Genomic DNA, 57671 nt, shown 5'->3' on the forward strand with positions numbered 1-57671 from the left:
GCCGGCCGGATGGACGCGTACGTGCAGAAGTTCCAGGCCGCCGGCGGATCGCACGTGATGCTCGCCAAGGGGAACCGCTCCGGCCAGGTGACCCGCTCCTGCCATGAGCACGGCGGGTTCTACCTCGGCTCGATCGGCGGCCCGGCGGCCCGGCTGGCGCAGGACTGCATCAAACACGTCGAGGTCCTGGAATACCCGGAACTCGGCATGGAGGCGGTCTGGAAGATCGAGGTGGTGGACTTCCCGGCCTTCATCGTCGTCGACGACAAGGGCAACGACTTCTTCGCCGAGGTGACCAAGCCGGTCCTGACCGTCGGCCGCCGCTGACCCGGCACCGCACAGCGCTGCGGCTCAAGATTCTTGTCGACCTATGGTTCGTAGTCGACCACAAGTCGCCAAGAATCTTGACGTCAGGGCCGGCCGTGCCGCTATGAACTGCTTCGCCGAGGTGAACCGTCGGTGCTGACCGTCGGGCGACGCTGACCGACGGACAACGCTGGCGCGCTGTCTAGCCGGCGCGGGACAGGGCGCTGGTGCGGACCAGTACCTGCCGTTCGGGGCCGGCGCTGCCGTCCCGGCGCAGCTCCACGCCGCGCAGGGACAGCCACTCGAGTTGTGGATACCGGCCGAGATCCGCGCCGACCCCGGTGACCCGGAGGACGAGCGGGCCGGTTCCGTAGCAGTAGTCGGATTCGGCGAATTGCAACACGTCTCCGGCGGTTGGCACCGGCCGGGTCCGATCGGGTCTTGCAGAGGCGTCCATGTCCTGGCGTCTCCTCAGGTGTGGAAGGCGGCGAAACCGCTGCTCCGACACGGTGCGTCCGTCGCCCCCACGGGCCGGCGGACGCACCGCCCCCGTCGATGTGTCTCACCTGGTGTCGTGCGTCCCAGCGCACAGTGTGGGCGGTGGCACTCTCGTTCCACTGCCACCCCGCTATCAAGTCGATTCTGCTGCGCGTGATTGTCGGGTTACTCTGCTGCCGGATGCGACCTCGGTCAGGAGCTGGCATGCGGTTCGGAATCCTTGGGCCGCTCCAGGTGAGCGGCGGTGAGTCGGCGGTGACCGCCGGCCGGGACATGGTCGTCCTGGCGGTGCTACTCCTGCATGCCCCGCAGGTGGTACCCGTCGACGAACTGGTCGACGCCATGTGGGACGCCGATCCGCCGGCCACCGCGCGGGGGCAGTTGCAGACCTGCGTCTCCCGGCTGCGCCGGCTGCTTGCCGCCGCCGGGGTGCCCGGTGAGACGATCGTCACCGGGCCGGCCGGCTACCGCATCGTGCTCGGGCCGGACGACCTGGACGCGCACCTCTTCGAGCGGCTGGTCGCCGGGGCCCGGAACGCCGCCGCCGAGCAGGACTGGCCGGAGGCGCGGGAGGGCTACCGGGCCGCCCTCGCGCTCTGGCGCGGTCCGGCGCTCGCCGGGATCACCGGTACGGCGGTCCGCCGGGGCGCGGCCTCGCTGGACGAGCAGCGCATGCTGGCGATGGAGGACGGCTTCGAGATCGAGCTGCGGCTCGGCGGCCGGAGCGGCGACCTGGCGGCCGAACTGACCGACCTGGTGGAACGCCACCCGCTGCGGGAACGGCTCCGAGGTCAACTGATGCTGGCGCTCGCCGACAGTGGCCGCCGGGCCGAGGCACTCGCGGTGTTCCGAACCGGCCGCGAGATCCTGGCCGGAGAGCTGGGCATCGAGCCCGGATCGGCGCTGCGGGAGATCCACCGGCGGGTACTCGCCGGTGAGGTCGGGCCGGCGGACGACGAGCCCGCGCCCCGGTCACCGGTACGCGCCCTGCCCCGGGCCATCGAGGACTTCACCGGCCGGCACGAGACCGTCACCCGGCTGCGCAAGGAGATCGAGGAGGCGGGGCCGAACTTCTCCGCCGTCTACGTCATCGACGGCATGCCGGGCAGCGGCAAGACGGCGCTGGCCGTACACCTGGCGACGGCGCTCGGTGCGGCGTACCCGGACGCGCACCTCTTCGTCGACCTGCACGGGCACAGCCTGCACAGCCCGCTGCCGGCGAGTACGGCCGTCGGCACGCTGCTGCGGCAACTCGGCGTACCCGGGGAGCGGATCCCGGCCGACCTCGACGACCGGCTGGCGCTGTGGCGTACCGAGTTGGCCAGCCGGCGCGTACTGCTGGTGCTCGACAACGCGGCCAGTACCGCCCAGGTCGGTCCGCTGTTGCCGGCCGGCCCCGGCTGCCTGACCGTGGTGACCAGCCGACGCCGACTGGTGGGGCTGGACGGGGTACGGGCACAGTCGCTGACCGTGCTGGAGCCCGCCGAGGCGGTCGACCTGCTGGCCCGGATCGCCGGTCCGGAACGGGTCCGGGCCGAGCCGGCGGCGGCGGAGGAGGTGGTCCGGCGCTGCGGATACCTGCCGTTGGCGATTCGGCTCGCCGGTGCCCGGCTGGCCCACCGTTCGCGCTGGCGGGTGGCGGACCTCGCCCAGCGACTCGGCGACCCGGACCGCCCGGTACTCGCCGAGTTCACCGTCGAGCACCGGACCCTGGCGGACGCCTTCGCACTGTCGTACGCCCAGTTGCCGGAGCCGGTCCAGCGGACGTTCCGGCTGCTCGGCGTGCACCCCGGGGTGCAGTTCGACCAGTACGCCTGTGCCGCGCTGACCGAGCTGCCGCTCGGGGTGGCCCGGGAACACCTCGACGAACTGGTCGACGCCCACCTGGTGGACGAGGTGGACGCCGGGCGGTTCCACCTGCACGACCTGGTCCGGGAGTACGCCACCGAACTGGTCACCGTGGTCGGCGGCGAGCCGGAGCGGCGGCAGGCGTTGCGGGCCCTGCTCGACTACTACCTGCACACCGCCGCCTCGGTGAGCCAGGTGCTCGAACCGACCGGAAACCTGCGGATGGCCGTACCGGGGGAGCCGGCCCGCACCGACCTGGTGGCCGCCGCCGCCCGGGAGGGGCGGGACTGGCTGGAGGCGGAGCGGCGCAACCTGGTGGCGCTGGTCGAGCTGGCGGTGCAGGAGGGCCTGCACCGGTACGCCTGGCAGCTCGCCCGGGCCAACTGGCGGCAGCTCTATCTCGGCGGCCACCTGGACGAGCTGATCCAGACGCACACCGACGGGCTGCGGGCGGCGGAGGCGCTCGGCGACGACGCCGGGATCGCGATCATGCACAACTACCTCACCTCGGCGTACTTCCGGCTCGGCGAGTTCCAGCGCTCGGTCGAGTCGCTGCGGGTGGTCATCGCCATCTGGGAGCGCCTCGGCGACGTCGCCGGCCGGTCGGTGGCGACGGTCAACCTCGGCCTGCCGCTGATGATGCTCGGCCGGACCCGGGAGGCGGTGCACTACCTCGAACTCGGGCTGGAGCTGGCCCGGCAGACGCCGGACTGGCACGCGATGCCGAACGCCCTCACCAACCTGGGCAGCGTCTATCTGACCCTCGGCCGCTATCCGGACGCGCTGCGGGTACTGCGGAACCGGCTCTTCATGGCCCGCCAGGTCGGCAAGATCGCCATGGTGGCGGACACGCTCGGCTCGATCGGCGCGATCTACGGACGGCTGGGCCGGCGCGACCGGGCGCTCCACCAGATGTCCGTGGCGCTGCGGGTCCAGCAGGCCCGGGGCAATCCGTTCGCCGTGGCCGACCTGTTGAACGAGATCGGCAGCATCGAGCGGGAGTGCGGCCGGCCGGAGGTGGCGGTGCAGCGGCACCGGGAGGCGTTGGCCGCGATGCGGGACGCCGGGGACCGGGCCGGCGAGTGCGCGGCCCGTAACCTGCTCGGCCGCGCCATGCTGGCGCTGGGGGACACCGCCGCCGCCCTGGACCTGCACCGGCAGGCCCTGCTCGGCGCGACGAAGATCCAACTGCCGTACGAGCAGGCCCGGGCGCTGGACGGGCTGGCCCGATGCCTCCGGGAGACCGACCCGGCGGCGGCCCGGTCGTACTGGACCCGGGCGCTGGCCCTGCTGATCCAGGTCGACTCCCCGGACCAGCACGAGATACGACGGCAGTTGCGCGACCTGGGCTGATCCGGTCCAAGTCAGCCGGCCGTCGCCAGCCGGCCGCCGTCAGCCGACCCGGTCCCGGCCCCGTCAGCCGGCCCTCGTCAGCCGGCCGCCGCCAGGCCGAGGGCGGTGCCGCCGGGCACCCAGTGCGCCGATCGGTGACGGCGATCATCTGCGGGCCGGCCCGGGGCGGGGCAGGATGGAACGCGTGACCACACCAGAGGCGGCCGGCTACCGGATCGAACGCGACACGATGGGCGAGGTGGAGGTACCCGTCGACGCGCTGTGGCGGGCCCAGACGCAGCGGGCGGTGCAGAACTTCCCGATCTCCGGACGCGGGCTCGAACCGGCGCACATCCGGGCGCTGGCCCAGATCAAGGGTGCCGCCGCGATGGTCAACGCCGAGCTGGGCGTGATCGACGAGGCGGTCGCCGGAGCGATCGTCACCGCGGCCGGGCACGTCGCCGACGGAGGCTACGACGCCGAGTTCCCGATCGACGTCTTCCAGACCGGTTCCGGCACCTCGTCGAACATGAACGCCAACGAGGTGATCGCCACGCTGGCCGCCCGCGAACTGGGCCGCGAGGTGCACCCGAACGACGACGTGAACGCCGCCCAGTCCAGTAACGACGTCTTCCCGTCCTCGATCCACCTGGCCGCCACCTACGCCGTGGTGCACGACCTGCTGCCGGCGCTGCGGCACCTGGAGTTCGCGTTGGAGTCCAAGGTGGACGAGTTCGCCGAGGTCGTGAAGGCGGGCCGTACGCACCTGATGGACGCCACCCCGGTGACCCTGGGCCAGGAGTTCTCCGGCTACGCCACCCAGCTCCAGTACGGCATCGAGCGGCTGGAGAGCTGCCTGCCCCGGCTCGCCGAACTGCCGCTCGGCGGCACCGCGGTCGGCACCGGGATCAACACCCCGGCCGGCTTCGCCCCGAAGGTGATCGAGAAACTGCGCGAGATGACCGGCTTGCCGCTGACCGAGGCGCGCAACCACTTCGAGGCGCAGGGCGCGCGGGACGGGCTGGTCGAGGTCTCCGGCCAGCTCCGTACGGTCGCAGTCGGCCTCTACAAGATCGCGAACGACATCCGCTGGATGGGTTCCGGACCCCGGGCCGGGCTGCGCGAGTTGCAGATCCCCGACCTGCAACCGGGCTCGTCGATCATGCCCGGCAAGGTCAACCCGGTGGTCTGCGAGGCGGTCCGACAGGTCTGCGCCCAGGTGATCGGCAACGACGCCACGGTCACCTTCGCCGGTTCGCAGGGCGACTTCGAGCTGAACGTGATGCTGCCGGTGCTGGCCCGCAACGTACTGGAGTCGATCCGGCTGCTCGGCAACGTCAGCCGGCTCTTCGCCGACCGCTGCGTGGTCGGCCTGGTCGCGAACGTCGACGTGGCGCTGGCGTACGCCGAGGGGTCGCCCTCGGTGGTCACCCCGCTCAACCGCTACCTGGGCTACGACGAGGCGGCGTCGATCGCCAAGGAGGCGCTGGCCAAGGAGCTGTCGATCCGCGAGGTGGTGCTCGCCCGAGGCCACGTCGAGGCGGGCCGACTCACCGCCGACCAACTCGACCAGGCCCTGGACGTCCTCCGCATGACCCACCCCTGACGCGCCGGGCGCACCGGCCACCGTCGCCTACCCTCGAACGCGTGGACCTGCGCACGGTGGTGTTCGACGCCGACGAGACCCTGGTCGACCTGCGTACGGCGGTGAACGGAGCGCTGGTTGCCGTGCTGGCCGAGATGCGGCGACTGACTCCGGCGGCCCGGGACGTCACCCTGGCGGAGATCGAGGGGGACTGGGACGCCGTCTACGCCGACCACGCCAGTGCCCCGGTCACCGAGGTACGGCGGGCCGCTCTGGCCAGGTCACTGGCCCGGGTCGGCCTGACCGCCGAACTGGAGCCGATCGCCGAGCTGTACTTCGCCCGGCGGTTCGCGCTGACCCGGCCCTTCGAGGACACCCTGCCGGCGCTCGGTGTGCTACGCCGGTCGTACACGCTCGGGTTCGCCACCAACGGCAACAGCCGGCCCGACCGGTGCGGGCTGGCCGCCGAGTTCGCCTTCGAGATCTACGCGCACATCGGGGGCGTACCGAAGAAGCCGGCGCCGGAGTTCTACGCGGCGGTGCTGACGGCGGCCGGAATGCCGCCGTCCTCGGTGGTACACGTCGGCGACTCGCCGGTTAAGGACGTCGAGGCCGCCCAGGCGGCTGGGCTGCACGCGGTCTGGCTCAACCGGGCCGGCCTGGACCGCCCGCCCGGCCTGCGCCCCGACGCCGAGATCCGTTCCCTGTCCGAACTCCCCGCGGTACTCGGCCACTGGCGCCAGAGCCCGTAGACCACGCACCTCCAGGGACCCGTAGAGGACGCAACTTCCCGGAAAGAGTGGGCATCAAGGACCAAGAGGCCACTCTTTCCCGGAAGTTGCGCAGTCTAGGAGAGCGCGGCGGCGATCTCGGTGGCGGCGGTGCGGACGTGGGTGCCGATCTTCGTGATGTCGAGGGGGGTTAGGGCTACTACGCCCACGCTGGCTTCCAGGCCGGGGACGCCCAGGACGGGGGCGGCTACGCCGTGGGCGCCGGGTTGGAGTTCACCGCTGGTCGCGACCGGGTCGGGTCGGCCCTGGCGACCGGCCAGGATCGCCCGGCCGGCCGCGCCCTGGCCCAGCGGATGCCGGGCGCCGGTCCGGTACGCGACGTGGAACGCCGTCCAGCTCGGCTCGACCACCGCCACCGCCACCGCCTCGGCACCGTCGACCACGGTCAGGTGCGCGGTCGCCCCGGTCTGCTCGGCCAGCCGGCGCAGCGCCGGCAATGCCCCGTCGGCGAGCAGCGGCTGGGCCCGGCGGGCCAGGTGCAGCAGCCCTGCGCCGAGCCGCAGCCGGCCACCGGAGTCGCGGCGGAGCATGCCGTGTTCGGTGAGCGCGCCGAGCAGCCGGTAGACCACCGCCCGACCGACACCCAACTGGGCCGCCGCCTCGGTCACGGTCAGCCCGCCGGAGGCGTCGGCGACCAGATGCAGCAGCCGTAGTCCCCGGTCCAGGGTCTGTGCCGTCTCGCCGGCCCGGCCAGCGGGCTCCTCCGCCGGGCCGGCCGTCGCGCCACCCGCCGCCCTCGCCACACCAGGCAGCGTACGGCCGGGCACGGCCGGCGCGGGAGCCGGCGCGGGAGCGGGCATGGCGGGGGGACCTTCCGGGCGGTGGTCGCGGGGTGAGCCCCGACAGACATCGGTCGGTACCCTTGTACGGTGACGCTACGCCTGTATGACACCGCCACCCGATCGGTGCGGGACTTCGTCCCCATGCACGCCGGCAGGGTGGGGATCTACCTGTGTGGCCTCACCGTCCAGTCTTCGCCGCACATCGGCCACCTCCGGGGTGGGGTCAACTACGACGTGCTGCGGCGCTGGCTGCTGCGCGGCGGCTTCCAGGTGGACTTCATCCGCAACATCACCGACGTCGACGACAAGATCCTGACCAAGGCGGTCGAGCAGGACCGACCGTTCTGGTCGATCGCGTACGCCAACGAGGTGCTGCTCGGCGCCGCATATCGCAGCCTCAACGTGCTCCCGCCGACGTACGAGCCGAGGGCGACCGGGCACATCCCGGAGATGCACGAGCTGATCAAGAAGCTGATCGCCGACGGGCACGCCTACGTGGCCGAGGACGGCTCGGGCGACGTCTGGTTCGACGTCCGGTCCTACCGGGAATACGGCGACCTGTCCGGGCAGCGGCCGGAGGCGACCCAGACCCAGATCGCCGGGGAGGCGGCCGAGCGGGGCAAGCGGGACGCCAACGACTTCGCGCTCTGGAAGGGCGTCAAGCCGGGCGAGCCGGCGGACGCGGCCTGGCCGTCGCCGTGGGGGCCGGGTCGGCCCGGCTGGCACATCGAGTGCTCGGCGATGTGCTGGCGCTACCTCGGCGCCGAGTTCGACATCCATGGTGGCGGGCTCGACCTGACCTTTCCGCACCACGAGAACGAGCAGGCCCAGTCCCGGGCCGCCGGCCTGCCCTTCGTCCGGTACTGGGTGCACCACGGGCTGCTCAACCTCGGCGAGGCCAAGATGAGCAAGTCGCTGGGCAACGTGGTCGACCTCGACCACGTCGCCTCGATCGGGATCCGCCCGGTCGAGCTGCGCTACTACCTGGTCGCCCCGCACTACCGGTCCCGGATCGACTATTCCGCCGAGTCGCTGCGCGATTCCGCGGTGGCGTACCGCCGGGTCGAGGGCTTCGTGCGGCGGGCCGTGGAACGGGTCGGCGTCGGCCCGCTCGGCGAGCTGCCGGTCGAGTTCGGCGCGGCCCTGGACGACGACCTCAATACCTCGGCTGCGGTCGCGGTACTGCACGACACGGTCCGGGACGGCCAGATCGCGCTGGCTGGCGGCGACGACGCCGGCACCCGGGCGGCGCTCGGGGTGGTCCGGGCGATGCTCGACGTACTTGGACTCGACCCCCTCGACGCGGCCTGGAGCACGAACGGGCAGGATGGTGAGCTGCGGTCCGTGGTCGACTCGCTGGTGGCGCTGGCTCTGGAGCAGCGGGCACAGGCCCGCAGCCGCAAGGACTGGGCCGCCGCCGACTCGGTACGGGACCAGCTCAAACACGCGGGCGTGGTGGTCGAGGACACCCCGCACGGGCCGCGTTGGACGATCGGAGAACAGGACTGATGCCCGGAAACTCGCCACGAAGAGGGCGTCGGGTCAGCGCCAAGAAGGGCTCCACCACGGGCTCCGGCGGCAAGAACCGGGATGCCCTCAAGGGCCGGGGCAAGACGCTGCCGGCCGACGAGCGCCCCTGGCACAAGGCATACTCCGGCACCGAGCAGTTGCCGCAGCGCACCGCGTGGAAGCAGGCGAAGGAGCGCCGGGCCGCCGCCGAGGAGGGCCGGGCACCGAAGATCGGCGTACCGGGGAGCAAGGACACCACCTGGGGTGCCGGTGGCGCCGGTACCAAGAAGGGCGGCCGGAAGTCAGCCACCGCCGGGCGGGGCGCGGTCAGCGCCGGGCGGGGCGCGGCCAGCGCCGGGCGTACCGGTGGAAAGCCGGCTCCGCGGCCGGGTGGGCCCCGGGTCGCGCCGGGTCGCCGCTCCGCTCCCGGTCGGGATGCGGCCGAGCTGCTGGTCGGGCGCAACCCGGTGGTGGAGGCGCTCCGGTCGCAGGTACCGGCCACCGCGCTCTACGTCGCGCAGGGCATCGACATCGACGACCGGGTGAACGAGGCGGTCCGGACGGCCGCCGACCGGGGCATCGCGATCCTGGAGGTCAGCCGGGCCGAGTTGGACCGGATGACCGGCGGGGTGCTGCACCAGGGCATCGGTGTGCAGGTGCCGCCGTTCGCCTACGAACCCTACGAGGACATGCTCGCGGTGGCGCTGGAGCAGCCCTCCCCGCTGCTGGTCGCACTCGACGGCATCACCGACCCGCGCAATCTCGGCGCGGTGATCCGCTCGGCGGCGGCGTTCGGCGCGCAGGGCGTCTTCGTACCCGAGCGGCGGGCCGCCGGGATCACCGCGACCGCCTGGCGGACCAGCGCCGGCGCGGCGGCCCGGGTGCCGGTCAGTCAGGTGACCAACCTCACCCGGGCGCTCAAGCTCGCCCAGCAGGAGGGGTTCCTGGTGGTCGGGCTGGACGCCGACGGCGAGACCGACCTGTACGACCTGGAGGCGGCGATCGGCCCGCTGGTGGTGGTGGTCGGCTCCGAGGGGCGCGGGTTGTCCCGACTGGTCGGCGCCACCTGTGACCTGCGGGTCAGCATCCCGATGGTCTCCGAGGTCGAGTCGCTCAACGCCAGCGTGGCGGCGGCGGTGGCGCTCGCCGAGGTCTCCCGGCGCCGCCTGGCAGCCTGACCCGGCGCGGTCGGGCCGATCGAGCCACCTGTCGGGCCGGTCGAGCCGCGCTGTCGGGCCCGCCTGACCCGCGCCGTCTGGCTTCCTGGGACGGCGTGGGCCTGGCCACTCGGCCTACGTCCTTGGCGGCCTGACCCGGCGTCTGCCTGGGGAGCGGACCGCAGGGACATTCCGCTGCGCGCACTGACGAGCCGGTCGCGGTGCTGCTTCCGCTCCGCCGCCAGCGGCAGGAAGGTCAGCCAGAGCCAGTCGAGCTGCCCCGCCTGCGCGCCCACCGCGAGCTGCGGTCCCCGGCGCCGGTCGCCGGTCGCCGGTGTCCCCGTAACATGCAGGGCCGGGCAACCCCTCGCCCTTCGGAGGAGTCGGTTCATGGCAGGTCAGGACGGAGGCTACGGGCTCGGCGTCGACCTCGGGACCTCGCACACCGTGGCGGTGCTGCGCTGGCCCGACGGCCGGACCAGGCCGCTGCTCTTCGACGGGCAGCCGATCCTGCCGTCCGGCGTCTTCCTCGACAGCGCCGGTCGGCCGCACGTCGGGCGGGACGCCCAGCGGCTGGCCCAGGCCGACCCGGCCCGCTACGAGCCGAACCCGAAGCGACGGATCGACGAGCCGGCCGTACTCCTCGGTGACCGGGAGATTGCCACGGTCGACCTGCTGGCCAGCGTGCTCGGCGCGGTGGCTGGCGCGGCGGTGGAGGCGGTCGGGTTCCTGCCGCCGGCCGTACTCAGCTATCCGGCGAGTTGGGGAGCCCGTCGCCGGGACACCCTCGCCGCCGCCGTCGCCCAGGCGGGCTGGCCGCCGGTGCCGGCCGGCGGCGACACGGCGAACCGGCCTCCCGGTGCCGATCCGGCGACCCGAGCGGCCGGCGGCACGCTGCTGGTGCCGGAGCCGGTCGCCGCCGCCCGCTACTTCGCCGACGTGCTGCGCCGGCCGGTACCGGTCCGGTCCGCGCTGGCGGTCTTCGACTTCGGCGGTGGCACCCTGGACATCGCGGTGGTCCGGAACGAGGGTACCGACGAGACCGGCCGGGCCCGGTTCGTGGTGGTCGGCTCGGGCGGCGTCGCCGACCTCGGCGGGCTCGACCTCGACTCGGCGCTGGTCGAGCACCTCGGCGGGGTACTCCGGACCGCGCACGGGCCGATCTGGGAGCAGCTCAGCCGCCCGGCCACGGCCAGTCAGTGGCGCAGCCGCCGGCAGTTCTGGGACGACGTACGCGGAGCCAAGGAGATGCTGTCCCGGGCCGCGACCGCGCCGGTTCCGGTGCCCGGCGTCGAGCAGGCGCTGCACCTGACCCGGGACGAGTTGGAGAGCGTGGTCGGCCCGCTGCTGCGCCGAGGGGTCTTCGAGGCCGCGTCGGTGATCGCCAACAGCCGGCTCGGCGTCGACCAGCTCGCCGGGTTGTTCCTGGTCGGCGGCTCGTCGCGGGTCCCGCTGGTGGCCCGGATGCTGCACGCCGACCTCGGCATCGCGCCGACCGTACTCGAACAGCCGGAGTTGCCGGTCGCGGAGGGTGCGCTCGCCGAACTGGCGGCCACGACCGCCGGCGCGGACGCCGGGGTGCCGACCAGCCCGGCCGCCGCCGGCAGCGTCGCGGTGCCGGGACAGACCGGGGGGTACGAGGCCGGGGCCGTCGCACCACCCGCCCAGGTCGCTGTCGGCGGCTATCCGCCGGCCCCCGCCAGCTATCCCGGACAGCCGGGTCAGCCGGTCCCGCCGGGCAGTCCGGCGCCGTTCGGAGCCGGCGGGCCGGGCCAGCCGGCCGGGCCGGCACGCCCGGCCGGCGGCACCGCACCGGCGGGGCTGGCCGGCCTGGTACGCCGCCGGGCGGTCTGGATCGGCGCCGGGGCGCTGGTCGCGCTGGTTGGTGTGGTCGCCGCGACGCTGCTCTACCTGACCCGGGACCCCTATCCCGGCCTCGACTTCGCCCCGTTCCGGGAGGTCGACCGGATCGCCACCCAGGAGGAGAACCCGTCCGAGTTCTTCACCGCCACCGCCGGCCAGCGGGCGTATGCCGGCTACCAGCGGGCCGACCGGCGGCTGGACATCGCGGTGCTCGACGCCGAGTCGGCGAAGGTCGACCGGTGGATCACCACGAAGACCGGTGCCGAGGGGTGGCACTGGATCCAGGCGCTGCCGGACGTGCTGCTGGCCAAGACAGAGGGCATCGGCAGTGCTACCCCGGTCGACCTCATCGCCCTCGACCCGTCCAATGGCAGGCAGTTGTGGAGCCGGCAGGTCCGGGGCGACGACACGTTCTACTTCTTCGACGAGTACGTCGTGGTGCTCGACGAGACCGCCCACACGTTGATCGGGATCAACGCCCGTACCGGCAAGGGTTGGACCCAGCCGAGCCCGAAGGGCGAGTACGCCAGCGACTCCGCGGTCTATCCGGTGCGGACCGCCCGGGAGGTGGGCGGCGCCACTGAGCCGGACGGCGTCGCGGCGCTGCCGAACAGCGGTACCGAGCCGCGACTCGTGCAGATCGGCGCGGACGACTCGATCCGGGTCGTCGACGTGACCAACGGCAAGATACTCAAGTCCCGCCCCGACGCCGCCGACACCGACGCCAAGGTGCTGGCGTACGAGGGTCAGCTCTTCGTCGCGCCGACGACCGACGGCTACGGCCTGGCCCGGTACGACCTGGAGACCCTCGCCGCGCCGACGAACATCTACAACGCGGACAAGAGTCGCCGGCCGACCGCCCTGGAGCCCTGCGGCGCGAAGCAGGTCTGCCTGCTGGAGACCGCCGGCTCGGGCACCGAGACCACCACCGAGCTGGTGGCGGTCCGGACCGACCAGAGCGGCAGCCAGCAGGCGGCATGGCGGAAGAAGGTACCGCCGACGCAGAGCCTGCTGCCGGTCGGCGAGGGTGCCCTGGTCCAGATGGGCTCCAGCAACCCGGCGGCGAAACTCTTCTCCGCCGACGGGGACGAGAAGCTGAGCCGGGACGGGGTCGCCGTCCGGGTGGACGGCGGAAACCTGCTGGTCTTCGCCGAGCAACCGAATCAGTACAACCAGGACGTCAGCGTCGCCGGGGTGGTCGCCGAGTCCGGAAAGCTGACCGAACTCGGCCAACTCAAGCAGGTCGTCGGCGCTTCCTGCTCCTGGAACACCTCGGTCATCGTCTGCGGCGCCCGCTCCGAGTTCCTCGTCGCCCGCTTCACCACCGGATAGCCCGAGCCGGGTCGGCGTCCGACGCGGCGGCCACCACCTCGGCGCTTCCGGGCAGCGACAACTGTCCAGTCAGGTGGGCGGTGACCCCGATCTGATCGGGTACGATCCTCATCCACCACGTGCCTGAACTGCGGTTTGGGGCTCCGTCCTGCCCGGATCTTCCGCTCGAAGGTGATCATGACACCTCTGCTCTCGTCCGGTCGTCCCTCGCCCGGGGGCCGCTCGGTGTGGTCGGCCGCCTTCCTGCTCACCGCCCTGGCCGGTACGGCGGCGGTGGGCGCCGCGCTGCTCGGCACCGACCCGCCGGGGTTGGCGGTCACGGTGCTGGCGGCGGTGGCTGCCGGGCTGGCCCTGGTGCTGCTGGCGGTGCTCCGGCGCCGGCAACGGGCCGCCCGGGCGGCGTTCGACGAGCGCGAGCGGGAGTTCGAGCGGCAGGTACAGGGCTACCAGCACCAGTTGGCGGAGCGCGAGACGCAGTGGCGGGACCGGGCCGAGGCCCGCTCGGCGGCGGTGGACGACGCCCTCGAACACCTGCTCCGGGTCCGGCTCCCGGCGGTGCTGGCAGGGGCGCCGGTGCCGCCCGCCGCAGGTGACCCGCTACTGGCCGACCGGGCGGCCGGTCTGGTGGACGGGATCCTCGCCGAGGCGACCGGCGCGCTGAAGGGGTCGGACGAGCGCGAGGAGTCGTTGCGGCTCGCGGTGGTGGCGCTCTCCCGGCGGGTACAGACGGCGGCGCACTCCATCCAGGAGCAGGTCTCGCTGATGGCCGAACGGCACCAGCACGACCCGGACGTGGTGGAGTCCAGCATGCGGGTCGACCACGCCGCCGCGCAGCAGGCCCGGCACGCCCAGAGCCTCGCCGTGCTCTGTGCGGAGTGGCCGGGGCAGCAGTGGCAGGAGCCACTGGCCATGGTGGACGTGGTACGTGCCGCCTCGGCCCGGATCCTGGCGTACCAGCGGATCGAGGTCTCCGGCGACCAGGACGTGGCGGTCGCCGCCGAGGTGGTGGAGCCGGTCATCCACCTGGTGGCGGAGCTGCTGGCCAATGCCACCCAGTCGTCGCCGCCGGCCACCACCGTTCCGGTGACGGTACGGCGGGTGCAACGCGGTGCGGTGATCGAGATCGACGACGGCGGCATCGGGATGGACGACCACCGGCTGGAGCAGGCCCGGGAGACGGTCTCCGGGCGCCGCCCGGTCGGGCTCGGCGAACTGGGCGAGATTCCGCAGACCGGGCTCGCCGTCGTCGGCCACTACGTACGCCGGCACGGTTTCCGGGCGGACCTGAGCGAGTCCCCGTACGGTGGGCTGCGGGCCGTGGTGCTGATCCCGTCGAAGGTCGTGGAGACGGTGGAGCCGCCGGAGGCGGTGCTGATGCGCCCGCCACCGGCGGTGGTGACCGAGCCGCCGGCCGTACGACCGGAACCGGGACCGAGGCCGGTCGAGGCGGAACCGGCCGATCCGGCGGTCGGGGTGACCCTGCCCCGTCGGCGGTCCCGCCGGGGCGAGACCGTGTCGGCCGCCCCGGAAGCGGCGGAACCGGTCGCCGCCGAGCTGGCGGAGCCGGCGGCGGTGTCCTCGGAGCCGACGCCGGAGCAGGCCGGCTCCTGGATGGGCGCCTTCATCGAGGGCGGCCGGACCGGTGGTGAACCGGATCCGGAGGGCTCTCGCTGACCGCCGACAACCACGGAGGAAGACGAACGATGAGCGCGAAGCAAGACCAGAACTGGATGCTGGCCGAGGTGGTCTCGGTGCCGTACGTCCGGCACGCCGTGGTGCTCTCCGCCGACGGTCTGGCGATGGTCCGGTCCGAGCACACCGAGCAGGACGTCGCCGACCGGCTGGCGGCAGCCTGTTCCGGGTTGCAGTCGCTCGGCCGGAGCGTGGGCCGGGAGTTCGGGTCCGACGGGCGGTCCCTTCGTTCGCTGCTGATCGAGTTCGACGGCGGATACCTCTTCGTCCGGCGGGCCGGGGACGGCTCGCACCTGGCGGTGGTGACCGAACCGGCCGTCGATCCGGCACTCATCGCCCAGCAGATGCAGGCCCAGGTCAACAAGATCGGTGAACGTAACCTCGCCACCACGGCCCGGCACGGCGCCGGGGCATGATCGGGCGCGGCGAGGTCAGGCCAGGACAGGACAGACCGGACCCGGGGAGCGTGGATGACCCCTCCTGACGACCGGAGCCGCGAATACCGCGACTCGGCGCTGCGGCCGTACGTGCTGACGAAGGGGCGGGCCCGCCCGTCGCGTAACACGATCAGTGTCGACACGCTGCTGATCGCGACCGATCCGGCGCCTCCGCTGCCGATCTCGGCCGGTCGTCAGGAACGTGCCCTGCTGGCGATGTGCCGGGGACTGCTCTCCCTGGTCGAGGTCGCCGCCCGGCTGGAGTTGCCGGTCAGTGTCGTACGCGTGCTCGCCAGCGACCTGGTCGACTCCGGCCACCTGACCGCGCGGGCCGGAAGTCCCCGCTCCGCGCAGCTTCCCCGGGAACTACTGCAAGAGGTGCTGAATGGTCTCCGTGCGCTCTGACGGCTACCTGCCCGGGACAGTGACCAAGTCGGTGAAGATCCTGGTGGTCGGCAGCTTCGGGGTCGGCAAGACCACCCTGATCGGCGCGGTCAGCGAGATCAGCCCGCTGCGTACCGAGGAGATCGTCACCCAGGTCAGCGAGGGGGTGGACGACCTCGCCGGGGTCGACGACAAGCGCACCACCACCGTGGCGATGGACTTCGGCCGGATCACCCTCGACGACACCCTGGCGCTGTACCTCTTCGGCACCCCGGGGCAGCGGCGGTTCTGGGACCTGTGGGAGGGGCTCGCCGAGGGCGCCGCCGGGGTCCTGGTGCTGGTCGACACCCGGCCCGGTCGGCTGGAGGCGAGCTTCGAGGTCTTCGACCAGTTGGAGATCGGCACCGAGCTGCCGTTCGTGGTGGCGGTCAACCACTTCCCGGACACGGTGCCGCACTCCGCCGACGAGCTGCGTACCGCCCTGGACCTGCTGCCGGATACGCCGGTCCTGGACTGCGACGCCCGGGACCGCGGCTCCGCGCTGGCCGCGTTGACGACCCTCGTCCAGTACGCCGTCGACACCTCGGCCACCGGGCCGGCTGACGCCCCGCAGCACCTTCCCGTCTCCCAGGAAATGGTCTCGTGACAACCTCTGCCGCGATCGAGAGCCCCGCCGCCCGCAAGCCGCTGGCCGAGCTGACCGGACTGATGCCGCTGGCCGCCACCACCGCCTGCCCCGACCCGCAGCACGTCTTCGCCCGGCTCCGGGCCGAGCACGGCCCGGTCGCCCCGGTGGAGTTGGAGCCGGGTGTGCACGCCTGGCTGGTCATGGGCTATCCGGAGATCCTCACGGTCACCCGGCAGGAGCAGGTCTACTCCTGCGACCCGGACGACTGGGCGGCGCACCACGACGGCAGCCTGCCGGCGGACTCGCTGCTGCGCCCGATGATGTCGCCGTACGACAACGCCTTCTTCGTCAACGGCGAGCGGCACCGCCGGCTGCGGGCCCCGATCTCCGGTGGGATGGCCGAGATCGACCAGCGGGCGATGCGCCGGTCGGTCGCCGCGCTCTGTACCGACGTGATCGGTTCGTTCGCCGGCCGGGGCGAGGCGGACCTGGTCGCCGACTACGCGGCGATCGTCCCGGTACTGGCCGTCGCGGACCGGTTCGGCCTGGACGCCGTGCAGAGCCACGAACTCCAGGCCGGGCTGGCCGCGATGTTCGCCTGGGGCGCCGACGCGCTGGCCGCCCGGGAGAAGGTCATGAAGATCCTCGCCGACGTCGTGGCGGCCCGCCGGGCGACCCCGTCGGCCGACCTGACCACATATCTGGCCCAGCACCCGAACCTGCGGGGCGACGCCGAGGTCTACGACACCATGGTGTTGATGCTGGTCGCGGCGAACGAGAACACCATGAGCTGCATCGCCCAGACGCTGCGGCTGATGCTCACCGACGAGCGGTTCGCCGGACGGCTCCGGGGCGGCCGGCTCGGCGTGGACGACGCCATCGACGAGGTGCTGTGGCGGGACCCGCCGATGACGAACGCACCGGCCCGGTACGCGCTGCGCGACACCGAACTCGCCGGGCAGCCGGTACGGCGCGGCGACGCGATGATCCTCGGGCTGACCGCCGCCAACGCGGACCCCCGGATCCACCCCACCGGTGAGCCGTGGCGGGAGGTCGGCAACCGGGCGCACCTCTCCTGGGGTGCCGGCCCGCACGCCTGCCCGGCGCAGATCCCGGCCCGGCTGATCGTGCGTACCGCCGTCGAGACCGCACTGCACCTGCTGCCCGGGGTACGGCTGGCCATCCCGGCCGAGGAGTTGCAGGCGGTCCCCTCCCCGTGGGGGCGTACCCCGAAGTCGATCCCGGTGCGGTTCACGCCGGTCCGGCACACCGCCGACGGAGAGTCCTGACCAGCCGTTCCGGGTGCACGCCGATGCGCGGGGCGGAGGCGGTGGCAATTCGGCGTCCACTGTAGAGGGCGGGCGCGGGGCAGAGCTGGCTATCCGGCGTCCCCTGTGGATTACGGCGCGCCGGCCAGCCGGCGGGTGGTGGCGTGCAGCCCGAAGAGGGTGTAGCCGACCAGGATCGGGGTCAGCGGCGGCAGCACGAGCACGCAGAGCAGGGTCGCCAGCGCGACGGTGCCGGCGGTGCCGAGCAGGATCACCGGACGGTCCCGCCCGGTCTGCGCCGCCGCCCGGAGCGCGTCCCGCCAGCCCTGGCCGCCCCGCTGGCCGAGGCGTACCACGGTCAGCCCGGCGAAGCCGCCGGCCGCCACCGCCAGCGCGGCGGTGACCAGCACCAGCACCGCGCCGCCGGGTACGACGCCCCGGGTCAGCGCCAGCAGGTTCACCGCGAGTACGACCCCGGCGACCCCGGCCAGCACGGTCGGCAGGATGCCGGGCAGCACCGCGCGACGGAAGTCCCGCAACACCGGGCGTACCCCCGGCCAGTTCCCGGTCTCGATCCAGTGGTGCAGCGCGGCGCTGCCGGTGGCGACCGCGGCTCCCGCGGTGACCACCGGCAGCGAGGCGAGCGCGACGACGATGCCGAGCAGCGCCAGGTCACTGGCGGTGCGGAGCGTCTCCCGCCAGTCCGGCCGGGCCGCCGCCGGCAGCGGCTCCTCCGGCCAGTTCGGGGCGGGTGGCGGGGTCATCCCTTGAGCCCGCTGGTGTTGATGCCCTCGACCAGCATCCGCTGGAAGGCGATGAAGAAGAGGAACACCGGCAGCAGCGAGAGCAGCGACATCGCGAACATCGGGCCGACCGCGCTCTGGCTGGTCGAGTCGATGAACAGGGTCAGCGCCACCGGGACCGTGTAGTCCTCCAGGTCGGAGAGGTAGACCAACTGCCGGAAGAAGTCGTTCCAGGTCCAGATGAACGAGAAGATCGCCGTGGTGACCAGCGCCGGCCGGCTCAGCGGCAGGATGACGTGCCGGAAGATGCCGTACGAGGTGGCGCCGTCGATCTTGGCTGCCTCGTCCAGTTCGCGCGGGATGCCTCGCATGAACTGCACCATCAGGAAGACGAAGAACGCCTCGGTGGCGAGGAACTGCGGCAACACCAGCGGCAGGTACGGCCAGGCGGCCCCGACCATCCCGGTCTTCTGGAACAGGATGTACTGCGGCACGATCAGCACGTGCCCGGGGAGCAGCAGCGTACCGATCATGACGGCGAACCAGAGCCCGCGCAGCCGGAACCGCAGCCGCGCGAAGGCGTACGCGGCGAGCAGGCACGAAACGCCGTTGCCGACCACGGTGAGCAGGCTGACCACCGCGCTGTTCAGGAAGAACCGGCCGAAGTTGACGTCGAAGTTGGTCCAGCCGTCGGCGAAGTTGCCCGGGGTGAACTCCCGAGGCAGCAGCCCGATGTTGCTGACGATCTCTTCCTGCGACTTGAACGAGGTGCCGACCATCCAGAACAGCGGATAGAGCACCACCGCGAGGATCGCGACCAGGATCAGCAGCCGGACCGCCTGCCGGCCGGCACCGCTCGGGCGGCGGCGGGTGGCGGCCGGCGTACCGCCGGGCCGGGGCAGGGTCGGAGTCTGGGCGACCATCAGTTTCCGTCTCCGTCCGAGTAGTGCACCCAGAACCGGCCGGTGCTGAAGAAGACCACCGTGATCAGGGCGATCGCGACCAGGAAGACCCAGGCCATCGCGGAGGCGTAGCCCATCTCCAGCTCGGTGAAGCCGGTGATGTAGAGGTTCAGCGTGTACATCAGGGTCGAGTCGACCGGGCCGCCGGTGCCGTTGCTGAGCACGAACGCCGAGGTGAAGCCCTGGAAACCGTTGATCGTCTCCAGTACCAGGTTGAAGAAGATCACCGGGGAGAGCATCGGCAGCGTGATGTTGACGAACTGCCGGAGCTTGCCGGCGCCGTCGACCGCCGCCGCCTCGTACAGCTCGGTCGGCACCTGCTTCAGCCCGGCCAGGAAGATCACCATCGGTGCGCCGAACTGCCAGATGGCGAGCACCATCAGGGTCTCCAGGGACCACTCCGGGTCGTTGACCCACGGCTTGCCCTGGATGCCGAAGAGGCTCAGGAACGAGTTGAACGCGCCGTCCCGGTTGAACATGCTGACCCAGACGATGGCCAGCGCCACGCTGCCGCCGAGCAGCGACGGCAGATAGAACAGACCCCGGAACAGCCCGACTCCGCGCCAGGCACGGTTGAGCAGCAGCGCGACCCCGAGCGCCGCGGCCAGTTTCAGGGGTACGGCGATCAGCCCGAACGACAACGTCACCTGCACCGCGTGCCAGTACGACGGGTCGGCGGTGAACATCCGCTCGTAGTTCGCCAGCCCCACCCACTCGACGTCGGAGAGGTCGGTCAGGATGTCGTAGTTGGTGAAGCTGAGATAGAGCGACAGCAGCATGGGTATCGCCGTGACGGCCATCAGGCCGAGCAGCCAGGGCGACAGGAAGACGTAACCGGCCAGACCCTCGCCGTGCCGGGTCCGTCCGGGCCTCCGCGACTTGGCGGAGGCCCGGACGGTTTCCCTGGCCGGCGGAGTCGGGTTGGGCGCCGTGGTCAACGCCACGAGCCAACTCCTCTCCGAACGTGTGACCGCGCAGCGGCTAGGCGATCGCTGCCTTGGCGGCCTCGTAGTAGGCGGCCGCGGCCTGGGCCGGGGTCTGCCGCCCGTACTGGACCTCCTCGGCGAACTTGATCAGCTCCGACCGGACCTTGCTGTGCCCCTTCAGCGGTACCTGCGGGGACGGGCCGAACTTGGCGCCGAGTTCGTTCTCGACCTGGATCGACTGCTTCATCGCCGGGTCGGTCACCGAGTCGCTGACCGTCTTGCGTACGTCCAGGTTGGACGGCAGGCCACGGTCGGTACCGAGAATCTTGCCGGCCTCCGGGTCGTTGGCCAGGAAGTTGATCACGTCCACCGCGACGTCGGCCTTCTTGGTCTTGCCGAACACCGAGAAGTACATCGAGGCCCGGGCCCACTGCGCGCTCGGGTCACCCGGGTACGCGATGACGCCCAGCTCGTCCTTGGTGTTCTTCTTCAGCTCCGGCATCTGGTTGGCCCAGACGAACGACGTACCCGCCTTGCCGGTCACCACGAGCTGCTTGGTGATGTCGGTGGCGTTGCCCTCGTGGATCACGTCCGGCGTGGGAGTGGCCCCCTGGTCGCGGGCGCCCTTCCACAGCTCGAACCACTTGGTCAGGTCGTCGGCGGTGAAGCCGAGTTCCTTGCCCTTGTAGAGATCCTTGCCCTGCTGGCGCAGCCAGACCCAGAGCGCCTTGTAGTCGGCGCTCGGGTCCATCGTGCCGGGAACCTTGGTGACCTTGCTGGCGTTCGCCGCCCAGGCGATGAACGCCTCCCAGGTCATCCCGGTGGTCGGCTCCGGCAGGCTGTGCTTCTGGAGCAGCGACTTGTTGTAGACCAGGCCCTGGGTGTTCTCCCCGAACGCGACCCCGGCGAGCTTGCCGTCCACCACGCCGTACTGCCAGAGGCTCTCCGGGAACTTGGAGACGTCGAGCTTGCCGTCGTCCTTGTGCTTGGTCAGGTCGAGCGTGGTACTCCGGGACGCGTACTCGGTGAGGTAGTTGTCGTCGATCTGGAAGATGTCCGGCGCGTCGCCGCCGGCGGTCAACGTGGCGAGCTTGTCGAAGTAGCCCTGGTTGGCCTGCCAGGTCTTCTTGAACGTCACGTTGGGGTGCTTGGCGGTGTAGAGCGCCAGGGCCTCCTCGGTGAGCTTTGCGCGCGCCTCCCCGCCCCACCAGAAGATCGAGAGTTCGACCTTGGCGTTCGGGTCGGTGCTCGCCTCGTCGTCGCCGCCGCAGGCGGTGGCGCCGAGGACGAGGGGAAGGGCGACCATCGCGGCGGTGATCCGGAGCAGGCCTCGACGGTGCAGGGTACGGTGGCTACGCGCGGCAGGCGCGTTCGCCGTCGGGGGTGTGGCGGGGTGCATTTTCGCTCACTCCTTGGCGTTAGGAGGCGACACTTTCGGGGGTGGCCGCGGTCGCGCCGCCCGGGGCCGGATGGCCGTGCGGGCCCGGGCGAGCAGGAGATGCCGCGCCCGGGCGGTCGGCTGTTGCCGCCGTTCCGGGCCGGTCGGCCGAAGCCGCCGGACCGACGCCCGTCGAGTCGCGGATGACCAACTCGGTCTGCAGGCTTACCTGTGCGGTGGTGCGACGGTCGTCGGCGGTACTGGTCCGTCCGCCGCCGCGCCCGGCGCGTGCGGTGGAGGAACCGTCGTGTTGCAGGAGCATGTCGACGGCCGTCCGGCCGGCGGCCGCGGTTGGCGTGGCCACCGTCGTCAATTTGGGCCGGGTGAGCCGGCTCAGCGCGATGTCGTCGATCCCGACGACGCTGATGTCCTGGGGCACCCGTAGCCCGAGCGAGTCCAGCCCTTCCATCAGGCCGATCGCCATCAGGTCGTTGTAGGCGAGCACGGCGGTGGCGCCGGTCCGGCGGACCTGTTCGGCCATGGCGATGCCGCCGCCCTCGGTGGGCGGGTTGGGCCCGAGCACGGTCAGGGAGGCGTCCGCGGCCCGGGCGGCGGCGGTGGCCGCCCGGCGGATCTCCCGGTTGGTCCACGAGCCGCGCGGCCCGCCGAGCAGGGCGAGTTCGCGGTGTCCGAGCCCGGTCAGGTGTTCGACGGCGAGCCGGGCGCCCTGGCCGACGTCCATCACCACGGCCGGCAGGCCGGTGACCTGGCGGTTGATCACGACCAGCGGCACCTCGCGGCTGAGCTGCTCGATCAGGCTGTTGCTCATCCGTGGGCTGCACAGCAGCACGCCGTCGACCTGCTTGGCCAGGGCGTGCACCAGGTCCTCCTCGGCCGCCGGGTCCTCATTCGTGTCGGCGATGAAGATGTGGTAGTCGCGCTGCCGGGCCTGGCTCTCCGCCGCCTTGATCAGCGGCGGGAAGAACGGGTTGGCGATGTCGGCGATGATCAGGCCGATGTTGTGGGTGCGCCCGGTGATCAGTGCCCGGGCGGCCCGGTTGGGCCGGTAGCCGAGGTGTTCGGCGCAGGCCAGCACCCGGTTCCGGGTCTCCGGGTTGACCAGGTGTGGGGCCGAGAACGTCCGCGAGACGGTGGAGATGTGCACCCCGGAGGCCCGCGCGACGTCTCGAATGGTGGCTGGCACGCGAGTCCTCTCTGTGGCTGCCGGTGTGTCTGCCGTCACTTGGTTGGCCAATTAATGCAAACGGTTGCTCAGGTGTCAACGGTGCTTGGTTACGGCTCTGTTGCGGTACGCAGCGATGGGAGCACTCCCATAGTTACAAATTTGGATAAAGGCCGCAGCTTTGCTACGGGTCGTTGACGGCCGCCCGGCGTGCGTGGTTACTTCTCCTGCAAACCTTTGCAGCCAACGGAGGCGAGCTGGGATGTCGGTTACCCCGGGAAGGCAGCGCTTCGCCCTGGTCGGTACGGGCGCGCGCGCGGAGATGTTCGTCCGAGCACTGGTGCTGGACCACCCGAACACGGCCGAGCTCGTCGCCTTCGCCGACGTCAACCCGGCCCGGATGAACGCGCACAACGGCTGGCTCGCGGAACTCGACTTCGACCCGGTGCCGACGTACCTGGCCAGCGAGTTCTCCTCCATGCTGGAGAAGGAACGGGTCGACGTGGTCCTGGTGACCACTGTGGACCGGACGCACGACGACTACATCGTCGCGGCGCTGCGGGCCGGGTGTGACGTGATCACCGAGAAGCCGATGACCACCGACGTGGTCCGGTGCGAGCGGATCCTGCGTACCGTTACGGAAACCGGCCGGAAAGTTTCGGTCGCCTTCAACTATCGCTACAACCCATTGCACGAGAAGGTCCGGGAGGTACTCGCCGAGGGCGCCATCGGCGAGATCGGCTCCGTGCACTTCGAGTGGCTGCTCGACGTACGCCACGGTGCCGACTACTTCCGGCGCTGGCACCGGGACAAGGCCAACTCCGGCGGGCTGATGGTGCACAAGGCGAGTCACCACTTCGACCTGGTCAACTGGTGGCTGGACGCGAGGCCGGTGCAGGTCTACGCCTCCGGCCGGCTCTTCTTCTACGGCGACGTGGCCGGCAAGCGGCACGGCTACGCCCGGCCGTACGACCGGGCGCACGGCTCGCCGGCCGCCGCGGACGACCCGTTCGCGCTGCACCTGGCCGACCACCCGAGGCTGCGGGCGCTCTACCTGGAGGCGGAGGTCGAGGACGGCTACCACCGCGACCAGAACGTCTTCGCGCCCGGGGTGACCATCGAGGACGACATGGCGGTGCTGGCGCGGTACGACAGCGGTGCCACCATGACCTACCACCTGACCGCGTACGCGCCCTGGGAGGGTTACCGGGTGATGTTCAACGGCAGCCGGGGGCGGCTCGAACTCGAGGTGGTGGAGAGCGACTTCGTCAGCCCGCAGGCGGCCGGCGAGCTGAAGGGTGCCGCGCTGCACGGCGTACAGGCGGCCGTGGAGGAGGGCTGGGCGAAGATCACCGTGCGGCCGTTCTGGGAGCAGCCCCGGGAGGTACCGGTCTCCGGCTACACGCGTACCGGACACGGCGGCGCGGACGCCCGGATGACCGCGGTGCTCTTCGGCCGCCACACCGACCCGATGGACCGGGCCGCCACCGCCCGGGACGGCGCGCTCGCCCTGCTCACCGGCCTGGCCGCGAACCGATCCTTCGAAACCGGGCAGCCGGTACGCGTCGCCGAGCTGCTCACCATCCCCTGATCGCGAGGAGCCAGCCCGTGTCCGCACCATCCGACCGGCCCGACCTGCTGTTCCCGTCCGAGCCCAGCCAGCGGGCGATCGCCCGCGAGCTGTACGCGCTGGTCCGGGACCGGCCGCTGATCTCGCCGCACGGGCACGTGGACCCGGGCATCCTCGCCGACGACCTCGCATTCCCCGACCCGGCGCGGCTGATCATCGTGCCGGACCACTACCTGACCCGGATGCTGCTCAGCCAGGGGGTCACCCCGGCCGAGCTGGGCGTACCGGCGGTGGACGGCGAGCCGGTGGAGACGGACGGGCGGACCATCTGGCGGCGGTTCGCGGCGCACTGGCACCTGTTCCGGGGTACCCCGAGCCGGCTCTGGCTGGAGGAGACCTTCCGGAACGTCTTCGGAATCGAGACCCGACTCTCCGCGGGCACCGCCGACGAGATCTACGACGCGATCTCGGCGCAGCTCGGCCAGCCGGAGTTCCGGCCTCGGGCACTCTTCGACCGCTTCAACATCGAGGTACTGGCCACCACCGAGTCGCCGCTCGACGAGCTGGGCCGGCACGCCAAGCTCGCCGCCGACGGCTGGGGCGGGCCGGGTGGCCGGGTGATCACCACCTTCCGGCCGGACAACGTCGTCGACATGGAGTTCGACGGCTGGGCCGAGAACGTCGTACGGCTCGGCGAGATCGCCGGGGAGGACACCGGCCGGTACCCCGGCTATCTTGCCGCGCTGCGCGGGCGCCGCCAGGCGTTCATCGCCGCCGGGGCGACCTCCAGCGACCACGGCCACCCGACCGCGCTGACCCTGCGGCTGGGTGAGGCCGAGGCGAGCACCCTCTACGAGCGCGGCCTGCGCGGCGAGGCGACCGCCGAGGACGCCGAGGCGTTCCGGGCGCACATGCTGGTCGAGTTCGCCAAGATGTCCATCGAGGACGGTCTGGTGATGCAGCTCCACCCCGGCTCGGTACGCAACCACAACAGGTGGCTCTACGCCAGACACGGTCGGGACGTCGGCGGCGACATTCCGCAGGCCACCGAATACCTGCACGCGCTCACCCCGCTGCTGGACGCGTACGGCAACGATCCCCGGTTGCGGGTGGTGGTCTACACGCTGGACGAGTACACCTTCACCCGGGAACTGGCCCCGCTGGCCGGCGGTTACGCGGCGCTCTACCTCGGCGCGCCCTGGTGGTTCCTGGACTCGCCGGAGGTGCTGCGCCGGTTCCGCGAGGCGGTCACCGAGACCGCCGGCTTCTACAACACCGCCGGTTTCGTCGACGACACCCGGGCGTTCTGCTCGATCCCGGTACGCCACGACGTGGCCCGGCGGATCGACGCCGGATTCCTGGCCCGGCTCGTCGCCGAGGACCGGCTGCCGCTGGACGAGGCGGCCGAGACCATCGTCGACCTCGCCTACCACCTGCCCAAGAAGGTCTTCAAGCTCGGGAGCACTGACCGGTGAGCGCGAGGAATGAGCGAGCGAAGCGAATGAGTCCCGCAGTCGGGAACGAAAGGCAAGCCCGGTGAGCGCGAGGAATGAGCGAGCGAAGCGAGTGAGTCCCGCAGTCGTGAACGGAAGGCAAGCACAGTGACGGTCACCATCACCGGCGTCGACGTGCACGACGTGCGGTTTCCGACGGCGGCGGCCGGGGACGGCTCGGACGCGATCAACCGGGGCGACTACTCGGCGACCTACGTCGAGTTGCGCACCGACGCGCCGGACGGGGTCTTCGGGGCCGGGTTCACCTTCACCAACGGCCGGGGCAACGAACTGACCTGTGCGGCGGTCCGGGCCCTGGCCCACCACGTCGTCGGCAGGTCCGTCGACGGCATCGCCGCCGAGCCGGTGGCGTTCTGGCGGTCGCTCAGCGCCGACGTGCAACTGCGCTGGCTGGGGCCGGAGAAGGGCGTCATCCACATGGCGACCGGCGCGCTGGTCAACGCGGTCTGGGACCTGCGAGCCAAGCTGGCGGGCAAGCCGTTGTGGCGGCTGCTCGCCGAGATGCCGAGCGAGGAACTGGTCCGCAACGTCGACTTCCACCACATCGTCGACGCGATCAACCCGGCCGAGGCGGTCGCCATCCTGGACAAGGGACAGGTCGGGCTGGCGGACCGGCTCGCCGAGTTGGAACGGGACGGTTTTCCCTCCTACACCACCTCGGTCGGCTGGCTCGGCTATCCGGACGACAAGGTCCGGGCGCTGACCCGGGAGGCGTACGCCCAGGGGTGGCGGGCGATGAAGATGAAGGTCGGCGGGCCGGTGGACGACGACGTACGCCGGGCGCGGATCATCCGCGAGGAGATCGGTCCGGACGCGCTGCTGATGATGGACGCCAACCAGGTCTGGGACGTGGACGAGGCGATCGCCAACATGGCGAGACTGGTGGAGTTCGACCCGTACTGGATCGAGGAGCCGACGCACGCCGACGACGTACTCGGGCACGCCCGGATCGCCGAGGCGGTGACCGGGCTCTCCGGCGGGCGCTGTCGGGTCGCCACCGGTGAGGTGGCGGCGAACCGGGTCATCTTCAAGCAGCTCATGCAGGCCGAGGCGATCCGGGTCTGCCAGATCGACGCCTGCCGGATCGGCGGGGTCAACGAGGTGCTCTCGGTGATGCTGATGGCGGCGAAGTTCGGCGTGCCGATCTGCCCGCACGCCGGCGGCGTCGGCCTCTGTGAATACGTGCAACACCTGGCGATTTTCGACTATCTGCGGGTCGGCACCTCGCTGGACGGCCGGATGGTCGAGTACGTCGACCACCTGCACGAGCACTTCGTCGACCCGGTACGCACCCGCGAGGGCCGCTACCTGCTGCCGGAAAATCCCGGTTACAGCGCCACGATGAAGCCCGACTCGATCGCCGAGTACTCCTTCCCGGACGGGCCGGTATGGGCGTGACCGTCGGCGCGTCCCGGCTCGGCCTCGGCACGCTGCGCCGGCTGCCGGCGTCGAGCCGCCCGCTGGTCCGGCCCGGTGCCGTACCGGCCGGGATCGTGCACCTCGGGCTGGGCGCGTTCCACCGGGCCCACCAGGCGGTCTACACCGAGGAGGCGCTTGCGGCGGCCGGTGGCGACTGGGGCATCGTCGGGGTGGCACCGCGCAGCACCGACGTGGTGACCACGCTCGCCGCCCAGGACTGCCTGTTCAGCGTGACCAGCACCTCCGGGGCGGGCAACCAGACCCGGGTGGTCGGGGCGCTCGCCGAGGTCCGGCACGCGGCCAGCGACCCGGCGGCGATCGTCGCGCTGCTGGCCGACCCGGCGATCCGGGTGGTCACGCTGACGGTGACCGAGAAGGCGTACCAGCTCGACCCGGCGACCGGCCGGCTCCGGCCGGACGAGGCGGTGCTGGCCGACCTGACCACCGACCGGCCGCCGCAGACCGTGCCGGGCCTGCTGGTCCGGGGCCTGCTCACCCGGGCGGTCCGCGAGGCCGGGCCGATCGCGGTGGTGAGCTGCGACAATCTGCCGTCGAACGGGGTCCGGCTGCACAGCCTGGTCGGCCAGGCGCTGCGACTGGTCAGCGCGGGCGCGGGCGGCCGGTCCGAGCGGATCGCCGACTGGCTGCGCGAGAACGTCAGCTTCCCGGGCACCATGGTGGACCGGATCGTGCCGGCGAGTACCCCGCAGACCCTGGCCGACGCGGAGGCGGCGCTCGGGGTCAGCGACCTGGCGGCGGTGGCCGCCGAGCCGTACCGGCAGTGGGTGATCGAGGACCGGTTCCCGGGCGGGCGACCGGCCTGGGAGCGGGCCGGGGCGGTACTGACCGACGACGCCGGCCCGTGGGAGCGGCTCAAGCTGCGGGCGCTGAACGGCGTGCACTCGGCGACCGCGTACCTCGGCGCGCTGGCCGGCCGAGAGACGATCGCGGAGGCGCTGGAGATCCCGCACCTGACCGGGGTGCTGCGTCGGCTGATCGCCGAGGACGTGGCGAGCAGCTTCACCCCGCCGGACGGGGTCTCGGTGGTCGACTATGGCGAGGAGGTGCTGGAGCGGTTCGCCAACCCGGTGATCCGGCACCGCACCATCCAGATCGCCATGGACGGCTCGCAGAAGCTGCCGCAGCGGGTACTGCACACCATCGCGGACCTGCGCGCGGCCGGCGCCCGGCCCCGGTGGGCGGCCCTGGTGGTGGCGGCCTGGATGCGCTTCGCCCAGGGCCGGGCCGACGACGGTACGCCGCTGCCGCTGGACGACCCGCTCGCCGACCGGATCCGGGCGGCCCTGGCCGCCGGCAAGGACTCCCCGGCCGGTGCGGTGGAGGCGCTGTTCGGGTTGACCGAGGTCTTCCCGGCGGAACTCGCCACCGACGACGAGGTACGCGACCTGGTCATCGAGTGGCTGACCGCGCTGGACCGGCACGGGGTGGAGAAGACGTTGGCGGGTGTCGTATGACAACGGTCGGTGCGCCGCCGAGGGTGGCGCTGGTCGGGGCGAGCGGGCACGGACTGTGGCACCGCCGGTACCTCGCCCCGCTGCACGACGCCGGGAAGCTGGAGCTGGTCGCCCTGGTCGACGTACGCCCGGTGGAGGCGGCACCGGACGCGCCGGTTCCGCCCGGGACGGGGGTCTTCACCGACCATCGGGAGATGCTCGCGGCAACCCGGCCGGACGTGGTGGTGGTCTGCACCCCGCCGCACACCCACCTGCCGATCGCGCTGGACGCGATCCGGGCCGGCGCCGACCTGCTGCTGGAGAAGCCGCCGGTGCTCTCGCTGGCCGAGCATCGCACCCTGGCCGCCGCGCTGGCCGAGGCGGGTCGGGTGGCCCAGATCGGGTTCCAGGCGCTCGGCTCGACGGCCCTGCGCGAGCTGACCTCGGCGGTGGCCGGCGGCCGGCTGGGCCGGGTCACCGGGATCTCCACGGTGGCCTCCTGGCAACGCACCGACGGCTACTACGCCCGGGCACCCTGGGCGGGTCGGCGCAGCCTCGACGGGCGGCCGGCGCTGGACGGCGTACTCGTGAATCCGCTGGCCCACGCGGTGATGCAGTGCCTGGCGGTGGCCGGCGCGGCGGTGACGGCCGGCGCGGTCGCACCGCTAACCACAGTGGACGGTACGCCGCCGGACTGGCCGGCGCAGGTCGAGCTGGAGCGCTACCGGACTCGGCCGATCGAGGTGGACGACACCGCCGCGCTGCGGGCGACCCTCGGCTGCGGCCTGCCGGTGCTTGCGGCGGTGACGCTCGCCGGGGAGGAGTTCATCGCCGGTGAGGTGATCGTGCACGGCACGGCCGGCCGGGCGGTGCTGGAATACACCACGGACCGGCTGACGCTGCCCGGTGACCCGGGGTCACGCGAGGTGCCGGGCCGGGTGAACCTGCTGGAGAACCTGCTGGCGCACCGGGCCGACCCCGGGGTGCCGCTGATCGCGCCGCTTGCCCGGACGGCGGCGTTCACCGCCCTGGTGCAGGCGATCTCGGCCGCTCCGGAACCGGAGCTGGTCGGCGGCGAGCGGGTGGTGGCGACCGGTGCCGGGCCGGACCGGGTACTGACGATCCGGGGGGTCAACGCGGTGCTGCGCCGGGCGGCGGCCGAGGGCGCGCTGCTGTCGGAGTTGGGTGTGCCGTGGGCGGTGAAGCCGCACCGGGCGGCGGTGGAGAGGGAGGCGGGCGATGCGTGACGACCGGGCCCGCTGCGTGAAAACGTACGACAGGCTGCAAATCACGGGGACAACTGTCCGATAGAAATCGGACCGAATAGCCTCTACTCGGCATACGGCCGCCGAGCTAATCGATATTGTCTTTCTTCAATGCAAAATACCTGCAAACAGAACGCATTGACACTTTTAAGTGATCCTACCTACCGTTCAATAACAAGAGGATTTCGTAACCGTTACGAGATCCGGTAAACGGTAGACAGACGCGGAGAGTGGGATGCGATCGAGCAGGTTGACCGCAGCCATGGTCGGCAGTCTTCTCGCGGTCTCCGGCGCCCTGGTGGCGGCGCCCGCGACGGCCGGCACACACGGAAAAGACGGACTGTCCCGGGGAGCCCGCCTGCTGGGCCGGCAGGCGTTGCCGGCCGGTGACGGTTGGGCCGCGGCCGGCCCCGGCACCACCGGCGGTTCGGCGGCCACCCCGGAGCAGGTGCACGTGGTCGGGACCCGGACCGAGCTGGTGGACGCACTCGGTGGCGACAACGCCACCAACAGGAGCAACGCCACTCCGAAGATCATCTATGTCAAGGGGTCGGTCGACGGGTTCGAGGACGCCGACGGGCGGCTGCTGGACTGCGCCGACCTGGCCGACCCCGGGTACTCGCTGGACGCGTACCTGACGGCGTACGACCCGGTGAGCTGGGGGCGGGTGGCGCCGTCCGGGCCGCTGGAGGAGGCCCGGGTGCGGTCGGTGGCGAACCAGACCCGGCAGACCCAGATCAACGTCGGGCCGAACACCACCATCGTCGGGCTGCGCGGCGCCACCCTCGCCGGGTTGACCCTGATGGTGGACACCGCGAACAACGTCATCGTGCGCAACCTGACCTTCGCCGACGCCCGGGACTGTTTCCCGGCGTGGTCGCCGACGGACGGGGAGGCCGGCAACTGGAATTCCCAGTTCGACCTGATGTCGGTACGGCGCAGCGAGAACGTCTGGGTCGACCACAACACCTTCACCGACGGCGACAACCCGGACAGCGGGCTGCCGGTCTATTTCGGCCGGCCGTACATGGTGCACGACGGGTCGCTCGACATCACGCACACCGCCAGCCGGGTGACCGCCTCGTACAACCGGTTCGTGGCCCGGGACAAGGTGATGCTGATCGGCTCGTCGAACACCGTCGGCCCGGACGTCGGCCGGCTGAACGTCACGCTGCACCACAATCTCTTCGACGGCACCATGCAGCGGTTGCCCCGGGTGCGCTTCGGCCAGGTCGACATCTACAACAACGCCTACCAGCTCGCCGGTGACGGGTTCGGCTACGCGATCGGGATCGGCGTGCAGTCGGCGGTGCACGCCGAGAACAACCACTTCACGCTCGGCTCCGGCATCACCGCCGCCGAGCTGCTCTACGACTGGGGCGGCACGGTGCTCACCGAGCGGGGCAACTGGGTACGGGAGGGGCGGAAGCCGGCCCGGCCGGTGAGCCTGCTGGCCGCGTACAACGCCGAGCACGACCCCGACCTGGGCGGCGACGCCGGTTGGACGCCGACGCTCCGGGCCGGGCCGGTGCTGCCCGCTCCGCTCGTACCGCTGGTGGTGCAGGCCCTGGCCGGAGCCGGTCGGCTGCCGGTGTGACCCACCTGCCCGGTCGTCCCGCCGGGCAGGTCGCGGCGGCGCGGCGCCGCCGGTAACGCAGTACCCCCACACTGCCGCCGTCGCCGCGCCGGCGGCGGCCCACCACCCCCACCACCACAGGGAGGTTCACTGTGCACGCCAACCAGCCCCGGGGCCGACCGAGGTGGCGGCTGACCGCCGTCGCGGCTGCGGCCGGGATGCTCGGCGCCGCCGCGATCAGCGTCGCGATGCCGGCCGCCTTCGCCGACACCCTGTTCACCGACGACTTCGAGGACGGCAACTCCGCCGGCTGGTCCAGCTCCGGCGGAAGCTGGTCGGTGGCGACCGACGGCAGCCGGGTCTACCGGCAGTCCGGGCAGAGCAGCGACGCGCGTACCCTCACCGGCACCACCTCGTGGAGCGACTACGCGGTGCAGGCCCGGGTCAGGCCGACCGGGTTCAACGGCGCCAACCGGCACGTCGGGGTGATCGCCCGGGCCCAGAGTTCCAGCCGCTACTACGCGCTCGTGGTGACCAGCAGCGGCGGGGTGCAACTGGTCAAGCGGGACGGTTCGGCGCCGGTCGCGCTGGCCAGCGGTTCCGGCGCGGTACCGGTGAACACCTGGGCCACGCTGCGGCTGGAGGCCACCGGCAGCACGCTGCGCGGGTACGTCAACGGCAGCCTCTCGGTGCAGGCCACCGACTCGGTACTCTCCTCCGGGCGGATCGGCCTGGCCGCCTCGTACGCCAGCGCCTCCTTCGACGACGTCGAGGTGGCGACCGTGACCGGTACGCCGCCGACCGGTGGCCCGACCGGCGGGCCGACGCTGCCGCCGACCGGTCCGCCGCTCGACCCGGGCGCCCCGCCGATCGGTTTCGCCTCGGTGAACGCGCTGGGCCAGAACGGCACCACCGGTGGGGCCGGCGGCCCGACGGTGACCGTCGCCAACGCGACCGACCTGCTCACCGCGATCAGCCAGCCCGGCCCGCTGAACATCCGGGTGCAGGGCATGATCGCGCTGCCCGGCCCGATGCACGACGTGATGTCCGACAAGACCATCGTCGGAGTGGGCGCCACCTCCGGGATCACCGGCGGCGGGCTGAACGTCGGGCTGCCGGTCAGCGACGCGACCAGCCCGCCGGCGAACGCCGTGCACAACGTGATCATCCGGAACCTGAACTTCCGGAACACCGTCGACGACGCGATCAACGTGCAGATGTTCTCGCACCACGTCTGGATCGACCACAACGACCTGTCGGCCGGTTACGACGGCCTGATCGACGTCAAGCGGGGCGCCAGCTACGTGACGGTGTCGTGGAACCACACCCACCACCACACCAAGAACATGCTGCTCGGGCACGACGACTCGAACGCGGCCCAGGACACCGGATATCTGAAGGTGACCTACCACCACAACTGGTTCGACCGTACGCCGCAGCGCAATCCACGGGTCCGGTTCGGCGATCCGGTGCACGTTTTCAACAACTACTTCGTCTACAACACCGACGTCGGGGTGGCCTGCCAGATGAACTCGGGCTGTGTGGTCGAGGGCAACTACTTCGAGGACGTCGAGGTGCCCTGGTCGATCAGCTATGCCGGAGCCCGGGGCCGGTTGGTCGCCCGCAACAACGTGCTGGCCGGTACGAGTGAGCCGGGTGACTCCGGTGGCTCGGTGACCGAGCCGAGCAGCTACTACCCCTACACCGTCGCCGACCCGAACGGCATCCGGGCGACGGTGATGGCCGGCAGCGGTACCGGAAAGCTGCCCTTCTAGGGACTCCGCGTGGCGGTACGGCCCCGCACCACCGCACCGCCGCGCGGACCCGGGCGGACCACTCCCGGGTCGGCCCGCCACGTCAGCGGGCCACCGCCGTCCGTCCTTTCCTGCGTACAACCGGGTCGAGTCTGGCCGTTGTGGGTCGAGTCGGCCCACAACTACTACTACGACAACGAGTACGGCGTCGCTTCCACGATGAACGCCGGGGTACTGGTCGAGGGGAACTACTTCGAGAACGTCGACGAGCCGACCCTGGTCGGGTACGCCTCCTCCGACCCCGGAGCGATCGTGCAGCGCAACAACCACTTCGTCGGCTCGGGCAGCCCGCAGAGCGGCGGCGGAAGTGTGGCGGGGATTCCGTACTCGTACCAGCTCGACAACGCCAGCAGCGTGAAGTCGATCGTGACCAGCGGTGCCGGTACCGGCCGGATCGGCCTGTGACCCTGTTCTGAACCGATCGGGGCGGTCGCTTCGACGAAGAAGCGACCGCCCCGACGCGGTTGGTCCTGCTGCCGGATCAGATCCGGTTGCCGGTCACGGCGTGGAAGGCGTGGTTCCGACCGGTACGCGGCTTGACGTAGACGGTGTCACCCATGTTCGGCATGTGCCGGCGGTCGGTACGCACCACGAACCGCTCCGAGGTGCCGTCGATCGCGGCGTGCCCGTAGACGTTCGCGTCCGAGCCCAGGTCCTCGACCAGCTCGACGACGAGGGCGAGGCCGCCCTCGCTCTCCGAGACCAGGTCGCAGTCCTCCGGCCGGAAGCCGACGGTCACCTTGCCGTCGCCGCTCTCGGCCTGGGCGGCGGCGATCTGCTCCCGGGTCAGCGGCACGGTCAGCTCGGCGAAGGTCGCCCCGCCGTCGGTCAGCGGCACCGTCTTGATGTTCATCGCGGGGGAGCCCATGAAGCCGGCGACGAAGACGTTGGCCGGGGTGTCGTAGAGCTCACGCGGGGTGTCGACCTGCTGGAGTACGCCGTCCAGCATGACCGCCACCCGGTGGCCCATCGTCATCGCCTCGACCTGGTCGTGCGTCACGTAGACCGTGGTGACGCCGAGCTTGGCCTGCAACGTCGCGATCTGGGTACGGGTCTGCACCCGGAGCTTGGCGTCGAGGTTGGAGAGCGGCTCGTCCATCAGGAAGACCTGGGGCTCGCGGACGATCGCCCGGCCCATCGCGACCCGCTGGCGCTGACCACCGGAGAGCGCCTTCGGCTTGCGGCTGAGGTAGTCCTCCAACTGGAGCAGGGCGGCGGCTTCCTTGACCCGGCGGTCGATCTCCGACTTCGAGGTCTTGCGGAGCTTCAGCGCGAACGCCATGTTCTCGTAGACCGTCATGTGCGGGTAGAGCGCGTAGTTCTGGAAGACCATCGCGATGTCGCGGGCCTTCGGCGGCAGGTGGGTGACGTCCCGGGTGTCGATGTAGATCGAGCCGTCGTCGACGTCTTCCAGCCCGGCGAGCATCCGCAGGCTGGTGGACTTACCGCAGCCGGAGGGGCCGACCAGGACGAGGAACTCGCCGTCGCCGATCTCCAGGTCGAGGTGGTCGACCGCTGGGCGCTCCGTACCCGGGTAGATCCGGGTGGCCTTCGAGTAGGTGACCGTAGCCATGATGCAACGCTTCCTTTCACCGGCAGGAACGTGCCGGACGATCCGAGTGAAAGAGCGACCGGGGCGTCGTCACCGCACCGGTCCGTGGAGGGCGTCCGGGCGGCCGTGGGCAGCCTCGGGTGTCATCCGCGTCACGCCACGGTAAACGGGTTTTTCTCACATGCCAAGGTCGGGCGGCCGTCCTGGGATGTATCTGACTGAACATTTCGGGCATCCGGGCATGCTCCGCCACCAAGCGTGCGGCTGCCGGCCGGTGTCGGGTATCGGAATCAGTGCCGCCCATGGTAGGAGGGCATCTGTGGCTATGCTGACCACGAACATCGCGCCCCTGTAGCTCAGTTGGCCAGAGCACTCGCCTTGTAAGCGAGTGGTCGTCGGTTCGAGTCCGACCGGGGGCTCCAACTACATCAGGCGTTCCACGACGGGAGCCCGTCCGTCCGGCCGGGCTGACAGCAGCGGTGACAGCAACGCCGGTCACGACAGCCGCCCGTCGAGCTTGCCGATCGGGGCGACAGCGGGCGCATACCATCGGTTCCGATGCCACCGGCCGGGGAGCGCGGATGACCAGGTACGTGATCGTGGGCGGCGGGATCCTCGGGCTCGCGGTGGCGCACCGGCTGCGTACCGACCGGCCCCGGGACAGGGTGACCGTGCTGGAGAAGGAGTCCGGCTGGGCCACCCACCAGACCGGGCACAACTCCGGAGTGATCCACGCCGGGGTCTACTACAAGCCCGGCAGTCTCAAGGCGACGCTGTGCCGGGCCGGCAGCGCCTCGATGGTGCGGTTCTGCGCCGAGCAGGAGTTGCCGTACGACGTCTGCGGCAAGCTGATCGTCGCGGCCGAGGTCGCCGAGCTGCCCCGACTGCATGCCCTGCACGAGCGGGCGGTCGCCAACGGCCTGCCGGTCACCCTGCTCAACGCGATCGAGGCGGCCGAACACGAGCCGCACGTCGCCGCCGTCGCCGCGCTGCGGGTCGCCTCGACCGGGATCGTCGACTTCGGCGCGGTCTGCCGGCGGCTCGCCGAACTCCTCGCCGAAAGCGGTGCCGAGCTGCGCCTCCACACCAGGGTCACCGGGATCCACGGCCGGGCCGGCAGGCCCGTGCTGAACACCAGCGCGGGCGAGGTGACCGGCGACGTACTGGTGAACTGCGCCGGGCTGCACGCCGACCGGCTCGCCCGGCTGGCCGGCGTCGACCCGCCGGCCCGGATCGTGCCGTTCCGGGGCGAGTACTACGAACTGGTCCCCGAGCGGCGGAAGCTGGTGCGTGGACTGATCTATCCGGTGCCCGACCCGCAGTTCCCGTTCCTCGGCGTGCACCTGACGCGCATGATCGACGGTACCGTGCACGCCGGCCCGAACGCGGTACTCGCCACCGCCCGGGAGGGGTACTCGTGGCGCCGGTTCGACCCGCGCGACGTCTGGGAGCAGGTCGGCTACTCCGGACTGTGGGCGCTGGCCCGCCGGCACTACCGGTACGGGCTGACCGAGGTGACCCGGTCACTGTCCCGGAGACGGTTCGCGGCCAGCCTGGCCCGGCTGGTGCCGGAGCTGACCGAGGCCGACATCGTCCCGGCCGGCGCCGGCGTACGCGCCCAGGCCGTACGCCCGGACGGCGGCCTGGTGGACGACTTCCTGATCGTCGAGGCGGACCGGCAGGTGCACGTACTCAACGCGCCGTCCCCGGCCGCGACCAGCTCGTTCGAGATCGCCCGGCACATCGTCGACCGCCTCCCCGTCGACCGTTGACGATCGCCGCCCGACCACGGGCCACCGACCACTGGGCGCCGTGCCGTTACGGTGCGTCACCGGATTGGGTGATGGTGGTCGTCGACCGGTGCCGGTGACACTGGCCTGGTGGACCGCCCCGGTGTCGCCATCCTGCTGGTCGGAGTGGCGTTCGGCCTGTTCGTGGGCGCCGCGTACGCGGTGGCCCGGCGGGCCTGGGCGGACTACCGCAAGGCCAGGGCCAGCCTGTCCGGGCTCCGGAAGACCGCGTGGACGGTCACCCGGATCGCGACCAGTCGCGGCGGCATCGTGCTGCTGATCTGCCTGGCCGCCGTCGGCTGGGCCGCCGTCGGCGGCGAGCACTGACCGCTCGTCGTCAGCGCTGAGCCATCCCAACGGGCTCAGCCTTGAGTCCGCACAACGGGTTCAGCGTCGAGTCCGCACAACGGGCTCGACGGCCCCCGGACACTGATCACAGTGACTACCATCCGGGCATGGCGGATCTCTGGCGTACCCGGGCCCGGCGCGCGTTCGAGACCCGGTTGCGGGACGGCCTGCGGACCAATGGGGACAACCGCCCGCACTACGTGGTGTGCGGCCAGGACGCCCTCGCCGTCCACCTCGTCGCCGAACTGCTGGGCAACGATCCGCAGGGCAGCGGCATCCGGGTGACCGTGGTCGTGCCGTACCGTCGCCGGCCGGACGGGCCGGACATCCGGTCGATCCGGGGCGTCCGGGTGATCCAGTCGGACCGGCTCGACGAGGAGACGTTCAAGACGGCCGGGCTGGTCGGGGCGACCGGGCTGGCCCTGCTGCACCAGGACGACGTGGGCAACATCCACGCGGCGCTCTGCGCCCAGGAGGTCGAGCCGGACCTCCGGGTGGTGCTGCGGATGTTCAACATGAGCCTCGGCAACGGGATCCGCCAGCTCTTCCCGAACAGCGCCGTACTCTCCGACGCCTCGATGGCCGCGCCCGCGTTCGTCGCGGCGGCGCTCGGTGAGATCGCACCGTCGTACTTCCGGCACGGCGGTCGTACCCTCTTCGTCGCGCCCCGGGCCGAGGTCCGGGCGGAGCAGGTGGTCTGCGGCCTGGCCGACACCCGGGACCCGCACCACCCGGTGGTGCTGCCCGCCAACCCGGCCGACGCCGACCTGGTACTCGCCGAGGCGGTCGGCCAGGTCGGGCAGGCCGGCACCGAGCAGGCCACCCGGCGGCGGCTGCGGCGCACCCAGCGGTGGTGGCGGCGGCGCCGGCTGTCGGTGCTGCTCCGGGCGGTGCGCTCGTTCGCCACCCGCAAGATCGGGATGGCCACCATCGCGGTGCTGGCCGTGGTGGTGGTACTCGGTTTCCTGCTCTCCACCGCCGAGCACACCAGCATCGGAGACGCGATCTACCTGACCATGGTGACCACGATCGTCGGCGCCGATCCGGACACCACCAAGGGTGCGGCGGCCCAGGTCCTCCAGGTCGTGCTGAACCTGGCCGGGCTGGCGCTGATCCCGCTGATCACGGCCGCCGTGGTGGACGGCATCGTCAAGGCCCGGCTGGCGCTGGACGCCGGACTGCTGCCGAGCGAGCGCAACGGGCACGTCGTGGTGGTCGGCCTGGGCAACGTCGGTACCCGGGTGATGTGGCAGCTCAACGACCTCGGCGTCGAGGTGGTCGCCATCGACAAGGACCCGGAGGCCCGGGGCGCGGCGGTGGCCCGGCGGCTGAACATCCCGCTGATCGTCGGTGACGCCGCCCGGGAGGAGACCCTGGACAACGCCTCGGTCGGTACCGCCCAGGCGCTGGTGGTGGTCTCCACCGACGACGTCAGCAACCTCCAGGCGGCGTTGAACGGCCGGGCACTCCGGGCCGACCTGCGGGTGGTGCTGCGGCTCTTCGACGGCGACTTCGCGCAGCGGATCCAGAAGACCTTCCGGATCGGCGTGTCCCGCAGCGTCTCCTATCTCGCCGCACCGTCGTTCTCGGCGGCGCTGCTCAACCGGGCGGTGATCGCGACGATCCCGGTCGCCCGGCACGCGCTGCTGGTCGCGGAGGTGCCGATCGCGTCCGGCGCGGCACTGGCCGGGCAGACACTCGGGGTGGTCAGCCAGGCGGAGTGGGTCCGGGTGGTCGCGCTGACCGGTGCCGGCCAGCGGCGCGCCGAGTGGTCCCCGCCGCCGGAGCACCAACTCCGGCCCGGGGACGTGTTGACCGTGGTGGTCCGGCGGGCCGGACTGAACCGACTGCTCAGAGAGGCGAGTACCCCGCTGCCACCGCCACCTCCAGCGGAGCCGAGCGGCGGGTCGGCGGGTCGGCCGGGTGAGCCGGCGGGCTGGTCGTCGGATCCGAGCCGGCCCAGCCGGCGGACCGTACCCCGGCAGCCCGGCCGTTCGGCGTCCCGGGAGCGCGGCGGCGAGCAGCCCGGCCAGCCGGGGCGGGCGGGTGGCCGGAGTCAGCCTGGCCGGGCGGCCCGGCGGAGCCAGTCCAACCCGCCGCCGGCCCGCCGGCCCGATCCCCCGAACTGAAACTCGGCTCCCCGGGCCGCTTCCTGGTCGGCTTCCCGGCGGGCGACGCTCAACTGACCTCGACGCCGAGTACGGCCTGCTCGTCCGGGCGGTGCACCAACTCGTCGGCGAGGAACGACTGCACGGCGGGGGCCAGCCCGACGTCCCGGCCGGCCCGTTCGGAGAGCCGCCAGCGGTGCTCGATGACCTGCACGAAGAGTTCGGCCGGTTCGAGTTTTCCGCGCAGGTGTGCCGGCACCGCCCGGACCACCGGCTCGAAGACCTCGGTCAGCCAGCGGTGCGCCGCCTGCTGCTCGTCGGTCAGGTCGCTCTCCGCCCGGTAGGTGTCCAGGTCGTTGAGCAGCCGCCGGGCCTGGTTCTCCTCGGCGTCCAGTCCGGTCAGCCGGAGCAGCCGGCGGCTGTGGTAACCGGCGTCGACCACCTTGGGCCGGACCAGGTAGCGCCCGTTGTCCACCACCGACATCGCCACCTCGGCGACGTCGAAGCCGAGTTCGTTGAGCCGGCGGATCCGGCCCTCGATGTCGTGCCGGGCCTCACGCTCGATCTGCTGCTCGTAGGTGATCTCGTGCCACAGCCGCTGGTAGCGCTGGACCACCTCCTCGCAGACGACCTCGGGGTCGATCGAGGGGTGCAGCAGCCCGGCGGCCTCCAGGTCGAGCGCCTCGCCGAAGATGTTGACCCGGGCGATCTCCAGGTCCTCGTCCCGCTGACCATTGGAGAGCCGGGAGCGCAGCGCGCCGGTCTCGGCGTCGACCAGGTACGCCGCGAAGGCGCCGGCGTCCCGCCGGAACAGGGTGTTGGAGAGCGAGCAGTCGCCCCAGAAGAAACCGGTCAGGTGCATCCGGACGATCAGCGCGGCCAGCGCGTCCAGCAGCCGGTTCAACGTCTCCGGACGCAGCGTGTGCGAGAAGAGCGCCCGGTAGGGGAGGGAGAACTGGAGGTGCCGGGTGATCAGTACCGGGTCGAGCGGCTCGCCCCGCTCGTCCTGCCGGTCGGCGACGATCGCGACCGCCTGCACGGACGGGAAGTCGATCCGCTCCAGCGAGCGGAGCAGGTCGTACTCCCGCTCGGCCACCCGTTCGCCGGTCTCCTTGACCGCGTACACGGTGCCGGCGAGGCGGACGAATCGCACGATGTGCCGGGAGATTCCCTGGGGTAGCGCCACCAGTTGGTCGGCGGGCCACTGCTCCAGCGGAGTCGACCAGGGAAGGTCGAGCAGCGCCGGGTCGACGAGGGCCGAGGTGATCCGCACGGCACCAAGCATGCCGGTCCGGGCCGCCCCGCGCCGCCCCACGTGTGCGGGCACACATCGCCGGCCGTCACCCCGGGGTCGGCCGGGTCGGAAACCGGCCGGCCGCCGTCCTGCGCCGGCTCCGGGCGGCCGGCCCGGTAGCGTGGTCGGGTATGCGGGAAACCACGACGGTACGCCGACCGCTGCGGCTGCGCCCCGTCCGTCCGGCCGGCTGGTGGCTGGACGGCGTACTGGTCGCGGCGCTGGTCGCGTTGACCGCCGCGCTCGCCGCCGGCCAGTTGCTCGGACTCGACCTGGCGGTACGGGACTGGGTCGACGCGCACCGGCCGGAGCCGGCGTACTGGGTGGCGCGGGTCTTCAACTCGCTGGGCCAGGGCGGCTGGTTCCTGATGCCGATCTCGTTCGGGCTGGCGCTGCTGGTCGGCTGGCGTACCCGGTCGGTCCGGCCGCTGCTGGTGCCGATCGGCGCGTTCGTGTTGACCTCGTTCACCATCGGCCCGTTGAAGCTGTGGCTGGACCGGGGCTATCCGCACAACTTCGCGCTGGCGCACCCGGAGGAGCTGTTCAGCGACCCGGCGGGCGGCACGGCGTACCCGTCGGGGCACGTGGCGAACGCCATCGTCTGGTACGCGGCGATCGCGCTGCTGCTCGCCGCGCTGCTGCGTACCCTCGGTCGGCCGGACGGCCCGCCCACCCTGTACGCCGTGATCCGGCTGGCGCCCCCGGTCATCGTCTTCTGCTCCACCACCTACCTGGGCTGGCACTGGATCACCGACTCGGTCGCCGGGCTGCTGCTCGGGCTCTTCCTCGGCCGGCTGCTCGGCCGGGTGCCGTGGGACGACCTACCGCTCCCGGCCCTGCCGGGCGGGGTGCAGCGACGCGGAGTGTTCACCGACGACCTCTAGGTTCGGGGTCGTGGAGAAGGCCGTGCAGGAGCTGGAACGCCGGTTGGGCGTACCCGATGCGGTGGTCATCGGCCTGGGGTCGATGCTCGGGGCCGGGGTGTTCGTGGTCTTCGCCCCGGCGACCGCCGCCGCCGGCAGCGGGTTCGGCCTGCTGGGCGCGCTGGCCGTCGCCGGCCTGGTCGCCTACTGCAACGCCACCAGTTCGGCCCGGCTCGCCGCCCGCTATCCGGAGTCCGGCGGCACCTACGTCTACGGCCGGGAACGGCTCGGCCCGTTCGCCGGGTTCCTCGCCGGCTGGGGCTTCGTGGTCGGCAAGACCGCGAGCTGCGCCGCGATGGCGTTGACCATCGGGGCGTACCTGTGGCCCGGGTACGCGCGACCGGTCGCGGTGGCCGCCGTGCTGGCGGTGACCGGGGTGAACCTGCGGGGCGTACAGAAGACGGCCCGGGTCACCCGGTGGCTGGTGGCGGTCACGCTGGGCGTACTCGCCCTGGTGGCGCTGGTGGGGCTCTTCGGCGGGGAGTTCCGGCCGGTACGCCTCGGTGACGGCGTCGGCGGACCGGCCGGTGCGGGGATACTCACCGCCGCCGGGCTGCTCTTCTTCGCCTTCGCCGGATACGCCCGGATCGCCACCCTCGGCGAGGAGGTACGCGACCCGGAGCGCACCATCCCCCGGGCGGTACCGGTCGCGCTCGGACTGGTGCTGGTGAGCTATCTGGGACTGGCCGTGGTCGCGCTCTCGGTACTCGGCCCGGCCCGGCTGGCGGGCTCCGCCGCACCGCTGGCCGAGGTGGTGGACGCCGCCGGGCTGCCCGGGTTGGCCTGGCTGGTCCGGGCCGGGGCGGCGGTGGCGGTACTCGGCGTGTTGCTGGCGCTGGTCGCCGGGGTCGGCCGGACCACGCTGGCGATGGCCCGCCGCCGTGACCTGCCCGGTGCGCTGGCCGCCGTGCACCCGACCTACCGGGTGCCGCACCGGGCCGAACTCGCCGTCGCCGGGGTGGTGGTGCTGGTGGTGCTGGTCGGCGACATCCGGGACGCCATCGGCTTCTCCAGTTGCACCGTGCTGGTCTACTACGCGATCACCAATGCCGCCGCGTTCACCCTGGACCGGGACCCGGACCGCAGCCCTCCGGCCGGCAGCCCTCCGGCCGGCAGCCTTTCGACCGGCAGCCTTTCGACCGGCCGGCTTCCGACCGGCAGGCTTCCGACCCGGGCCCTGGCCGGTCTCGGGCTGGTCGGCTGCCTGCTGCTGGCGGTCACCCTGCCGGTCGGCAGTGTGCTGGCCGGTTTCGCCGTGCTCGCGGTCGGCGCGCTCGGCTACGCCGCCCGCCGGCTCGCCTGGCCCCCCGGCGGCGCCACCGGGTCGCAATGATGCCGCGCTGCCGCCGGACGCGTCGGCGTGGGCCGACGAGGGCGACGAACACCGGTCGAGGTGCCGACCGTCGCGCCACGCGATGACCGGTCGCCAGGACATACCCTCCTGGTACGAGGCCAGCGGTGCTACCCGCGGGTGACGCGGACGCGCGCCTCTATCTCCTAACGTCGAGCGCATGAAGAAGGCTCTCGGCGCCGTCGGAATCCTGTTCGGGCTCTATCTGATCGTTCGTGCCGTCGCCGAGCCGTTCGTGATCGACATGACCGATCCCGCCAGCTACCGGCAGGACTGGGGCGGGCCGAGCCTGGCCGGGGTACTACTGGTCCACTGTGGTCCGGGTGTCGTCTCCGCAGTGCTGATCGGGCTGGCGCTGCGGTCGCGGCGACGCCGCCGGGCGACAGCCGCCAGGAGCCGGGGCGGTACGTGAGCCAGCGGCGTCCGGTCGTCCGGGTCGGTGATCTGGGGCCAGTCCCGGGCGAACGCCTGGTAGGTCCGCCGTCCGAGCAGCAGACCGTCGGCGAGATCCAGCCATTCCGAGGTACGCCGGACGAACAGCTCGTCCAGGTAGGGCACGAGCCAGCCGCCCCGGGTGAAGCCGTCGGTCGTGTCCTCGGTCGGCGAGCCGGGCCCCTGGCTGACCCCGTCCAGGGTGACGAACTCGGTGAGGCCGATCTTCATCGTGCCGCCTCGCCCTCGACAACCCCGGCGAGTTGTTTGGTGACCGAGCCCCAGCCCTCGGCGAAGCCGAGTTCCTCGTGGCGGGCGCGGGCGGCGGGATCGCCGTGCCGGACCACGACCCGGTAGTTCGTGCCATCCGGATGATCAGTCAGGGTGATCTCGGCGGTCATCGGGACCGGGGCCGGGCGCGTCGGTCGCCACGCGCTGTCGATCGCGTTCGTGAAGACGATCCGTTCCAGTTCGTCGACGACGAGGAAACTCGCGTCCATGTGCGGGACGAACTCCACCCCGTCGTCGCTCATCCGGGTCACCAGCCCGCCGCCGGGCCGGACCTCCAGGCGGTCGACGCGACACAGGGTCGGAGCCGGAAGCCACCACTTCGCGAAGCGGGACGGATCGGTCCAGGCACGCCACACCACGGCGCGGGGGGCGCGGATGATCCGTTCCAGGGCCAGGTCAAGGTCGGGGTTCATGGTTGGTTCTCCTCCGGTTCGGTGACCAACTGTTCGAGGCGGTCGGTGCGCTCCTCCCAGATCTGGCGCTGCTCGGCCAGCCAGTCGTCGAGGAGGGCGAGGCGTTCGCGGTTGAGCACGCAGGTGCGTACCCGGCCGGACTTGACCGTGCGGATCAGGCCGTTCGCCTCGAGCGTCCGCACGTGCTTCATGAACGAGGGAAGGGTCATCGGGAACTCGCGGGCGAGATCGCCGACGCTGATCGGACCACGGCCGAGGCGTCGGACGACGTCGCGCCGGGTCGGGTCGGCCAGGGCGACGAACACGCCGTCGAGCTGCGCCGCCACATACTGTGCCATGCGGCTAAGTATTGCCGCCTCGAATACTTAGCGCAAGGGCAAAGTATCCGGGTCCGAGGCAACGCCGAGCTGGACGGCAACGCCGAGCTGGACGGCGGCGCCCGACCGGCGGTGATCCGCCTCGGGGCACGCCGCCCGCCTGGTGCGTCCGGTGCGGGCGGTCCGCCGCTACCGGGTGGTGGTGTTCCCGCCGCCGCAGGGCGCCCCGGGCTCGATCGCGGCAGTCTGCCGGTAGGCCGAGATGAACGCGTCGATCGCCTCGTCGTCCGCGTCGTCGACGGTGAGCTGGTAGCCCCACGCCTGGAGCGAGATCGGCGCCGACTGCCCCGGGTACGGACTCAGCATCATGTACGCCAGCCCGCGTACGCGATCGATCAGCTTGCCCACCTCGGGCGGTGCCAGGCCCGGCCGGTAGGTGATCCACACCGCGCCGTGTTCCAGGCTGTGTACGGCGTTGCCGTCCACCAGCGGCTCGGTGTAGACGTCGCCGTTGCAGTTCTGCCAGCGCTGGAAGTGCGGTCCGCCGACCGGCGGGCTCATCGGGTAGCTGACCGGCTCCTCGACGTGGTCCGGCGAGAGCGCACCCGGGTTCGTCTCCCGATAGTTGACCAACCCGGAGAGGTCCCCGCCACTTCCGCCGTCCCGCTGCTGATACCAGAGGAACACGCCCACCCCGCAGGCGATCAGCAGGAGCAGCGCGACCCCGCCGGCCACGATCCCGATGATCAGCCCGTTACGCGATCCCGACTTCGCCGGCGCCACCGGCTGACCGTCCTGGTACGGGTACCCCGGCTGTCCGTGGCCGGGCTGCGGGCCGGACGGCGGGGCGTACCCGGGCTGGGGCTGTCCGTACCCCTGCTGCGGTAGCGGCGGGGTGCCGTAGCCCGGCTGGGTTCCGGCCGACGGATATCCGGGTTGCGGCGGGTATCCGGGTTGCGATGGATATCCGGGTTGCGGCGGGGGCGGGTACGGTGCGGCGCCGGGGCCGGGGCCGGGCTGCGGCGGGGCCGACGGGTAGCCGGGGGGCGTCGGGAACTGTCCGGGCACCGGTGCGGACCCGGCAGGTGGACCGGGCGGTGGAGCGTACCCCGGCGGCAGCGGGCCCGGCGGGGAGGCCGGCGGCTGCTCGGTTGGCGGTTCAGGGTTGCTCATCGTGATTCGCCTCCGACCGGGGGTGCACGGGCCACGATCCTACCGAGGACGTACCCGACCCCATCGAGGACGTACGCGAGGCGTCGTCGAGCCGGATCCGACGCCGTCCGCGCGGTGCTGCGCCGTCCACCGTGGACGCTCCATGCCCGGCGGTCGGACCGGGCACCTCACCGGCGCACGGCGATCGGCCTTCCGGACCGGTCTGACCGGAACGCTCGGCTGTGGTTCGCCCACCGATCGGGTATCAGACGGGGCGGTTGACGGCACAGCACGAAATCGGGGCGGCGCGCGGGCCACTTGGTCCGGTAGCTTCCCGCCTCATGTCCCCAACCCGAACCCGATGGGCTGCCGCTGCGGCTGCCGCCCTGCTCACCGGTCTGTCGGTCAATGTCGCCACACCCTCGGCGGCGGCTGCGGCGAGCCCCGACCTCTCCGTGTCGTACGCCATCGAGGCGAGGATCGACAACACCGAGACGACAGTCCCGACCTATCTGTACAACTACGGTGATGCTCCCGCCACCGACGTGACCGTGGCCTTCGACGCCAGCGGGTTGCGCGACGTGACGATCAAGCCGTGGGAGTACGCCGAGGAGTGCAAGCTCGCGGGTGCGGTCGTGACGTGCGAGTACCCTGACCTCGCGCCCGGGCAGGTCGAGACGGTCTATCCGTTCACGCTGGCCAGCAAGCCGCGATCGGAGCCGGGCCCGGCGGGCACGGTGAAGGCGACCATTCGGGGCGTGGCGCCCGACGGCACCACCTACAGCGGTGGTGGCGATCTCGACGTCACGATCGTGCCGACCGGCCCCGACCTGGTCGCCGAGGCCGAAAACCTCAACACCCCGGAGAACCGCGTCGGTCCCGGAGACGAGGTCGGGTTCCGGGGCGCCCTCTACAACGACGGCGACAGCCCTGCCGAGGGCTTCTTCGTGCGTATCCAGCTTCCGACCGGTGCCCGGTGGATCGAGCAGTACGAGGACTGCACCTACCTCGACCACTGGCCGGGGGAACACCCCGACGGCTACGCGTACGGGCCGTCCGAGGTGGTCTGCACCGCGCCGCTGACACTCGCACCTGACGAGGGATTCCTCCTCTTCGATCCGGAGAGCGGCGAGTCGATCTTCAACGCGTACTTCGGCAAGAACATGCAGGGTCCGACCGAGACCGAGGGTTACTACGAGGTCGGGCTCCTCGACGACCTGGGGGAGAACGCGGCGCGGGTGACCGCGCGCAAGGGGACGGGCAAGTCGTTCGCCGACGCGGTGCAGGGCCTGCGAAGCACCAAGAAGGCCGCGGCGGCCGTTGCGCGGGAGGTCGACACCGAGGACAACGTCGTCTTCTACAAGATGTGGACCAAGGCGAACACCAATGACTTCGCGGTGACCGCGAAGCCGGTGAGCGGCGCGGTCGGCGACACCGTGACGGTGCCGTACACCCTGGTCAACAACGGCCCCTCGGACGGCGCGGCCGGCTGGCAGATCGTCGCGCCGAGCGGCACGGTCCTGGTCCGTGGCGGCGACGAGTGGTGCTACTTCCTCGACGAGAACGGCCACCAGACCGACGAACTGCCCGAGGTGCGCTGCGGCATCGAGAGCGAGTGGCCGTCGAAGGCGTCCGGTGTCGGCCCGGTGAAGGGCGCGATCAAGGTACGGATCATCTCCGCGCCGGGCGACGACGGCACGATCAAGGTCACCAGCTTCGGCGCGTCGAAGGACCCCGAGCCGGGCAACGACGTGGCGGCGTTGTCCATCGACACGACCGGTGGCGGCGGTGGTGGCGGCGGTCTGCCGATCACGGGTGTGAAGGCCGGCATCGCCGGTGGCGTGGGAGTCGCGGCGATCGCCCTCGGCGTGCTGCTCTTCGTGCTCACCCGGCGCCGCCGGATCGTCATGGTGACGCCGAAGCAGTAGTAACGCTTCACTACCGGTGGGAGGGTTTGGGCCGCGCTGTGGCGCCCCAAACCCTCCCACCGTCGCGTTGGGCGAACCGGGATAGCGGTGTGCATGCGCGAGGGCTGGCGAGGATGCCGAGCTAACCTGGCAGATAGCCCGGGATAATGATCGAAGGGCGAGCGTTTCTCCGTGCACAAGACCATGAACGGGGACCCAGGTGCTCCAACTCGAGTTCGACACCGAGGATCTGCCCGCAGCGGAGCGGTTTGCTCACCTGCGTGATTTGATGTCCAGCGTGCCCGTGCCGTACGACGTCAGCAGTGACCACGCCGACGGATTCCGGTTTCGAAAACGCGACCTGCTTCTGGACTCCCTGCGGGTGTGCGACATGGCGATGCAACCGGTGGTGCTGAACCGCACCAGACAACTGATCCGGCAGTCCGACCCGCAGATCTACAACATCCTGCTACTCCAGAACGGCACCGTCGCTCGTACCTGGCGCCGGAACGAGGTCACCTACAGCCCGCACGACCTGCACATTTTCGACCCCTCGCAACCCTGCGAATCGCGGGCGCACAGTACGCAGGGCATGATCAGGTGTATCGGGGTCGTGATTCCCAAGAAACTGTTGCCACTGCCCGGCTCCGGGACCGAACGACTGCTCGGACGGCGGTTGCAGGGGCAGGAGGGCGTCGGGGGTCTACTGGCCGGGTTTCTCACCCAACTGACCACGAACCCTCGCTCGTACCTGCCCTCGGACGGCCTGCGGCTGAGTAGCGTTCTGCTCGACCTGACGTCGGCGCTGATCGCACACGCCCTGGAGGCCGACGACATCCTGGTGCCGGAGAGCCGCCAGCGCGGCCTGGTCCTGCGCATCCGCAACTTCGTCCAGCAGAACCTGCACGACCCGCGGCTCACCCCGGGTGCCATCGCCACCGCGCACCACATCTCCACCAGCTACCTGCACCGGCTCTTCCAGCGCGACGGCACCCAGGTCGCCGCCTGGATCCGGGAACGGCGGCTGGAACGGGCCCGACGCGACCTGACCGACCCCGCGCTGGCCGTCGTGCCCATCGCCGAGATCGCCGCCCGATGGGGCTTCATCCATGCGGCGGCATTCAGCCGCGCTTTCCGCGCGGCCTACGGCACCACCCCGAGAGACCATCGGCATCGGGCGCTCGACCCGCGCCACGAGCAGGATCCGGTGTACCCGTGACTGTCCCTGCCGGCCTGGAAGGTGCGGCGGTGGGGGTGCGCCTCGGGACGCACCCCCACCGGACGGGGCCGACGCGGTGGTAACCCGCTCGGGCCCGCCGAGCCTGCGGTCAGGAAATCCGCAGTGAACTGGCCCGGTTGTTCCAGCCGCCGCCGATCGCGGAGAGGTCGGCAGCCCTGTCGATCCAGGTGGAGCCGCCGGTCAGATTGGGATCGCTGGGCGGACCGGCCGCGTCGTAGAGCTTGACGTCGCAGCTGTTGAACGTCTCCACTGAGCTGGCCCGGTTGTTCCAGGCGCCGCCAGCCATGTTGTACGAGTACTCGTGTTCGTACGCCGAGGTGCACGACCTGGTGGTGGTGATGGTAAATGTGCCGGCGTCGGGGTCGAAGTTCTTCCGGTCATACAGCTTGACGGCGTTCACCGCGAGTACGCCGACGTCGGCGAGTTGCCGGGCCTGCTGTTCAGTGTCGTCGCAGGCGACCTTTCCGGTGTCGAGATTGACCACGCAGTGCGCCCCCTGCGCGCCGGAGGACGCTCCGGCTGACGCGGGGGACGCGGTGAATGTCACGACCCCGGCCAGTGCCGCAACCAGCCCGGCGACGATTCGGATCCTCATGATTTCTCCTCCAGAATGGAATGAGTCGTGGAAGGACATCGGTTTCCTTCCTCTTGTCGGTTGCCCGAGTTCCGGGCGGGTCGGCGCGCGCCTCCTTTCTGCCTCCCCCGTAGCGATTTCTCTGCCAATCCGTGCGGTTTTGCGTTGCTCAGCCAATGATGCGGCGACGTGAGCACATTGCCATTGGCAACGGCTGCACAGTCGCTTGACGATGCGTCTACAGCGGAATGACGGCGAACCCTCGCCGACCGGCTTCGGGTGCTGCGGAGGGAGCACGCCGACCGAAGCTGGTGCTGGCGGGGCGCCGTTGGATCGGCATGGTAGGGCCGAAGGGAGTCAGCTCAGTGGGAGGACTGGGCCGTTGCGGTGGCCTGCCCTGCCTCCGACCGGCGTGCTAGGCGACCTCGGTAGCCGGCGTCGCCCTCGCCCGTACGGCGTCGAGGATCGTGATGATCCGGTCGACATCCTCGGAGGCGAAGAGGGTCTCCGGGCCAGCTACGGTCGACGCGGGACAACCTCAGGGGCTCCCTGGGGACCATTTGAGCTGTCCGGACCTACACCAGCGGTGGGTTCTCCGCCACGAAGGTTCCCTTGCCTTGATGACCTTCGACAAGGCCACGCTCACGAAGAATTCGTAGCGCGTTCTGAGCCGTGGTCACGCTGATCTTGAACTGATCGGCAAGCTGCGCGTAGGTCGGCAGCTTGTCTCCAGGCGCCAGTTCACCAGCGCGGATCTGCTCCGTGATCGCGTCGATGACACGTTGGTAGTCAGCAGGTCGGTTGGGCATGGGTGGGCACTCCTCGCTCGGCCCATCCATCTCACCATGTGAGTTCCTTACCTACAACATCGTAGGTGGCTACGTTGCCTAAGATCGCCCCCGGATCTACGCATCCGGCTTCGTCGCGTACAAGGTGTCACCCCGATCCCAATGTTCATTAACTTAGACGTCTAAGACGCTTAACGTCTCCTGTGTGGAACTCCTCGCTCGGCGGCCTGGTGTTCCGCTTCCCCCGGGTTGTACGGCCCGGAAACGTGTCGGGGTGGCCACCGGGCCACCGAGCGGTGACCCGAACCTGACCTGGTGGTTCGGGCTGCCCCGGCACGCCAAACACACCTCGTGGAAGGGGACCAGGTGACAGTGACGGAAGTGGCCGGCACACCCGTGACCGACCGGAGTGCCTACCTCGAACTCATCCGAGAGTTGGCCAGGAGTGACGCGGAGGCTTACCGCCAGCGCTGCGCGGAGCTGGACGAGCAGGGCTGGAGTGAGCTGGGCCTGGTGGTCGGGGCCGGGTTCTTCCTGGCGGCCCGACGGCGGCTGGCGACCTTCTCGGACCAGGCGGCGATCATCCAGTTCGTCGCCGACACTCGGGTCGCGCTGGTGGGCACGGTCGGCGACCTCGACCCCAAAGTCGCCGAGCGCCTGATCGAAAGCGCGACGACCGGCGACATCAGTGCGGTCGAGCAGCTCGACCCCAACCTCGTCATCGAGGTGGAGATGCTGCTCCTCTGGGGCCTGCTCCGACCGCTGTCGGATGACGAGCTGTCCCGGTTCCTGTCCGACGTCGGTTCGCTCTCCCACCAGTGGGCTGCCGACGCACCTACCGGAGGTGTGCGGTGACGGTCCCGGAACCGAGGACGGACGGCGCGACCCCGGAGAACGTACCGACGGACACCCCGGAGGCGAGTGCGGCGTGGGCGGCGGAGCAGGTCGCGGGCGAGTTGCGGGACGCGTACCTGACCGTCTCGGCGGCTGCCGCGCTGCTGGAGCGGACCGGCGCCGGCTCGGCGCATCCGGAGCTGCGCCAGGCCCGCCGCTGCACCGAGGACGCACTCGACCTCGCCAGCCACGCGGAACAGTTGGTCGGCGGCGGCATCCGGCGCGTGCACGAACGCTTCGGTCGGGATGACGTGACCAGCATCGGGCAGGTCGCCGGGATGCTGACCGTGTCGCAGACCCAGTTCGCCGAGGCGGCCGAACGGATCGCCGGGCTGCCCGACCGGCTGCGCGGCGCCGGCCAGCGGCTCCGGGACGCGGGTGACCCCGACTATTCCACCGACACCGTGACCGAGCAGTGGGCGCAGGCCGCCGACCAGCTCGGCCTGATGACGGCCAGCCTGACCGAGGCGGCCGGCGCGCTGGCGTCGTACACCGATCGGCTGACCGGCGCGACCAGCTAGAGCCTCTTCCGGACGCTGCGGGGCGCGGCGGCCGGAAGCGGGAAAGGGCCCGGGGCGGGTGCCGGGCTCCGGCCGCCGGCTGTCCGGGCAGCCGACGGCCGACCCCGCCCGCCTCGGTGCCGCCCCTCGCTACCCCTGACGGAGGACCGACGTGCAACACACCCATCTGCTGGCAGCGGCCCGAGTGCCGCGATGATCTATCGAGCCGGGCAGCGCATCCAGCCGTCCCAGGTCCGCGCGGCCACGTTTCGTTCGCGGCGGCGCGGCCTCGACCCCGAAGAGGTGTACGCCTACCTCGGCCGCCTCGCCGACGAACTGGAGAACCTGCGGCGGGCGGAGAGCATGGCCCGTACCGAGGCGGAACGGATCCGGCAGGGGCTGCGGCAGTGGCAGACCCGGCACGCCCGCTGCTGGTTCGTCCACTCGTCCCGGCCGACGCCCAACCGAGGGCCGTGGTGAGCGGGAGCGACCTCGACACGGCCGACCGAAGTGGCTGCTGGAGCGGCTACCTCGAACTGATCCGGGAACTGGTCCGGGGCGATCCGGCGGCGTACCGCCAGCGGTGTACCCAACTGGACGAGACCGGTTGGGCGGACCTGGGGCTGGTGATCGGCGCCGCCTACTTTCTCGCGGTCCGGCTGCGTGGGGGGAGGTTTCCGGACCAGGTGGAGATCATCTGGTACGTCGCGGGCGCTCGGGCCGAGCTGGTGGGTACCGGCTTCGACGTCGACCCGAGAGTTGCCGAACGGCTCATCGGGGCCGCCACGATCAGCAACCCCGACGACCTGGGCGACATCGACCCCAAGCTTGTCGTCGAGTCCGAGATGCTGCTGCTCTGGAGGCTGCTCCGCCCGCTGCCGGACGACGAGATGTCGCGGTTCCTGGCCGAGGTCGACCTGCTCGCGACCCGGTGGGCGGCGGAGTAGCGACCGTGCCCCCGACACCTCTGGTAAGCGCGGCCGGTGACGGTAACCGGCGGGACGGAAAATTCCGGGACCGGAACTACACTGCTCGATGACTCGGGCCGGGAGGGCTCTGCCGTATCCATCAGGTCGACCGTTCCGCCCCGACGGTCACGGAATACCCGATGAACGAGAGGTCGTCGAGGCTGATGCGTACGCCTGAGCCGGAACCCCCGACCCCGATCCGTCCGGGAGAGGCCGCCCCGCCCGACGTACCGTTGGCGGGTTTCCTCCCGCACCAGGTCGTCCCGGCCGAGGCGTCCGCACTGGCGCCGGTGGAGCCTCCCCCGGCCGCCGGTCCGTCGCAGCAGTGGATTCCCCGGCAGTTGCCCGTTCCAGACGTCGAGGCGCTGCGCCAGGCCAGCCGCGCGGTGGCTGGCGGTGCCGCGCAGACCGCCGCCTCGCTGGCGACGGGAGCGGCACAGACGGCCGCCTCGGTGGCCACCGGCGCCGCGCAGACGGCCGCGACGGTGGCGACCGGAGCGGCCCGGACGGCGCGGACCGCCGCCTATCGGGGTACCCGGCCGATCGTGAACTTCGGCGCCGGGATCGGCTACTTCTTCCGGGGCGCCGGGCGGTTCCTCGGCAGCCCGGCGCTCTGGCTCTATGCGTTCGCCCCGCTCGTGCTGCTGGCGCTGGTGTTGTTCGGCATCGCGCACACCGTCGAGGCCGGCGCCGCCGCCGTGATCGGTTGGCTCACCTCGTTCGCCGAGAGCTGGCCGGAGTGGATCCACAGTACGCTCGGCGGGATCCTGCTCTGGGGCGTACGGATCGGTGTGCACTTCGCCCTCGGCTATCTCGTACTGCCGCTGAGCATCGTGCTCGGCGCGCCCTGCTACGTGCTGCTCGCCCGCCGGATGGAGCGTCGGCTCGGTACGGTCGAGCCGGTCGCCGACGCCACCGGCCGGGCACCCTCGTTGTGGCGGGCGTGCGGGGTCGCCATCCGGCAGGCCGTCCTGGTCACCCTGGTGGTCCAGTTGGGCTGGCTGCTGCTGGTGCCGCTGCTGCTCGTGCCGGGGCTCAACGTCTTCGTGGCGATCGGCGCGGTCGCCGTCTTCAACGGGTTCCTGGTCGGACTGCTGATGCTGGCGATCCCGCTGCACCACCACGGGACGTCGACGTTCCGAGGGCAGCTCCGGGCGGTCTGGCGGCACCGGGCCAGCGTGATCGGGTTCGGTGCCACCAGCGGGCTGCTGCTCGGGGCGCCGTTCACCTCGCTGCGCGCCCTCGTCGCGCCGATGGTCTTCACCGGTGCGGTACTGCTGCACCGCCGGATGCGCCGGGTCGACGCGACGACACCCGGACCGGCCACCCCGGCGCCGCTACCGTCACCGGGGCCGCTACCGGGGCCGCTACCGGTGCCGCTACCAGGACCGGGACCGGGGCCGCTATCAGGGCCGCTACCGGGACCAGGAGCAGGAGCACAGGCGCTACCGCCCGGCTGAGCCTCTTCCGGCAGAAGGCGGGTGGCGGCCCCGCTCCGAAGGGGACGTTTGCCCGGTGCCCGGATTCTGTCGGTCCCCGGGACTACCGTCTGGTCCGTCGCTGCCGCTGGTGTTGCTACCGCCGGCTGTCACCCCCACCCCGGAGGCCCAGACCCTTATGTCCCAGGAGACGACCTACCTCGAACTGTCCGAAGTGGACGGCAGCTCGCACAAGTTCTACGAGGTGACCGTCGACGGCCCGGAGTTGACCGTCCGCTACGGCCGGATCGGTGACGCGGGCCAGGTCAAACGGAACGTCTTCGCCAACGCCGATCGCGCCCAGAAGGAGGCGTCCAAGAAGATCGGCGAGAAGGTGCGCAAGGGCTACGCTCCGGCCGTCCGCGGGGTGCGACAGAAGCGCTCGGTCTCCCGACGGCAGATCGTCAGCACCCGCTCCACCGCCCGCCGGGCACCGGTGCTCTGGCGCTACGACTCGGGCGCTCCGGCGTTCGGCATCTTCGTCGACCGGCAGGGCTGCCTGGTCGGCAACGAGCACGGCGTGATCACCACGCTCGACCACAACGCCGAGGTGGTCCAGCAGTACAGGCTGCCGGACGGGGTCAAATGCATCGTCGCCGACGACGACTGGCGCTACGCCGGCTGCGACGACGGCAACGTCTACGACATCTCCGGCAAGGTGCCCCGGCTGGCCTACCGGATCGCGCCGGACATCGACATCTACTGGCTCGACATCCACGACGGTGTGCTCGGTGTCTCCGACTCCGGCGGCGGAATCGCCGCGATCGACCACGAGGACGAGTTCATCTGGCGGCGACAGGGCCACGGCTCGGCCGGCTGGATGGTGCGCTGCGACGCGGACACCATCTATCACGGCGCCTCGAAGGGGGTGACCGGCTACGACTGGCGTACCGGGCAGCAGCGTTGGCACCGGCCGACCAGTGCGGTGCTGTTCGGCTGGCAGGAGCCGGGCGAGGTCTACGCCGGTACGGTGGCCAACCAGGTGACCCGGCTGAGCAAGCAGGGCCAGTCGGAGCGGATCTACCGGTGCGACGCCCCGATCTACTCCTGCGCCACCGCGCCCGGCGGCGAGTACGTCTTCGCCGGGGACAGCTCCTCCTCGATCTACTGCTTCGACGCCGCCGGCAACCGGCTGTGGAAGCTCGGCACCGGCTGCGGCTCGGCCTACTCCATGCAATACCACGAGCAGCGGCTCTACATCGTCACCACCACCGGCGCGCTCTCCTGCATCGACGCCAGCGAACCGGCGATCCGCGCGGCCGAACAGGGCAGTGTGCCGGTGGTGGTGGACGTGAAGGCGCCACCCCGGCTGCCGGCGGTGCTGCCATCCACCACGGTCGAGATCACCCACGACGCGGGCGACGGCGTGCTGGTGGAGTGCGTCGACGAGGGCGGCCGGCTGCGGATCCGGGTGCTCTCCGACGGATTCCGGCGGGACTGGCTGGTGCAGTTCCCCAAGGGCATCCGCGAGCCGATGGCCCGCTACCTGGTCAGCGAGGTACGCGAGGCGGGGCGGGGCGGCTTCTACCGGGCGTACGGCGACATCCGCCGGCTCGTCTGAGGCGTTGCCCGCCGTGACCCGGGCCGCCCCGCTAGCGAAGCCCGTTGATGCCAGTGCTGTTGTCCAAGATTTACGAGCTTGATATCGTCACCATCCGATAACTCAGGGTTGTCGCATCGTCGGGGGATGTCATGCCTTCTGGTCGTGTCCGTCTGCTGTCCGTCACCGGCGGTTGGCGCCTACCGGTACTGCCGGCCGTGGCCGGTGCGCTGATCGCCGCCATGGTCGTGGCTCCGACCGGTCCTGCCGCTGCATCACCGGCGCACGACCAGCTCAGGCAGTGGGCCCGCGCGGCCTCGGGTCCCGCCTCGGACACCGTCGACGTCACTCCGCCGCCGATGCCCGGCGCCGTGACCTCGACCGACTACCCGGATGGCGGCGCACCGCACGGGGCGGTCGGCTGGCCGGGAGTCTTCGAGATCGCGCCACCCGAGGTGGATCCGGGCGACGTCGAGGAGTACGCCTGGACCTTCGATTCGGGGATCACCCCGGCCACCGCTGCCAGGATTCCGGCCCGGCCGGCGGATCGTGGGGCAACGTTGACGGTCAGCCCACCCCGCGACGGAATCAACACCCTGCGTGTGTGGTCGAGGAACGACTCCGGCCGGTACTCGACCACGGCACGGACCTATACCTTCAGCGTACGGGCGCCGTGGGGGCCCGCCGGGCGGTGGACCTTCGAGGAGGCCGGCGGCGACGCCGTTGACGTGAGCGGGCACGGCAACACGGCCGCCCTCGACGGCTCGGCGGCCCGGGTGCCGGGGCGCTCGGGAGTCGGCACGGCGCTGGCCCTTGACGGGAGCGCGGCCGGCACGGTGACCGGGCCGGTGACGCTCACCCGCCCGAGTGAGAGCGCGGCGGTGCCGGTCCGGACGGATGCGAGCTTCACGGTCGCCGCCTGGGCCAGGATCGGTGCGCCGCCCGGCCCGGCCGAGCAGGTCGTGTTGGCCGGGAACGGTACACGTACCTTCTCGTATTCGTTGAGCTACGCGGGCGGCGTCGACCGGTGGCGGTTCTCGATGACCGGCGCGGACGCGGACGACCCGGCGGTGTCTTCGGTGCCGTCCGACGCGGTCGCGGTGGTCGGGAAGTGGACGCATCTGGCCGGGGTCTACGACGCGTCGACCCGGACGCTGACCCTCTACGTCGACGGGGTGCCGCAGAACACGACCACCACGTTGACCACCGGCTTTGACGCCGCGACCGACACGACGATCGGCAAGCGTCGGTGGAACGGTGCCGACGACGGGTTCTTCACTGGTGCTGTTGACGACGTACGGATCTACGACTACCTCGAAACCCCGGCCACGCTCGCCCAGCTCGCGGTGCCGCTGCAACCGGCGATCACCTTCCCCAACGGGACGGTCGTCGACGTCGGCGGCCAGCTCACCGTCGTGTTCGACGCCGGTGGCGACACCAACGTGGTGAAGTTCCGTTACAGCGTCGACAGCACCGGGTTGGGCGCCGAGGTGGCGGCAACGGAGCCGGGCGGCACGGCCACGGTGACCGTCGGCGTCGGCAGCCACATCGGCGACTGGTCGTTGTACGCGGTCGCGGTCGACGGCGGCAACCGGGCCAGCGGCTTGGCGCGGGGGCAGTTTACCGTGGTCGGGCAGCCGTACCTCACCGGTGCCGTGATCGATGTCGAGACGTTCACGCCGGTCGTGGGCGCCACGGTGCGGTTGGAGCCGGGCGGCTTCGAGTCGGTCAGCAGTGCCGACGGAACCTACTCGTTCACCGGTATCCCCGCCGGCACCTACACCGTGTCGACCAGCCATGAGGGGCTCTGCGGCAGCGTAACGATCGACGTCTCCCCAGCAGGGGTGTACTTCGATCTCTATCTGCTGCCGTGTGCCGCGACCTGACGTTGCTGGAGGCTTGGCTGCTGCGTTCCTCGGCGGGACCCCTCGGCAGGGTGCAAGGCGACGAACCCGCCGTGGCGCCCTCTCCGGTGGGTACGCCCTCCTACTCGATCCACTCGCCGGCGCGCATCACCCGGACGACGTTCAGGTCGTCGTCCAGTACCACCAGGTCGGCCCGCCAGCCGGGCATCAGCGCGCCGACCCGCTGGCCGAGCCCGATCGCCCGGGCCGGGGTGGTCGCGGCCATCCGGCAGGCGTCCACCATGGACACCCCGGCCGCCACTGTCGCGCGCAGCGCCGCGTCCATGGTCAGTACGCTGCCGGCGATCGCCCCCGGCGAGGAGTCCGAAGTGGCCAGCCGGACGGTGCCGTCGGCCACCACCACCGGCTGGCCGCCCAGTTCGTACTCGCCGTCCGGCATTCCGGCGGCGGCCATCGCGTCGGTGATCAGCGCGGCCCGGTCCGGTCCGGCCACCCCGGCGGCGAACGCCAGCGTGCCCTGGTGCAGGTGTACGCCGTCCGCGACCAGCTCGCAGACCACGTTGGGGGAGCCGAGCAGCGCGAACACCGGCCCCGGCTCCCGATGGTGCGCGCTGGGCATGCCGTTGAACAGGTGGGTCGCCACGGTCGCCCCGGCGATCACCCCGGCGCCGGTCTGCTCGTACGTGGCGTCGGTGTGCCCGATCGCCGCGACGACCCGCCGGGAGACGAG

Annotated in this window: 50 protein-coding genes and 1 tRNA gene (2 of these 51 only partly in view); 35 read left to right on the forward strand and 16 right to left on the reverse strand. The window is 71.5% G+C overall.

From position 1 onward, the window contains the following. On the forward strand, positions 1-327 hold the 3' portion of the coding sequence (locus tag Pma05_RS13730; protein WP_203857773.1) for a fumarate hydratase. Its footprint begins 1344 nt before the window's first position; 327 of the gene's 1671 nt are visible here — the last part of the coding sequence; its start codon lies beyond the left edge, outside the window; it ends in the stop codon at positions 325-327. 181 nt (positions 328-508) lie between these two features. Here the strand turns inward: Pma05_RS13730 and Pma05_RS13735 are convergent, their stop codons facing one another. After that, the gene (locus Pma05_RS13735; RefSeq protein ID WP_203857774.1) at positions 509-706 is read right to left on the reverse strand and encodes a hypothetical protein; all 198 of its coding nucleotides are present in this window, start codon (positions 704-706) and stop codon (positions 509-511) included. 302 nt (positions 707-1008) lie between these two features. Here Pma05_RS13735 and Pma05_RS13740 point away from each other — a divergent pair, with 302 nt between their 5' ends. From Pma05_RS13740 to Pma05_RS13750, 3 genes are all read left to right on the forward strand, one after another. Continuing rightward, positions 1009-4005 (forward strand): AfsR/SARP family transcriptional regulator, encoded by a 2997-nt coding sequence (locus Pma05_RS13740; protein ID WP_203857775.1) that lies wholly within the window; start codon positions 1009-1011, stop codon positions 4003-4005. Between the two features lie 184 nt (positions 4006-4189). Next, complete coding sequence (locus Pma05_RS13745; protein ID WP_372441470.1) at positions 4190-5590, forward strand: class II fumarate hydratase; 1401 nt, start codon at positions 4190-4192, stop codon at positions 5588-5590. 41 nt (positions 5591-5631) lie between these two features. Then, positions 5632-6321, forward strand: a complete 690-nt coding sequence (locus Pma05_RS13750; RefSeq protein ID WP_239312328.1) for an HAD family hydrolase — start codon at positions 5632-5634, stop codon at positions 6319-6321. A 95-nt stretch (positions 6322-6416) separates the two neighbouring features. Here the strand turns inward: Pma05_RS13750 and Pma05_RS13755 are convergent, their stop codons facing one another. Further along, entirely contained in the window at positions 6417-7160 is a 744-nt protein-coding gene (locus tag Pma05_RS13755; protein ID WP_203857777.1) for an IclR family transcriptional regulator, read from the reverse strand. Between the two features lie 69 nt (positions 7161-7229). Here Pma05_RS13755 and cysS point away from each other — a divergent pair, with 69 nt between their 5' ends. The 8 genes from cysS (at position 7230) to Pma05_RS13795 (ending at position 17433) form a co-directional block, all read left to right on the forward strand. Next, entirely contained in the window at positions 7230-8651 is a 1422-nt protein-coding gene (gene cysS / locus Pma05_RS13760; RefSeq protein ID WP_203857778.1) for a cysteine--tRNA ligase, read from the forward strand. Beyond that, positions 8651-9829 carry a 23S rRNA (guanosine(2251)-2'-O)-methyltransferase RlmB gene (gene rlmB / locus Pma05_RS13765; RefSeq protein ID WP_203857779.1) on the forward strand — a complete coding sequence of 393 codons (1179 nt, stop codon included), beginning with the start codon at positions 8651-8653 and terminating at the stop codon, positions 9827-9829. Before cysS ends, rlmB begins: the two co-directional genes overlap by 1 nt. 369 nt (positions 9830-10198) lie before the next feature. Continuing rightward, positions 10199-13003 carry an Hsp70 family protein gene (locus tag Pma05_RS13770; protein ID WP_203857780.1) on the forward strand — a complete coding sequence of 935 codons (2805 nt, stop codon included), beginning with the start codon at positions 10199-10201 and terminating at the stop codon, positions 13001-13003. 177 nt (positions 13004-13180) lie between these two features. After that, positions 13181-14677 (forward strand): ATP-binding protein, encoded by a 1497-nt coding sequence (locus Pma05_RS13775; protein ID WP_203857781.1) that lies wholly within the window; start codon positions 13181-13183, stop codon positions 14675-14677. A gap of 29 nt (positions 14678-14706) precedes the next feature. Further along, a complete protein-coding gene (locus tag Pma05_RS13780; RefSeq protein WP_203857782.1) occupies positions 14707-15111 on the forward strand; it encodes a roadblock/LC7 domain-containing protein in 405 nt (134 codons plus the stop codon). A 54-nt stretch (positions 15112-15165) separates the two neighbouring features. Then, the gene (locus Pma05_RS13785; protein WP_203857783.1) at positions 15166-15537 is read left to right on the forward strand and encodes a DUF742 domain-containing protein; all 372 of its coding nucleotides are present in this window, start codon (positions 15166-15168) and stop codon (positions 15535-15537) included. Further along, positions 15518-16162 (forward strand): GTP-binding protein, encoded by a 645-nt coding sequence (locus Pma05_RS13790; RefSeq protein ID WP_203857784.1) that lies wholly within the window; start codon positions 15518-15520, stop codon positions 16160-16162. The genes Pma05_RS13785 and Pma05_RS13790 overlap by 20 nt, the downstream gene beginning before the upstream one ends. Beyond that, on the forward strand, positions 16159-17433 hold the full coding sequence (locus tag Pma05_RS13795; RefSeq protein WP_203857785.1) for a cytochrome P450 family protein: 1275 nt from the start codon (positions 16159-16161) through the stop codon (positions 17431-17433). The genes Pma05_RS13790 and Pma05_RS13795 overlap by 4 nt, the downstream gene beginning before the upstream one ends. Before the next feature lie 110 nt (positions 17434-17543). On the opposite strand, the gene Pma05_RS13800 is transcribed toward Pma05_RS13795, so the two are convergent. From Pma05_RS13800 to Pma05_RS13820, 5 genes are read right to left on the reverse strand one after another with little or no spacing between them, the layout of a single operon-like run. Continuing rightward, entirely contained in the window at positions 17544-18176 is a 633-nt protein-coding gene (locus Pma05_RS13800) for a hypothetical protein (protein ID WP_203857786.1), read from the reverse strand. Further along, a complete protein-coding gene (locus Pma05_RS13805) occupies positions 18173-19078 on the reverse strand; it encodes a carbohydrate ABC transporter permease (protein WP_203857787.1) in 906 nt (301 codons plus the stop codon). The genes Pma05_RS13800 and Pma05_RS13805 overlap by 4 nt, the downstream gene beginning before the upstream one ends. After that, positions 19078-20061 carry a carbohydrate ABC transporter permease gene (locus Pma05_RS13810; protein WP_203857788.1) on the reverse strand — a complete coding sequence of 328 codons (984 nt, stop codon included), beginning with the start codon at positions 20059-20061 and terminating at the stop codon, positions 19078-19080. The genes Pma05_RS13805 and Pma05_RS13810 overlap by 1 nt, the downstream gene beginning before the upstream one ends. A 37-nt stretch (positions 20062-20098) precedes the next feature. Then, on the reverse strand, positions 20099-21442 hold the full coding sequence (locus Pma05_RS13815) for an ABC transporter substrate-binding protein (RefSeq protein ID WP_203857789.1): 1344 nt from the start codon (positions 21440-21442) through the stop codon (positions 20099-20101). Between the two features lie 19 nt (positions 21443-21461). Next, complete coding sequence (locus tag Pma05_RS13820) at positions 21462-22625, reverse strand: LacI family DNA-binding transcriptional regulator (protein ID WP_203857790.1); 1164 nt, start codon at positions 22623-22625, stop codon at positions 21462-21464. A 241-nt stretch (positions 22626-22866) separates the two neighbouring features. Between Pma05_RS13820 and Pma05_RS13825 the strand changes: the two genes are divergently transcribed. From Pma05_RS13825 to Pma05_RS13860, 8 genes are all read left to right on the forward strand, one after another. Continuing rightward, the gene (locus Pma05_RS13825; RefSeq protein WP_203857791.1) at positions 22867-24195 is read left to right on the forward strand and encodes a Gfo/Idh/MocA family protein; all 1329 of its coding nucleotides are present in this window, start codon (positions 22867-22869) and stop codon (positions 24193-24195) included. A gap of 17 nt (positions 24196-24212) precedes the next feature. After that, the gene (gene uxaC, locus Pma05_RS13830) at positions 24213-25649 is read left to right on the forward strand and encodes a glucuronate isomerase (RefSeq protein ID WP_203857792.1); all 1437 of its coding nucleotides are present in this window, start codon (positions 24213-24215) and stop codon (positions 25647-25649) included. Positions 25650-25775: 126 nt separating this feature from the next. After that, positions 25776-27086 carry an enolase C-terminal domain-like protein gene (locus Pma05_RS13835; protein WP_203857793.1) on the forward strand — a complete coding sequence of 437 codons (1311 nt, stop codon included), beginning with the start codon at positions 25776-25778 and terminating at the stop codon, positions 27084-27086. Beyond that, complete coding sequence (locus Pma05_RS13840; protein ID WP_203857794.1) at positions 27077-28582, forward strand: mannitol dehydrogenase family protein; 1506 nt, start codon at positions 27077-27079, stop codon at positions 28580-28582. The genes Pma05_RS13835 and Pma05_RS13840 overlap by 10 nt, the downstream gene beginning before the upstream one ends. Beyond that, positions 28579-29808, forward strand: a complete 1230-nt coding sequence (locus Pma05_RS13845) for a Gfo/Idh/MocA family protein (RefSeq protein WP_203857795.1) — start codon at positions 28579-28581, stop codon at positions 29806-29808. The genes Pma05_RS13840 and Pma05_RS13845 overlap by 4 nt, the downstream gene beginning before the upstream one ends. Positions 29809-30061: 253 nt before the next feature. Beyond that, positions 30062-31423, forward strand: a complete 1362-nt coding sequence (locus Pma05_RS13850; RefSeq protein WP_372441471.1) for a pectate lyase family protein — start codon at positions 30062-30064, stop codon at positions 31421-31423. Between the two features lie 131 nt (positions 31424-31554). Beyond that, the gene (locus tag Pma05_RS13855) at positions 31555-33177 is read left to right on the forward strand and encodes a pectate lyase family protein (protein ID WP_239312330.1); all 1623 of its coding nucleotides are present in this window, start codon (positions 31555-31557) and stop codon (positions 33175-33177) included. Between the two features lie 138 nt (positions 33178-33315). Further along, positions 33316-33621: a hypothetical protein gene (locus Pma05_RS13860; protein WP_239312332.1), complete on the forward strand. Its 306-nt coding sequence runs from the start codon at positions 33316-33318 to the stop codon at positions 33619-33621. Between the two features lie 76 nt (positions 33622-33697). On the opposite strand, the gene Pma05_RS13865 is transcribed toward Pma05_RS13860, so the two are convergent. Next, a complete protein-coding gene (locus Pma05_RS13865) occupies positions 33698-34789 on the reverse strand; it encodes an ABC transporter ATP-binding protein (protein WP_203857796.1) in 1092 nt (363 codons plus the stop codon). Positions 34790-35113: 324 nt separating this feature from the next. On the opposite strand from Pma05_RS13865, the gene Pma05_RS13870 reads away from it, so the two are divergent. The 4 genes from Pma05_RS13870 (at position 35114) to Pma05_RS13885 (ending at position 39035) form a co-directional block, all read left to right on the forward strand. Next, positions 35114-35190: transfer RNA gene (locus Pma05_RS13870), tRNA-Thr, on the forward strand. A 159-nt stretch (positions 35191-35349) separates the two neighbouring features. After that, the gene (gene lhgD, locus Pma05_RS13875) at positions 35350-36540 is read left to right on the forward strand and encodes an L-2-hydroxyglutarate dehydrogenase (protein WP_203857797.1); all 1191 of its coding nucleotides are present in this window, start codon (positions 35350-35352) and stop codon (positions 36538-36540) included. 108 nt (positions 36541-36648) lie between these two features. After that, positions 36649-36885, forward strand: a complete 237-nt coding sequence (locus Pma05_RS13880) for a hypothetical protein (protein WP_203857798.1) — start codon at positions 36649-36651, stop codon at positions 36883-36885. Positions 36886-37013: 128 nt separating this feature from the next. Then, complete coding sequence (locus Pma05_RS13885) at positions 37014-39035, forward strand: NAD-binding protein (protein WP_203857799.1); 2022 nt, start codon at positions 37014-37016, stop codon at positions 39033-39035. 49 nt (positions 39036-39084) lie between these two features. Here Pma05_RS13885 and Pma05_RS13890 read toward each other — a convergent pair whose 3' ends face one another. After that, on the reverse strand, positions 39085-40341 hold the full coding sequence (locus Pma05_RS13890) for a DUF4032 domain-containing protein (RefSeq protein ID WP_372441472.1): 1257 nt from the start codon (positions 40339-40341) through the stop codon (positions 39085-39087). Between the two features lie 98 nt (positions 40342-40439). Between Pma05_RS13890 and Pma05_RS13895 the strand changes: the two genes are divergently transcribed. Together Pma05_RS13895 and Pma05_RS13900 are read left to right on the forward strand one after the other, a co-directional pair. After that, positions 40440-41192: a phosphatase PAP2 family protein gene (locus Pma05_RS13895; protein WP_203857800.1), complete on the forward strand. Its 753-nt coding sequence runs from the start codon at positions 40440-40442 to the stop codon at positions 41190-41192. Positions 41193-41214: 22 nt separating this feature from the next. After that, the gene (locus Pma05_RS13900) at positions 41215-42564 is read left to right on the forward strand and encodes an APC family permease (protein WP_203858051.1); all 1350 of its coding nucleotides are present in this window, start codon (positions 41215-41217) and stop codon (positions 42562-42564) included. A gap of 279 nt (positions 42565-42843) precedes the next feature. Here Pma05_RS13900 and Pma05_RS13905 read toward each other — a convergent pair whose 3' ends face one another. From Pma05_RS13905 to Pma05_RS13920, 4 genes are all read right to left on the reverse strand, one after another. Further along, on the reverse strand, positions 42844-43245 hold the full coding sequence (locus Pma05_RS13905) for a hypothetical protein (protein WP_203857801.1): 402 nt from the start codon (positions 43243-43245) through the stop codon (positions 42844-42846). Next, on the reverse strand, positions 43242-43718 hold the full coding sequence (locus Pma05_RS13910) for an SRPBCC domain-containing protein (RefSeq protein ID WP_203857802.1): 477 nt from the start codon (positions 43716-43718) through the stop codon (positions 43242-43244). The genes Pma05_RS13905 and Pma05_RS13910 overlap by 4 nt, the downstream gene beginning before the upstream one ends. Then, entirely contained in the window at positions 43715-44056 is a 342-nt protein-coding gene (locus Pma05_RS13915; protein WP_203857803.1) for an ArsR/SmtB family transcription factor, read from the reverse strand. The genes Pma05_RS13910 and Pma05_RS13915 overlap by 4 nt, the downstream gene beginning before the upstream one ends. A gap of 168 nt (positions 44057-44224) precedes the next feature. Beyond that, positions 44225-45103, reverse strand: a complete 879-nt coding sequence (locus Pma05_RS13920; protein WP_203857804.1) for a thioredoxin-like domain-containing protein — start codon at positions 45101-45103, stop codon at positions 44225-44227. Between the two features lie 425 nt (positions 45104-45528). On the opposite strand from Pma05_RS13920, the gene Pma05_RS13925 reads away from it, so the two are divergent. After that, positions 45529-47115, forward strand: a complete 1587-nt coding sequence (locus Pma05_RS13925; RefSeq protein ID WP_203857805.1) for a COG1361 family protein — start codon at positions 45529-45531, stop codon at positions 47113-47115. A 268-nt stretch (positions 47116-47383) separates the two neighbouring features. After that, positions 47384-48313, forward strand: coding sequence for a helix-turn-helix domain-containing protein (locus tag Pma05_RS13930; protein WP_203857806.1), 930 nt, complete (start codon positions 47384-47386; stop codon positions 48311-48313). Positions 48314-48422: 109 nt separating this feature from the next. Here the strand turns inward: Pma05_RS13930 and Pma05_RS13935 are convergent, their stop codons facing one another. Together Pma05_RS13935 and Pma05_RS13940 are read right to left on the reverse strand one after the other, a co-directional pair. Further along, positions 48423-48929 (reverse strand): hypothetical protein, encoded by a 507-nt coding sequence (locus Pma05_RS13935; protein ID WP_203857807.1) that lies wholly within the window; start codon positions 48927-48929, stop codon positions 48423-48425. Positions 48930-49483: 554 nt separating this feature from the next. Next, complete coding sequence (locus Pma05_RS13940; protein ID WP_203857808.1) at positions 49484-49717, reverse strand: winged helix-turn-helix domain-containing protein; 234 nt, start codon at positions 49715-49717, stop codon at positions 49484-49486. 345 nt (positions 49718-50062) lie between these two features. Between Pma05_RS13940 and Pma05_RS13945 the strand changes: the two genes are divergently transcribed. The 7 genes from Pma05_RS13945 (at position 50063) to Pma05_RS13975 (ending at position 56962) form a co-directional block, all read left to right on the forward strand. Next, on the forward strand, positions 50063-50551 hold the full coding sequence (locus Pma05_RS13945) for a hypothetical protein (protein ID WP_203857809.1): 489 nt from the start codon (positions 50063-50065) through the stop codon (positions 50549-50551). Continuing rightward, positions 50548-51111 carry a hypothetical protein gene (locus Pma05_RS13950; protein WP_203857810.1) on the forward strand — a complete coding sequence of 188 codons (564 nt, stop codon included), beginning with the start codon at positions 50548-50550 and terminating at the stop codon, positions 51109-51111. Before Pma05_RS13945 ends, Pma05_RS13950 begins: the two co-directional genes overlap by 4 nt. A 192-nt stretch (positions 51112-51303) precedes the next feature. Beyond that, entirely contained in the window at positions 51304-51570 is a 267-nt protein-coding gene (locus Pma05_RS13955; protein ID WP_203857811.1) for a DivIVA domain-containing protein, read from the forward strand. After that, a complete protein-coding gene (locus Pma05_RS13960) occupies positions 51567-52037 on the forward strand; it encodes a hypothetical protein (protein WP_203857812.1) in 471 nt (156 codons plus the stop codon). The genes Pma05_RS13955 and Pma05_RS13960 overlap by 4 nt, the downstream gene beginning before the upstream one ends. Before the next feature lie 161 nt (positions 52038-52198). Next, positions 52199-53518 (forward strand): EI24 domain-containing protein, encoded by a 1320-nt coding sequence (locus Pma05_RS13965; RefSeq protein ID WP_203857813.1) that lies wholly within the window; start codon positions 52199-52201, stop codon positions 53516-53518. Between the two features lie 109 nt (positions 53519-53627). Continuing rightward, complete coding sequence (locus Pma05_RS13970) at positions 53628-55097, forward strand: WGR domain-containing protein (protein ID WP_239312335.1); 1470 nt, start codon at positions 53628-53630, stop codon at positions 55095-55097. Between the two features lie 131 nt (positions 55098-55228). Then, the gene (locus Pma05_RS13975; RefSeq protein ID WP_203857814.1) at positions 55229-56962 is read left to right on the forward strand and encodes a LamG-like jellyroll fold domain-containing protein; all 1734 of its coding nucleotides are present in this window, start codon (positions 55229-55231) and stop codon (positions 56960-56962) included. A gap of 100 nt (positions 56963-57062) precedes the next feature. Here Pma05_RS13975 and nagA read toward each other — a convergent pair whose 3' ends face one another. Continuing rightward, a protein-coding gene (gene nagA, locus Pma05_RS13980) for an N-acetylglucosamine-6-phosphate deacetylase (protein WP_203857815.1) crosses the window boundary here: on the reverse strand, positions 57063-57671 show its 3' portion. It continues 513 nt past the right edge of the window; 609 of the gene's 1122 nt are visible here — the last part of the coding sequence; its start codon lies off the right edge, out of view; the stop codon is at positions 57063-57065.

Origin of the sequence: Plantactinospora mayteni (assembly GCF_016862935.1) — a bacterium.
Lineage (GTDB): Bacteria > Actinomycetota > Actinomycetes > Mycobacteriales > Micromonosporaceae > Plantactinospora > Plantactinospora mayteni.

Excerpts from the sequence above, each read along its gene's own strand:
- Pma05_RS13740 (WP_203857775.1), top strand. The coding sequence starts at position 1,009 with ATGCGGTTCGGAATCCTTGGGCCGCTCCAGGTGAGCGGCGGTGAGTCG.
- Pma05_RS13755 (WP_203857777.1), bottom strand. The coding sequence starts at position 7,160 with ATGCCCGCTCCCGCGCCGGCTCCCGCGCCGGCCGTGCCCGGCCGTACG.
- rlmB (WP_203857779.1), top strand. The coding sequence starts at position 8,651 with ATGCCCGGAAACTCGCCACGAAGAGGGCGTCGGGTCAGCGCCAAGAAG.
- Pma05_RS13770 (WP_203857780.1), top strand. The coding sequence starts at position 10,199 with ATGGCAGGTCAGGACGGAGGCTACGGGCTCGGCGTCGACCTCGGGACC.
- Pma05_RS13775 (WP_203857781.1), top strand. The coding sequence starts at position 13,181 with ATGACACCTCTGCTCTCGTCCGGTCGTCCCTCGCCCGGGGGCCGCTCG.
- Pma05_RS13780 (WP_203857782.1), top strand. The coding sequence starts at position 14,707 with ATGAGCGCGAAGCAAGACCAGAACTGGATGCTGGCCGAGGTGGTCTCG.
- Pma05_RS13785 (WP_203857783.1), top strand. The coding sequence starts at position 15,166 with ATGACCCCTCCTGACGACCGGAGCCGCGAATACCGCGACTCGGCGCTG.
- Pma05_RS13790 (WP_203857784.1), top strand. The coding sequence starts at position 15,518 with ATGGTCTCCGTGCGCTCTGACGGCTACCTGCCCGGGACAGTGACCAAG.
- Pma05_RS13800 (WP_203857786.1), bottom strand. The coding sequence starts at position 18,176 with ATGACCCCGCCACCCGCCCCGAACTGGCCGGAGGAGCCGCTGCCGGCG.
- Pma05_RS13805 (WP_203857787.1), bottom strand. The coding sequence starts at position 19,078 with ATGGTCGCCCAGACTCCGACCCTGCCCCGGCCCGGCGGTACGCCGGCC.
- Pma05_RS13815 (WP_203857789.1), bottom strand. The coding sequence starts at position 21,442 with ATGCACCCCGCCACACCCCCGACGGCGAACGCGCCTGCCGCGCGTAGC.
- Pma05_RS13825 (WP_203857791.1), top strand. The coding sequence starts at position 22,867 with ATGTCGGTTACCCCGGGAAGGCAGCGCTTCGCCCTGGTCGGTACGGGC.
- Pma05_RS13840 (WP_203857794.1), top strand. The coding sequence starts at position 27,077 with ATGGGCGTGACCGTCGGCGCGTCCCGGCTCGGCCTCGGCACGCTGCGC.
- Pma05_RS13845 (WP_203857795.1), top strand. The coding sequence starts at position 28,579 with ATGACAACGGTCGGTGCGCCGCCGAGGGTGGCGCTGGTCGGGGCGAGC.
- Pma05_RS13850 (WP_372441471.1), top strand. The coding sequence starts at position 30,062 with ATGCGATCGAGCAGGTTGACCGCAGCCATGGTCGGCAGTCTTCTCGCG.
- Pma05_RS13865 (WP_203857796.1), bottom strand. The coding sequence starts at position 34,789 with ATGGCTACGGTCACCTACTCGAAGGCCACCCGGATCTACCCGGGTACG.
- lhgD (WP_203857797.1), top strand. The coding sequence starts at position 35,350 with ATGACCAGGTACGTGATCGTGGGCGGCGGGATCCTCGGGCTCGCGGTG.
- Pma05_RS13885 (WP_203857799.1), top strand. The coding sequence starts at position 37,014 with ATGGCGGATCTCTGGCGTACCCGGGCCCGGCGCGCGTTCGAGACCCGG.
- Pma05_RS13895 (WP_203857800.1), top strand. The coding sequence starts at position 40,440 with ATGCGGGAAACCACGACGGTACGCCGACCGCTGCGGCTGCGCCCCGTC.
- Pma05_RS13905 (WP_203857801.1), bottom strand. The coding sequence starts at position 43,245 with ATGAAGATCGGCCTCACCGAGTTCGTCACCCTGGACGGGGTCAGCCAG.
- Pma05_RS13910 (WP_203857802.1), bottom strand. The coding sequence starts at position 43,718 with ATGAACCCCGACCTTGACCTGGCCCTGGAACGGATCATCCGCGCCCCC.
- Pma05_RS13915 (WP_203857803.1), bottom strand. The coding sequence starts at position 44,056 with ATGGCACAGTATGTGGCGGCGCAGCTCGACGGCGTGTTCGTCGCCCTG.
- Pma05_RS13925 (WP_203857805.1), top strand. The coding sequence starts at position 45,529 with ATGTCCCCAACCCGAACCCGATGGGCTGCCGCTGCGGCTGCCGCCCTG.
- Pma05_RS13930 (WP_203857806.1), top strand. The coding sequence starts at position 47,384 with ATGTCCAGCGTGCCCGTGCCGTACGACGTCAGCAGTGACCACGCCGAC.
- Pma05_RS13935 (WP_203857807.1), bottom strand. The coding sequence starts at position 48,929 with ATGAGGATCCGAATCGTCGCCGGGCTGGTTGCGGCACTGGCCGGGGTC.
- Pma05_RS13940 (WP_203857808.1), bottom strand. The coding sequence starts at position 49,717 with ATGCCCAACCGACCTGCTGACTACCAACGTGTCATCGACGCGATCACG.
- Pma05_RS13955 (WP_203857811.1), top strand. The coding sequence starts at position 51,304 with ATGATCTATCGAGCCGGGCAGCGCATCCAGCCGTCCCAGGTCCGCGCG.
- Pma05_RS13965 (WP_203857813.1), top strand. The coding sequence starts at position 52,199 with ATGAACGAGAGGTCGTCGAGGCTGATGCGTACGCCTGAGCCGGAACCC.
- Pma05_RS13975 (WP_203857814.1), top strand. The coding sequence starts at position 55,229 with ATGCCTTCTGGTCGTGTCCGTCTGCTGTCCGTCACCGGCGGTTGGCGC.